At 55.2% G+C, this 46,428-nt stretch carries 42 protein-coding genes; 20 read left to right on the plus strand and 22 right to left on the minus strand.

Translation table 11 applies throughout. The features are described from left to right. From ABJK70_RS00850 to ABJK70_RS00895, 10 genes are all read left to right on the plus strand, one after another. On the plus strand, positions 1-593 hold a 593-nt coding region (locus ABJK70_RS00850; protein WP_347257263.1), incomplete at its 5' end, for a chemotaxis protein CheW. 24 nt (positions 594-617) lie between these two features. After that, positions 618-1,667 carry a chemotaxis response regulator protein-glutamate methylesterase gene (locus ABJK70_RS00855; protein ID WP_086134996.1) on the plus strand — a complete coding sequence of 350 codons (1,050 nt, stop codon included), beginning with the start codon at positions 618-620 and terminating at the stop codon, positions 1,665-1,667. A gap of 2 nt (positions 1,668-1,669) precedes the next feature. Further along, on the plus strand, positions 1,670-2,413 hold the full coding sequence (locus ABJK70_RS00860; protein WP_077730363.1) for a flagellar motor protein: 744 nt from the start codon (positions 1,670-1,672) through the stop codon (positions 2,411-2,413). A 7-nt stretch (positions 2,414-2,420) separates the two neighbouring features. Then, positions 2,421-3,314 carry a flagellar motor protein MotD gene (motD, locus tag ABJK70_RS00865; protein ID WP_077730364.1) on the plus strand — a complete coding sequence of 298 codons (894 nt, stop codon included), beginning with the start codon at positions 2,421-2,423 and terminating at the stop codon, positions 3,312-3,314. Next, a complete protein-coding gene (locus ABJK70_RS00870; protein ID WP_077730365.1) occupies positions 3,311-4,114 on the plus strand; it encodes a ParA family protein in 804 nt (267 codons plus the stop codon). Before motD ends, ABJK70_RS00870 begins: the two co-directional genes overlap by 4 nt. After that, positions 4,111-4,746 (plus strand): chemotaxis protein CheW, encoded by a 636-nt coding sequence (locus ABJK70_RS00875; RefSeq protein WP_086134994.1) that lies wholly within the window; start codon positions 4,111-4,113, stop codon positions 4,744-4,746. The genes ABJK70_RS00870 and ABJK70_RS00875 overlap by 4 nt, the downstream gene beginning before the upstream one ends. A 21-nt stretch (positions 4,747-4,767) precedes the next feature. Beyond that, the gene (locus ABJK70_RS00880) at positions 4,768-5,244 is read left to right on the plus strand and encodes a chemotaxis protein CheW (protein WP_347257264.1); all 477 of its coding nucleotides are present in this window, start codon (positions 4,768-4,770) and stop codon (positions 5,242-5,244) included. Positions 5,245-5,296: 52 nt separating this feature from the next. Next, positions 5,297-5,458, plus strand: a complete 162-nt coding sequence (locus tag ABJK70_RS00885; RefSeq protein WP_156879648.1) for a hypothetical protein — start codon at positions 5,297-5,299, stop codon at positions 5,456-5,458. Next, a complete protein-coding gene (locus tag ABJK70_RS00890) occupies positions 5,458-5,850 on the plus strand; it encodes a DUF2802 domain-containing protein (RefSeq protein WP_086134992.1) in 393 nt (130 codons plus the stop codon). Before ABJK70_RS00885 ends, ABJK70_RS00890 begins: the two co-directional genes overlap by 1 nt. Positions 5,851-6,030: 180 nt before the next feature. After that, positions 6,031-6,648 (plus strand): HpnM family protein, encoded by a 618-nt coding sequence (locus ABJK70_RS00895; RefSeq protein WP_077730369.1) that lies wholly within the window; start codon positions 6,031-6,033, stop codon positions 6,646-6,648. 166 nt (positions 6,649-6,814) lie between these two features. Here the strand turns inward: ABJK70_RS00895 and ABJK70_RS00900 are convergent, their stop codons facing one another. Genes ABJK70_RS00900 through ABJK70_RS00930 form a run of 7 tightly spaced genes read right to left on the minus strand, consistent with a single transcriptional unit; the run spans position 6,815 to position 16,759 of the window. Next, complete coding sequence (locus ABJK70_RS00900; protein WP_086134990.1) at positions 6,815-8,470, minus strand: CopD family protein; 1,656 nt, start codon at positions 8,468-8,470, stop codon at positions 6,815-6,817. A gap of 5 nt (positions 8,471-8,475) precedes the next feature. Continuing rightward, positions 8,476-8,865: a copper resistance CopC family protein gene (locus ABJK70_RS00905; protein WP_240502511.1), complete on the minus strand. Its 390-nt coding sequence runs from the start codon at positions 8,863-8,865 to the stop codon at positions 8,476-8,478. Between the two features lie 33 nt (positions 8,866-8,898). After that, a complete protein-coding gene (locus tag ABJK70_RS00910) occupies positions 8,899-10,287 on the minus strand; it encodes an aspartate aminotransferase family protein (protein WP_077730372.1) in 1,389 nt (462 codons plus the stop codon). Positions 10,288-10,339: 52 nt separating this feature from the next. Further along, positions 10,340-12,967, minus strand: a complete 2,628-nt coding sequence (locus tag ABJK70_RS00915) for an MMPL family transporter (protein WP_077730373.1) — start codon at positions 12,965-12,967, stop codon at positions 10,340-10,342. 20 nt (positions 12,968-12,987) lie between these two features. Next, positions 12,988-13,713, minus strand: a complete 726-nt coding sequence (locus tag ABJK70_RS00920; protein ID WP_086134989.1) for a hypothetical protein — start codon at positions 13,711-13,713, stop codon at positions 12,988-12,990. After that, positions 13,710-15,677, minus strand: coding sequence for a squalene--hopene cyclase (gene shc / locus ABJK70_RS00925; protein WP_156879645.1), 1,968 nt, complete (start codon positions 15,675-15,677; stop codon positions 13,710-13,712). The genes ABJK70_RS00920 and shc overlap by 4 nt, the downstream gene beginning before the upstream one ends. A gap of 32 nt (positions 15,678-15,709) precedes the next feature. Then, positions 15,710-16,759, minus strand: coding sequence for a phytoene/squalene synthase family protein (locus ABJK70_RS00930; RefSeq protein WP_077730413.1), 1,050 nt, complete (start codon positions 16,757-16,759; stop codon positions 15,710-15,712). Between the two features lie 427 nt (positions 16,760-17,186). Between ABJK70_RS00930 and hpnH the strand changes: the two genes are divergently transcribed. After that, positions 17,187-18,293 (plus strand): adenosyl-hopene transferase HpnH, encoded by a 1,107-nt coding sequence (gene hpnH / locus ABJK70_RS00935; protein ID WP_077730376.1) that lies wholly within the window; start codon positions 17,187-17,189, stop codon positions 18,291-18,293. Positions 18,294-18,441: 148 nt separating this feature from the next. Here hpnH and ABJK70_RS00940 read toward each other — a convergent pair whose 3' ends face one another. Beyond that, positions 18,442-18,888, minus strand: a complete 447-nt coding sequence (locus ABJK70_RS00940) for an isoprenylcysteine carboxylmethyltransferase family protein (protein WP_347257265.1) — start codon at positions 18,886-18,888, stop codon at positions 18,442-18,444. Between the two features lie 117 nt (positions 18,889-19,005). Further along, positions 19,006-19,740, minus strand: a complete 735-nt coding sequence (locus ABJK70_RS00945) for a 4'-phosphopantetheinyl transferase superfamily protein (protein ID WP_133716708.1) — start codon at positions 19,738-19,740, stop codon at positions 19,006-19,008. 313 nt (positions 19,741-20,053) lie between these two features. Here ABJK70_RS00945 and fabG point away from each other — a divergent pair, with 313 nt between their 5' ends. The 3 genes from fabG to ABJK70_RS00960 are packed head-to-tail and all read left to right on the plus strand — an operon-like array spanning position 20,054 to position 22,877. Beyond that, positions 20,054-20,773: a 3-oxoacyl-ACP reductase FabG gene (fabG, locus tag ABJK70_RS00950; protein WP_347257266.1), complete on the plus strand. Its 720-nt coding sequence runs from the start codon at positions 20,054-20,056 to the stop codon at positions 20,771-20,773. Then, entirely contained in the window at positions 20,770-21,552 is a 783-nt protein-coding gene (locus ABJK70_RS00955) for a glycosyltransferase family 2 protein (RefSeq protein ID WP_347257267.1), read from the plus strand. Before fabG ends, ABJK70_RS00955 begins: the two co-directional genes overlap by 4 nt. A 29-nt stretch (positions 21,553-21,581) precedes the next feature. Beyond that, on the plus strand, positions 21,582-22,877 hold the full coding sequence (locus ABJK70_RS00960; protein ID WP_347257268.1) for a cation:proton antiporter: 1,296 nt from the start codon (positions 21,582-21,584) through the stop codon (positions 22,875-22,877). A 16-nt stretch (positions 22,878-22,893) separates the two neighbouring features. Here ABJK70_RS00960 and ABJK70_RS00965 read toward each other — a convergent pair whose 3' ends face one another. The 13 genes from ABJK70_RS00965 to tviB all read right to left on the minus strand — a co-directional run bounded on the left by ABJK70_RS00965 (position 22,894) and on the right by tviB (position 35,823). Next, complete coding sequence (locus ABJK70_RS00965) at positions 22,894-23,535, minus strand: MOSC domain-containing protein (RefSeq protein WP_077730381.1); 642 nt, start codon at positions 23,533-23,535, stop codon at positions 22,894-22,896. A gap of 37 nt (positions 23,536-23,572) precedes the next feature. Further along, the gene (gene rnhB, locus ABJK70_RS00970; protein ID WP_077730382.1) at positions 23,573-24,139 is read right to left on the minus strand and encodes a ribonuclease HII; all 567 of its coding nucleotides are present in this window, start codon (positions 24,137-24,139) and stop codon (positions 23,573-23,575) included. A gap of 35 nt (positions 24,140-24,174) precedes the next feature. Continuing rightward, the gene (gene lpxA / locus ABJK70_RS00975) at positions 24,175-24,945 is read right to left on the minus strand and encodes an acyl-ACP--UDP-N-acetylglucosamine O-acyltransferase (RefSeq protein ID WP_077730383.1); all 771 of its coding nucleotides are present in this window, start codon (positions 24,943-24,945) and stop codon (positions 24,175-24,177) included. Then, a complete protein-coding gene (gene fabZ / locus ABJK70_RS00980; protein ID WP_077730384.1) occupies positions 24,942-25,382 on the minus strand; it encodes a 3-hydroxyacyl-ACP dehydratase FabZ in 441 nt (146 codons plus the stop codon). Before fabZ ends, lpxA begins: the two co-directional genes overlap by 4 nt. Positions 25,383-25,430: 48 nt before the next feature. Further along, positions 25,431-25,940 carry an OmpH family outer membrane protein gene (locus ABJK70_RS00985; RefSeq protein WP_077730385.1) on the minus strand — a complete coding sequence of 170 codons (510 nt, stop codon included), beginning with the start codon at positions 25,938-25,940 and terminating at the stop codon, positions 25,431-25,433. A gap of 170 nt (positions 25,941-26,110) precedes the next feature. After that, positions 26,111-28,411, minus strand: a complete 2,301-nt coding sequence (bamA, locus tag ABJK70_RS00990; protein WP_077730386.1) for an outer membrane protein assembly factor BamA — start codon at positions 28,409-28,411, stop codon at positions 26,111-26,113. Positions 28,412-28,577: 166 nt separating this feature from the next. Then, positions 28,578-29,306, minus strand: coding sequence for a phosphate signaling complex protein PhoU (gene phoU / locus ABJK70_RS00995; protein ID WP_077730387.1), 729 nt, complete (start codon positions 29,304-29,306; stop codon positions 28,578-28,580). Positions 29,307-29,436: 130 nt separating this feature from the next. Further along, a complete protein-coding gene (gene rlmM, locus ABJK70_RS01000) occupies positions 29,437-30,516 on the minus strand; it encodes a 23S rRNA (cytidine(2498)-2'-O)-methyltransferase RlmM (RefSeq protein WP_240507086.1) in 1,080 nt (359 codons plus the stop codon). A gap of 13 nt (positions 30,517-30,529) precedes the next feature. Beyond that, complete coding sequence (gene galE, locus ABJK70_RS01005) at positions 30,530-31,528, minus strand: UDP-glucose 4-epimerase GalE (protein WP_347257269.1); 999 nt, start codon at positions 31,526-31,528, stop codon at positions 30,530-30,532. Positions 31,529-31,586: 58 nt separating this feature from the next. Next, positions 31,587-32,846, minus strand: a complete 1,260-nt coding sequence (gene glp, locus ABJK70_RS01010; RefSeq protein WP_347257270.1) for a gephyrin-like molybdotransferase Glp — start codon at positions 32,844-32,846, stop codon at positions 31,587-31,589. Next, entirely contained in the window at positions 32,833-33,372 is a 540-nt protein-coding gene (mobB, locus tag ABJK70_RS01015; protein ID WP_086134981.1) for a molybdopterin-guanine dinucleotide biosynthesis protein B, read from the minus strand. Before mobB ends, glp begins: the two co-directional genes overlap by 14 nt. A 141-nt stretch (positions 33,373-33,513) precedes the next feature. Further along, positions 33,514-34,524 carry an NAD-dependent epimerase gene (locus ABJK70_RS01020; RefSeq protein ID WP_077730391.1) on the minus strand — a complete coding sequence of 337 codons (1,011 nt, stop codon included), beginning with the start codon at positions 34,522-34,524 and terminating at the stop codon, positions 33,514-33,516. Between the two features lie 18 nt (positions 34,525-34,542). Beyond that, on the minus strand, positions 34,543-35,823 hold the full coding sequence (gene tviB / locus ABJK70_RS01025; protein ID WP_276205393.1) for a Vi polysaccharide biosynthesis UDP-N-acetylglucosamine C-6 dehydrogenase TviB: 1,281 nt from the start codon (positions 35,821-35,823) through the stop codon (positions 34,543-34,545). Positions 35,824-36,644: 821 nt separating this feature from the next. Between tviB and ABJK70_RS01030 the strand changes: the two genes are divergently transcribed. From ABJK70_RS01030 to ABJK70_RS01055, 6 genes are all read left to right on the plus strand, one after another. After that, on the plus strand, positions 36,645-38,039 hold the full coding sequence (locus ABJK70_RS01030; protein ID WP_077730393.1) for a TIGR03013 family XrtA/PEP-CTERM system glycosyltransferase: 1,395 nt from the start codon (positions 36,645-36,647) through the stop codon (positions 38,037-38,039). A gap of 79 nt (positions 38,040-38,118) precedes the next feature. Next, positions 38,119-40,224 (plus strand): XrtA/PEP-CTERM system histidine kinase PrsK, encoded by a 2,106-nt coding sequence (gene prsK / locus ABJK70_RS01035; RefSeq protein ID WP_347257271.1) that lies wholly within the window; start codon positions 38,119-38,121, stop codon positions 40,222-40,224. Further along, on the plus strand, positions 40,221-41,573 hold the full coding sequence (gene prsR, locus ABJK70_RS01040; protein WP_205780766.1) for a PEP-CTERM-box response regulator transcription factor: 1,353 nt from the start codon (positions 40,221-40,223) through the stop codon (positions 41,571-41,573). The genes prsK and prsR overlap by 4 nt, the downstream gene beginning before the upstream one ends. Before the next feature lie 9 nt (positions 41,574-41,582). Next, on the plus strand, positions 41,583-44,339 hold the full coding sequence (prsT, locus tag ABJK70_RS01045; RefSeq protein WP_077730395.1) for an XrtA/PEP-CTERM system TPR-repeat protein PrsT: 2,757 nt from the start codon (positions 41,583-41,585) through the stop codon (positions 44,337-44,339). A gap of 190 nt (positions 44,340-44,529) precedes the next feature. Continuing rightward, positions 44,530-45,222: a TIGR04211 family SH3 domain-containing protein gene (locus ABJK70_RS01050; RefSeq protein WP_133716720.1), complete on the plus strand. Its 693-nt coding sequence runs from the start codon at positions 44,530-44,532 to the stop codon at positions 45,220-45,222. Between the two features lie 193 nt (positions 45,223-45,415). Then, positions 45,416-46,428 (plus strand): dihydroxy-acid dehydratase (locus tag ABJK70_RS01055; protein WP_347257272.1); only part of this gene is annotated, 1,013 nt, incomplete at its 3' end.

The raw sequence follows: 46,428 nt of genomic DNA on the forward strand, positions 1-46,428 counted from the left end.
TTTTCATGCCCGGCTTTTCCACCAAGTCCGAGATTTCCGATATCTCCGGACGAGGTGTCGGCATGGATGTGGTAAAGACCCGAATAGCCCAGATGAACGGCTCGGTAGCCATCGATTCGAGCAAGGGGAAGGGCAGCCGCATCACCATCAAATTGCCGCTGACTTTGGCCATCATGCCGACTTTGATGGTCAAGCTGAACAATCAACCCTTCGCTCTTCCGTTGGCGAACGTCGTCGAAATCCTGGACCTCGACCTCACGAAGTCCAATACGGTCGATGGGCAGTTGGTGGTGCTGGTCCGGCAGCGCGCATTGCCATTGTTTTATCTCAAGGAATGGCTGGTTCCGGGCTACCGGCATGATAGAAATCAGGGCGGGAAGTCCGGCCATGTGGTGGTGGTGAATGTCGGGGGACGACATGTCGGCTTCGTGGTCGATCATTTGGTCGGACAGGAAGAAGTCGTCATCAAGCCTTTGGGTGCGAAACTCCAGGGAGTATGCGGAATGGCCGGTGCGACGATTACCGGCGACGGAAAAATCGCCCTCATTCTGGATGTACCCGGTTTGATGAAACGGTACGCCTCCTTGCATTAAGCCTAGGACAACTAAGAGGTTTTCATGACGATCAGGGTTTTGGTGGTGGATGACTCGGGCTTCATACGCCGCAGACTGACCGAAATCCTCAACGCCGATGGCGACATGGAGGTCGTAGGAAGCGCCGCCGACGGCGCCGAGGCCGTGCAAAAGGCGGCATCCTTGAATCCGGACGTCATCACCATGGACGTGGATATGCCCGTAATGGATGGTATTACCGCGGTGCGCGAGATCATGAAAGATCGGCCCACGCCGATTCTGATGTTTTCCGCGTCCACCAAAGCGGGCGCCAAGGCTACCTTGGATGCTCTCGAGGCCGGCGCAATGGACTTCATGCCCAAACAATTGCAGGAAATCAGCGGAGACCAGGACTTGGCCAAGCGCATTTTGCGGCGGCGCGTTCGCGATTTGGCCGAGCATGCGGGGAGGCTGAGGCGGCTCCGTCGGCCATCGAGGCCTGTCGCCGCTCCGGTCGTTGCCCGGCCTCCGGCCGCCAAAGCGCAACTTCGGGATTTCCGTTTGCTGGTCATCGCCGCTTCTACCGGCGGCCCGGTGGCTATCCAGAAAGTTCTGACGCAAATTCCGGAGACCGCGTCGGTCCCCATTCTTTTGGTCCAGCACATGCCGGGAAATTTCACCGGCAGCTTTGCCGAACGCCTGGATCAGCTTTGCCGAATTCGGGTCAAGGAGGCCCAGAACGGCGACGAACTGCGACCCGGTGTCGCTCTTCTGGCGCCCGGCGGCTTTCAGTTGGAGCTGAGCGAGCACGGGGCGCGGAAAACCGTCGTCGTTCGGGAGAGCGGAAGCGGGGAACATTTTCGTCCCAGTGCCGATGTCACGTTTAGCTCCATAGCCAAGAACATGCCCGGCAAGGTTCTCGCCATCGTGCTGACCGGCATGGGATCGGACGGAAAGCTCGGAGCGGAAAAATTGAAAGCCAAGGGCGCGGCCATCTGGGCCCAGAACGAGCAGAGTTGCGTCGTTTACGGCATGCCGAAAGCGATCGTCGAAGCTAACCTGGCCGATTGCATCTACGATCTCGATGAAATGGCCGGCGAATTGAAGAATCTTTAGGCATGGACCCTTTAAGCATTATCGGAGTCACTCTCGGGCTCGCCGCCGTTCTAGGCGGCAATTGGCTCGAGGGTGGGCATATCCAGTCACTGCTGAACGGCCCGGCGATAGTGATCGTGTTCGGCGGTACGCTGGGTGCGACCATGCTGCAAACGCCGCCGGCAGCGTTTTTCTATGCCGTCAAAATGCTCAAATGGGTCTTCATGACGCCGCCGATAGATCATAAGGAACAAATCAAGAAAATCGTCAGCTGGAGTGCCTTGGCGCGGCGGGAAGGTCTGCTCGGCTTAGAGACCTTCATCAGCGCCGAGAAAGAACCGCTGGCGAAGAAAGGGCTTCAGTTGCTGGTCGACGGCAACGAGCCCGAGGCCATAAGGGACAGCTTGGAGGTGGAAATATACGCTCGCCAGCAGCGGGATTTGGGCGCGGCCAAGGTATACGAGGCGATGGGCGGCTACGCGCCGACCGTGGGAATCATCGGCGCGGTCATGGGGTTGATTCACGTGATGCAGAATTTGTCCGACCCCAGCAAGCTGGGGAGCGGCATCGCGACGGCATTCGTGGCGACGATTTACGGCGTCGGTCTCGCCAATTTGATCGTTCTTCCCATCGCCAACAAACTGAAATCCCGAGCACAGGCCAATAACCAGGCGCGGGAACTGATTCTGGAAGGAATCATTTCGATCGCGGAAGGCGAGAACCCGCGGAATATCGAAATGAAGCTGACCGGTTTCCTAGACGGATGACTAACGTATGTCGCGGCGGAAGCATTCGGAAGAAGAGCATGTGAACCTGGAGCGCTGGCTGGTTTCCTATGCCGATTTCATTACGCTTTTGTTTGCGTTTTTTGTCGTCATGTATGCAATTTCTTCGGTCAACGAAGGCAAGTATCGGGTGTTGTCGGAGTCGCTTTCCGCGGTGTTCAAGGAGCCGGGGAAGGAGCACAACCTCGGGCATACGCTGGAGCCGATTCAATTCGGCCAGTTGAAGAAAGGACAAGACCTTTTGGGCGAACCCGCGGCGTCGGACGGTTCGGCATCGTCCCAGGACAAGACTCGGCCGATGCCGGAGAATCTCGATGCGGAATACGCCCAGCTCGAGAGCCTGGCGGATCAGATCGAAGCGGCTTTATCGCCGTATATTCAGGACGATTTAGTTGCCGTCAAACGCCATGAGCTGTGGGTGGAGGTCGAAATGAAGAGCGGGATGTTTTTCTCCAGCGGCAAAGCCGAACTTTCTAAGGAATCGCTGCCCATACTTTACCGAATGTCCGAAATTTTCCGCGAAATCGACAACACCATTCACGTCGAGGGTCATACCGATAATCTGCCGATCAACACTCCCGAATTTCCTTCCAACTGGGCCTTGTCGTCCGCCCGCGCCGCCGTGGTGGTCAACCAATTGATGAGCAACGGCATCGATCCGCGCCGCATGGCGGCGATAGGCTACGGCGAGCATCATCCGATTGCCGACAACAGGACGGAGGAAGGACGCTACCAAAATCGGAGAGTGGTCATCGTTCTGATGTCCCACGGAGCGGCTCGTTACAAGCTTTCTTCCGGGGACCGAATTGAGGATTTCGGCGCTTCGCAAAAGCCGGTGTCTACGGAAGCGCCCATCACTCCGACGGAGGTTTCGAAGCCATGAGAATCTGGGCCGTATCCAACCAGAAAGGCGGCGTCGGCAAGACCACGACAGTCGTTACCTTGGGGGGGATTCTCGCGTCGCGGGGGTACCGAACTTTATTGATCGATCTCGATCCGCACGGTTCGCTGACCAGCTATTTCCGAATGAACCCGGATCAAATCGATGTCAGCGTCTACAACCTGTTTCAAGACGCAATTGCCAAGAAAAGCTTGCTTCCGGGTCCTTATATCGCCTCTACGGATTTCGAAGGGCTGTCGGTACTGCCGGCCTCGACCGCTATCGCGACCGTAGAGCGGCAGGGGGGCGCCGGCGGCATGGGGCTGGTAATTGCCAATAGTCTGGCAGCCGTTCGGAAGCAGTACGATTTCGTGCTGATCGACAGCCCACCCATGCTGGGTGTGCTGATGGTGAACGCACTAGCCGCCTGCGAACATTTGTTCATTCCGGTGCTGTCCGAGTTTCTCGCGCTCAAAGGGCTGGAGCGCATGCTGCACACCCTGGAAATGATCGGTAAGTCTCGGAAAACGCGATTGGATTACACGGTCGTTCCCACTTTGTTCGATCGGCGTACCCGCGCGTCGATACAAACCCTCAGGGTGATGCGCGAGCGTTATGGGGATCAGGTCTGGGATTCCGTGATTCCGGTCGATACCCAGGTGCGGGAAGCGAGCGACGCCGGAATTCCGCTGTCTTATTACATGCCCAAGGCCAAGGCTGTCATCGCCTACACCGAACTGCTCGAGCATATGTTGTCGCAAAATCGATCACGCTCGGTCGAGCCGGCTTTGGCAACCGCATGAAAGCCGATCGCCTAGCCCGAAGCACTACGGGATGGCAGGATCAAGTACTCCTTTTCTATCTGCGGAACCTGCTGAATCAAACCTACGGCCAGTCGGAAGCATTGCCGGCCGAGCGCACGGATTCCGACTCGGTAGCGGCATCCCAGCCCGTCCTGTCTGCTCCCGCGGCTTTGCCCGACTGGGCGCAATCGGAATTTCAAGTGGTTTATTTTCGAATCGGTCATACGGTTCTTGCCGCGCCGTTGACCGAGGTGAGGAGAATCGAACGCCTTGACGATTCGACGCGAGTGACGGTCTTGCCGGGAAAGCCAGATTGGTTTCAAGGGCTGACCCGATTTCAGGGCGAGATCATTCAACTGGCGGACACGGAGCTTCTCATAGGCGGCAAGCGTTCCATCTCCTTAGAAGATTCCCATCGTCATGCCTTATTACTTAATGAAGGGCGGTGGGGGTTGGTGTGCGGCGAGATCGTCGATATGGTCCGGCTGCGCGAAAGCGATGTCCGCTGGCGCGTAAACCGATCCCGGCGAGCATGGGCGGCCGGCACGATTATCGATCGCTTATGCGTGCTGGTGGATCCGCACAGCCTGATTCCGGCCGGCCGATCCAAAAATCTGAGAGTTTTACGATAATGCTAGAGGCGAGAGGGTAATATGAGCGAAGCGTTGGCAAGACGCAGCGACCCGGTGAATCAGTGGGTCACATTCCGTTTGGGCGAAGAAACTTACGGCATCAACGTAATGCAGGTACAGGAGGTGCTGCGTGTCACCGAAATTGCGCCGGTTCCGGGAGCGCCGGATTATGTGGTGGGTATCATCAATTTGCGCGGAAACGTGGTGACGGTAATCGATACCCGGCGGCGCTTCGCGCTGCCTCCCAAGCAGCCGGACGATGCGTCGAGGATCGTCATTATCGAGGCGGACGATCAAGTCATCGGTATTTTGGTCGATAGTGTCGCGGAGGTGGTCGAACTCAGAGCCTCCGAAATCGAATCGGCTCCCAGCGTCGGCAATGAAGAAAGCGCCCGATACATTCAGGGCGTGACGAGTCATAATGGCGACTTGCTGATTCTGGTCGACCTGAATCAGTTCTTGAACGACGAAGACAAGGCGCAGCTCGATCTGCTTTGATCCCGCCCACCCTGGGAGGGAGAGCTTTTTCGAAGAATGGCGAGATAGGGTTATGGTCGAGATTCATCCCGTCGAACACGTCGGACCTTTGCCGGCGGCGAACAAGGTCAAAGGCGACGAGAATCGCAAACAGCAAAAGCCCGATTCACAAGAAAAGAAAAAACCGGGACCGGCGAGTGATGATTCGCTGCCCCATATCGATGAATACGCCTGATGGATTGGCATCTCCCCTATTTTATTCTGGTCGGGCTGATCGTCGCGTTGGTGGCGGGAATGCTCATGCTGACCCGTGCTTGCCTGGCCCTCAGGCGCGATTATGCAACGCTGGGCGCACGGCTCGTACAGCAGCAAAACGACTTGATCGGGCTGTCGGCAGCCGCCGTGCAAGTGGATCGGCGTATGCTGGATCAAGAACGCCGGCTTCGAGAGTGCGACGAGAGACTGGCGTCGCTCTCGTCGCAGGATACCGGCTACCAATCCTATCGAGCTGCAATCGAAAGACTTAAGGACGGCGTCGCTCCCCAGGAGCTGGTGTCCCAGTTGGGCCTTTCCCTATCCGAGGCAAACTTGCTGGCGCATCTTTATGCGCAGCGACAGGGTCAATAAGTCGAGCCGGCTGTCGAGAACGATTCTCACGCTTCTGAATCGAATACCAGGAGCTCGATTCGAAGATTATGTGTTGCTCAGACGCAAAAACGTAGCGCGATCGCAACTAAGCGTAGCGTTCTGATTGGCGTTTTATGATATAGTCGCGACGATTTCGATTTCGGACTTATGGGAAAGACAATGTTTCTTCAATTTTTCCTGGGATTGTTTCTAATTGCTTTAGCTCCGTTGTCCGTTGCAGCGGAGGCCCCTACGGAAGCCAAGAAAACCGTAGACTTGCTCAACAACACGTTAATTGACGTTATGAAGGATGCGAAACAATTGGGATATCAAGGACGTTACAAAAAGCTAGAGCCGGTGGTCAAGCAAGTGTTCGAGTTCGAGGCTGTTTCCCAGATCGCGCTTGGAAATCACTGGAAGAAACTGGATAAAGAACAGAAAAAGGCTTTTATCGAGAAGTTGACCGATCTAAGTATTGCCACTTATGCCGCGCAGTTTAACGGCTACTCGGGGGAAGAATTCAAATACGATTCCGCCCAAGACATGAAGAGCGATCGCGTGCTGCTACGCTACTTTCTTACTTCGCCGGATGAAAAGCCCATCAAGTTCGAATACATCGTGAACCAGTTCGGCGGGCAGTGGCACATCATCAATATCATCGTGGACGGTATCAGCGATTTGGCGCTCAAGAAGGCCCAATATACCAGTGTCATCGACCGCGAGGGATTCGACAGTCTTCTGAACAAACTGTCCCAAAAGATCGCCGATTACTCGAGTAATAATGCGACGTCCGGATAATGAGGCGCCGCCGCAGGCCGTGCAAATGCGTTCGAGGCGGTTCTTTCTTATCTTGGATTACAGTTCGTAACAAAAAATGCCCGTCACGTGAGTGGCGGGCATTTTCGTTTGTCCCTAAGGCGTTTCAGCCACGCAACTAGAATAGAGTGCTTTTCCTGTTTCGGCTTCAGAACAACGGTTCTCGGTAGACCAGCAATATCGCGCCGATCAGGAACATCGCCACGATGGATATAAATCCCGCAATCTTTCCGTCCACATACCCGCCGTAACTCACGTTGGGTTCCGCCAAGCGCAGTTCCAGCCAGCGCCCGCTCGCCATGATGACGGCCAGGAGCCCCATCGCGGTGTGCGTGGACTGGATGAGGTATTCGCTCTTCAGCTCGAACTCCGCATGGGCATGGGTGAGCAGCAAAATGCCGCCGAACGCGCACAAGACCGGGAACGTATAGCGCAATCGGTCGGCGTTCCGATTGGTGCGCGCGCGCATCTCCATAACCCCCAATGCGAAAGCCAGAAGGGTGGCGATACGATGCTGGAACACCTCGCCGTTGCCGAAGGTGCTTTCCCAAAAGCCGATCGGGCCTAAGGGCCAAGTCTCGGCGTCGCTACGGAAGAAGAGAAAAATGCTCAATCCTACGAAGCCCAGCGGCCAATACCTCGCCCATTCGAACCGCCTGTAGTAGGAAAGCATAGCGACCAATCCCATCAAGGTCAGGAAGACTCCGGACACGTTGTGATTGTAATCCGACCATTCCGTGGCCGCGGGTGAGGGAACTTTGTCGACCACCGCCACACGCCCCGGCTCACCGGCCAGGAGTTGCTCGTGCGTGGGCGAGGTCAGGCGCGGCATGCGCGGGGTGAACATCTCGGCGACTTCGGAGACGGTCGCGGACAGTTCCTTGATATCTTCCGACGGCGGCTGCGAGGACAGGGTGGCGGCGATGAAAAGTATCCCTACCAGTATGAAGGTCTCGGCCTCGATGTAATGCGGAACCTTGTTATTCAGTCCTTCGGTTTGGCGGTGTCTCAACCACTGCCGACCGGCCCGGTGATTCAGATAGGCGAAGCCGAGCGCGACCATGAGAAGAACGACTTTGGTGACGACCAGGCTGCCGTAACCGGTGCCGAAAAGGCCATCCCAGCTGCCGACGTAAGTCCAGGCCAGGGGAAGCCCGGTCAACAGAAGAACGACGACGGAACTGACGCCGAGCAGCGCAAAACGGGTGATCGCGATGGGCCATAGTGCTTTTGCCTCTTGAGATTCCCGGCTCATGTGCCAGAGCGACAAAAGTTGCGCAACGCCGCCGAACCACACGGCCGCCGCAAACTGGTGGAGAACGGTCATGGTCATGAGCTGCTCCCGATATTCGAAGCGGCCCACGCCATGCACCAGCCAGGCGCCGGCAATCACCATGGGAATCATCGAAATCGCAGCGAGATTCCACAAAAACCGCTTATCCGGTATTTGGCGCAACTGGCCGGCGATGTAGATCAGACCCAAGGCAAGCAGGAAACGTATCAAACCGGCCTGGAACTGAACGGTGCCCATATAAGCGTCGGCCGGAAAATCGCCCAAGACCGATGCCAGAACCACGGCTTTGATGATCAATTTGAGCCCTTGGGTGATAGCTAGGGCGATGGCGCCGGCGCGCAGCAAGCTAACGGCTCGGCGGACCACGGATTCATGCGCGGCGAATCCGGGCGACCATACTCTGAGGATAAACGCACTCCAGAGCAGGCTCCCCACTACTAACGCGTAGCTGATCAAAATCAGCCCGCCGAGGAAATCATCGATGAAATTGGCCAAACCTTGCATGTACATAGGGGTTACCGCGGTTCAGAGACGTGGAAACGAATGACATTTTCCGTGAAGTGTCCATCCGCAGCGAATACCTTGTATTTCAAGGCATATTCGCCTGGCGTCAGTGCGGGCACCTGGATGCGCATCTCGCCCGGTTTCTTGCCTTTTTCGATTTGTACCGGATGGAAGACATCGCCTTTGCTGACCAGAAAAACTCGGGACAAAGGCAATTCCACATTGGAATTGAAAAAGAGTACTACCGTCGTCGCGTGATTCGGCTGAATCGGGTTTTGGGTCAGAGAGGATTCGGTGACGACGGCGTGCGCCCAAGGCCGTTGGCCATAGGCCAGCAGCAAAGACATGGAAAACAGCAAAACGGCAAATTTACGGCTGCGAGAAGAGAGTGGTTGGTGCATGGTGGTGCCGGTGTTGGTCGTGGATGATGGAAATCAGCCCGCTTTGGACTTAAGTGCATGGCTGGTAAGGTTTTTCCCAAGGTCCCAGATGGCTCCGGGAACCTTGTGGCAATCGGCGATGACATCGTCGAGAGCAGTGAGGACCCACTGCGTATCGTTTTCGTTAATCACCAACGGAGGGAGAAACTTCACCACGTTCATGCCATGCCCGGCGACTTGGCTCAAGATACGATGGTTCTTGAACAGCGGAATCGTGATCATTTGGCTGAACAGCCCTTTATTGGCGGTTTCCAGGAGGTTCCAGGCAGCCTTTAAGGAGAAGCTCTTGGGAGAGCCGAACTCCAGAGCGATCATCAGTCCCTTTCCGCGGACTTCCTGGAACAACTCGTACTTGTCGACCAGGTTCTGCATTCCGGCCAGAAGTTTTTCCCCGAGATGTTCGGCGTTCTCCAGCAGCTTTTCATCATCGATGACCTTGAGTGCAGCGAGCCCCGCCGCCATGGCCATATTGTTCTTGGAGAAGGTTGAACCATGAACTACGGCGCGATCCATACGGCTGAAGACGGCATCCATGATGCTCTTGGTCATCGCCACGGCGCCCACCGGGATGAAACCACCGGACAGTGCCTTCGCCATCAGAATCATGTCGGGTTTCACGCCCCAGTGCTCGATAGCCCAAAACTTGCCGGTGCGGCCGATGCCGGTTTGGATCTCGTCGGCGACAAAAAGCGTTCCGTATTTGGCGCACAAGCGAGCCGCTTCCGGCAGGTAGTCGTCGCTCGGCAGGTTGACGCCTTTTCCCTGAATCGGCTCGACGATAAAGGCCGCGACATCTTTGTTGCGCAAGGCCTCGTCCAAAGCCTTGATGTCATTGAACGGAACCGTGACGCATTCCGGCAACAAAGGACCGAAACCTTCGCGGAAAATCTTTTCGCCGTTCAGTGAAAGCGCGCCCATGGTGAGGCCGTGGAACCCGTGATCACAGTAGACGATTTTTTCCCGCCTGGTCGTATAGCGGCTGAATTTGATCGCCGCTTCGACGGCTTCCGCACCGGAATTGCAAAAGAACATCTTGCTGAGATTGTCCGGGCAGCGCTTCAGAATTTGCTCCGCGAGGAGACCGCTCAGCACGGATACGTCCATCTGTACCATGTCTGGCAATTCGCTTTGCAGTACGTCCTGAAGCGCCTGAATGATCTCGGGATGATTGCGGCCTAGGGCAAACACGCCGAAGCCGCTCAAGAGATCCAAATATTCGTTATTCTGATCGTCATAAAGATACGGGCCACGGGCTCTGGTGTAGATGCGGTCATAGCCGATGGCCTTGAGCACCCGCACCATTTGGGTATTCAAGTAATTTTCGTGGAGTTCGAAGTTCTTGCCGCGATGGGTGGCCAGCAAATCCGCAATGTAGGTGGACATCAAGACCTCGGGAATTATCTAGGGCTAAAAAGACGCTCGAATTTTACACGGATCAACGCCGGTGGGAGACTCTCAGCGTACTGAAGGCGGGCAGCACGACCAACGCGCAGATCAGGGTGAGCATGAGGCCGATGGTCAGGATCATTCCCATGCTGGCGGTGCCTTGATGAGCGGTAAAGGCTAGGCTGCCGAAGCTGAATACGGTCGTCAGCGAGCCGTAGAATATTCCTTGTGCTTCGCTGGTACTGAGCAGGTTTTCATCGTTCGAATGCAGATAGTGTAGACGGTGTGCCATGTGAATGCCGTTGTCGACTCCCAGACCGAAAAGCAAGGGCAGGGCGATGATATTGGCGAAGTTGAACGGGATATCGAACAGCACCGTCGAGGCGGCGGTAAATAGGGACGCCAGCAGCAGCGGCAGCAGGACCAACAGCGTGTCCTTCAGATTTCGTACGATCAGCAGCAACAGGATCGTGGTGGCGACGAAGGCAATGCCGAACGCTTGCTGAAAGGCGTTGATGGCCTCGTTCATGGATTCGAGATAAGCGACCGGCACGTCGGTTACATTCTTGTCGACTTTTTGCGCCTCAAGGATGAATTCGCGCAAGTTCTCGAGATCGTTCAAGTCTTTATTCGGGAAGATTTGTAGACGGTACAGTCCGTCGGCGCTGACCCAGCGATTTTTCAGGTCGGGAGGTAAGGTCCCCATGGAAATCGGATGGGCCTGAAGGCTTTCGCGAAGATTGGCGATGGTAGCCGGAAGCGGGCCTAAAATGCTGTCCTGAAGCCGGCCGAGCATCGCTTGACGCGTGCTTTCGTCGGCGGTTTCCAGGCGGGCGTGCAACTGCGTCAGAGCTTCGTCCAAGGCTTTGATTACGCCGTTTTCACCTGCCGCAGCACGGTCCCGCAACACCTGATGAAAATTCTCGATGACCTGGGGATCGACTTTCTCTCGCGTGGACGGGGGGAAGCTCTCGAGTTGAGGACCCATGATGAGCGACAAATCGCTGATAATCGCGAGCTTATCGTCCTGATTCTCCGGAATGAAGTCGAAAATGCTGACAACCTTGTCGACTGTTGGCAAGGACTCGAATGCGGCTTTCTTGGCTTTGACCTCGGCTTCGCTCCGTGCCAGGGAAGCCAATGTCATGGGGGAGGTGTCTTCGAATTGCAGCAGATATTTAAAGGTCTTGACCGATTCCGTATTGGGATCGCGCAGGTTGATCGGATTGAAGTCCACGGTGACGTCACAGAGGAGACCCACGGAGATCAAGCCAAGAACAACCGTGGCCGTGCGAATCGATGGGGCATAGCGGATCGGCCAGTTCGAGGACAGGAACGATGCGCCTTTCTTTTCCTTGCGCCGACGTGGCGGCCTCAAGGGCATGATCTTCAACAGCGCCGGCAGTATGGTGAAGGTCGTCGCCAGAGCGATGAACATGCTGGTGCCGGCGATAATACCGAGTTCCGCGACTCCGGAGTAGTTGGTGGGGATGAAGGCATAGAGGCCGGTTGCCGCGGTGATGGAGCAGAGAACGAGCGAGGAGCCGGTGGATGTCAAGGTTTCCCGCAACGCTTCCCGTTGGGAGACGCCGCGCAGGACCAATTCCCGGTAACGCAGACAGAAATGGGAGGAATACGCATCGCCCATGCCGATGAACAAGACTGCGAAGCCGATGGAGATCAGATTGAGCTGGCCGATGGCGACGGTAGCGAAACCGAGCGAAAAAATCAGCCCCATGGTCAACGCGACGAAAGTGGCGAACATCAGCTTGAAGGATCGGTAAGCGACCCACAAGGTGGCGGACACGAGAATAAGGGATGCGACGCTGGCGATCGAAACCCCGGTTCCGACGGTCTGCATTTCCTCGTGCTCCAGCACCACCTCGCCGGTTTTGCGGACGCTGACATCGGCAAGATCGCCCTGCAGTACTTCTGCCAAAACTTTATCGATAGCCCCGATTGCTTTTTCGGCGGGCAGCAATTCCTCGAAATTGAGGACCGGCGTGATATTAATAAACCGCTTGGTGACCCCGAGCCCCTCATCTCGGGTGAGCATCAATTGCTGCCACGACAGCCGGTAAGGCTTGCCTTCGCTCGTTGCAACGACCGCCTCGCGAATTTTCTCTAGCAAAGGATTCAGTTCGATTTCGAAGCCTTCTTCCGAAGCCTTCAAGGCCTCGCCCAAGATATCGAGGAGACCGCCGAGACTGTTGTTTTCGGAAATCCGGCCGATAAAAGGTTGGGCATTTGCGAGTTGGGCGGACAAATCCTCCAATTCTTCTAAATCCAAATATAACAAGCCGTTCCTAGCGAAAAATTCTCCCTCGTCCGGAATATGGACCGACTTGATTTCGGTCCTATTTTGTCTGAGTTTCTCGCCGATCAGTTTGACGGCGTCGGCGGTTTCCTCCGGCGTTTTTCCCTCGACCAGGAGAATGATGGTACTGACATCCTGAGGGAATGCTTTTTCCAGCTTGATGCGGTTTTTCTGGAATGGCAGCTCCGTCGAAATCATGTCCGCCGTGTTCGTGTCGAACTTCAGGTTCTCCATGGTGTACTGGAGCGTAAAGCCGGAGGCGATCAGGAACAGCAAAGTGACTAACCACGGCCGGTTGAGGAAGTTTTCTTCCCACCAGTGGACGACACGAATAAAAAGGTTCTCGGCGGTTCTGCTCATCGACGTTTTAGTTGCGAGAATTAACGGTCGGCGGACGGCGTAAGAGAGATGTCGGTTCTCAAAAGATGCGCCGTTCGGCGAAGTGTATTTGCGGCTGCGTAAAAAGCCTTCCCCAGTCGGGCCAAGGCAACGAATTCGGCAGGATGAGCCAAGGCATATCTCAGGAGCTTCGGAATGTTGACGTCGCCGCGTTCATCTACGGCGACGGCCACGGAGTTGGGAAGGTTCATGCATGCCGGATCGGCGATGGCTCTAACTGCTAGAAAAGGTACGCCCCGGGCGTTTGCGACCGAGGCTACGGAGGCGCTTTCCATATCGAGTGCAACTGCGCCTTTGCTGGCATGAAGTTCTCGTTTTTCCGCCGCGTTCGCGACGACCTTGGGGCTTCCCAGCAGAAGGCCCGTCGTGACCGGCAGCATCGGGGCTAAGGCTTGCCGAACCCGGTCGTGCCATTCGGGGCAGACCGCATGCTCGATGCCGTCCGGGCTTAAGATTCGATCGGGCAATACCAGATCGCCTGCATTCATGGAACCGTCGAGGGCCGCCGCACAGCCCCAGCTGATTAAGGCATCGACCTTGTGTTCGAGAAGTCGGAATGCGGCACTGCGCGCATGATTCGGACCGGAGCCGGAGACGGCCAACCGATGACCGTCCGGCAGTTCCAGCAGGTCGTCAAAGCAGACGCGCTGCCGGACGAGGGTACGAGCCTCGGCCGGCAGCGCAATCACAAACCCAAGGGACTTCACGCCGTGCCGTAGCGCTCGTTACGATAACGCGCCAACGCCCACAGCGGGAAAAATTTGTCGTAGCCGTGGTATTTGAGATAAAAGACCCGCGGGAAGCCCGGCGCGGTGAAGCATTCGTCCTTCCAGAAACCATCGGCGTTTTGCGTTCTGACGAGGTAATCTATGCCGGCCTCGACTTCGGGCGAATCGGTATCGCCTGCCGCCATCAGCGCGAGCAAGGCCAATCCGGTCTGAAAGGCCGTGCTGGTGTGAAAACGGCCCCGCCGTTCCGGGCTGGCGTCGTGATAGGTCAAGTTGTCCTCGCCCCAGCCGCCGTCCGGGCGTTGTACGCTCTTCAGCCAAGCGATGGCTTTCTGTATGCTCGGGTCGGTCTTGGGGATGCCTGCCGCCTCGAAGCCTACGAGTACCGACCAGGTGCCGTAGATGTAATTGGTGCCCCAGCGACCGAACCACGAGCCATCGGCTTCCTGTTCTTTTCTCAGATATTCGATCGTACGATCCAGCGCCGGTTTAAGATCCGGGCGTTGTTCCAGCATCTTGCCCAAGAACATCGCGCAGCGTCCGCTGACGTCGGCGGTGGGCGGATCGAGCAGGGCGCCGTGATCCGCGAACGGAATGTGATTCAGGTAATAATGCGTGTTGTTCGCATCGAACGCACCAAATCCGCCGTTGTCGGATTGCATGCCGGCAATCCAGTTGGTGGCGCGGCGAATGTTCTCGTCGAACTCGTGGTTTTCGGCCTGAGCCAAGGCTTGGGCGACTACGGCGCTGTCATCCACGTCGGGGTAATAAGTGTTTTCGAACTGGAAAGCCCATCCGCCGCCTTCCAAATTCGGCCGGTTGATACGCCAGTCACCCGGCTCGTCGGTCAACTGCTTGCTCGCCAGCCAGCGTAGCCCGCGAGTTAGTGCGTCGTCGATCTCGGGATCCTTCTCGAACCTGTTGACTTCCTGCAGTGCCAGGCTGGATAGCCCGGTGTCCCAAATCGGCGATACGCACGGCTGGCAATAAGCGCTGTTTTCGCCGACGACAAGCAGGCGTTCGATGGCCTCCTTGGCTATGCGGCGATGCTCGTTTTCCGGTGGAAAACCCAAGTAGTCCATGGCTTCATAAGCGTTGACCATGGCGGGGAAGATGGCGCCCAAACCGTCTACCCCGTTCAATCGTGCCATGAACCAATCGCGTGCTTTCTCGGTGGCTTTTCGCCGCATCGCTTTTGGGATGAGCGGCTCCATCAGGCGGCCGATGCGTTCCAGCGCCAGAATACTCTTGCCGAGCGGCGTCTTTACGTGGCTGAAATATCCTTTTTCCTTTTCCGGATCGACAGTAAAGAGTTCGCGAATGCCGATCTTTCTTGGGTTGCGCGCTTTAACCTTGTAGCTGCACAGGATGAACAAGGGAACCATCACTGTGCGCGACCAATAGGAGACCTTGTCCAAGTGGAACGGAAACCAGCGCGGCAGCAGCATGATTTCCACCGGAATGAACGGCACGGCGCGCCACGGCACTTGCTCGAACATGGCCAGCATGATGCGGGTGAAGACGTTGGAGCGTGCCGCGCCGCCTTGGGCCAGAATCCATGCTCTGGCTTTCTTCATATGCGGAGCGTCGATGTCGTCGCCGGCCAGTTTCAGTGCGTAATAGGCTTTGACAGTACAGCTGATATCGCCAGGACCTCCGAAGAACAACGGATAGCTGCCGTCTGCCTGCTGGTTGGCGCGCAGGTAGTTGGCGATCTTGGCCTGTAATGCTGCGTCGATTTCGTCCATGTAGTGCATCATCAAGATGTACTCGGATGGAATCGTGCAGTCCGCTTCGAGCTCGAACACCCAGTAGCCGGACTGGTGCTGCAATCCGAGCAACTCCTTTTTGGCGCGACGGATAGCGTTATCCAAGGGTGATTCGTTATAAGGCTGGAGGAAAGCCGTATCGAGAGCGGAAAGTGCAGTCGCTTCTTTCAACATGAGCAAGGAATCCCCTGTTTGTGGTTGGCTTCTCACGTGTCGGTATGGTGACCGAGGGCCGGGAGCTGACGGCTGCTACGTTGCAAGCCGGATCCTGCAAGGAAAAATGCGGTATTGAGCAGGATATCGCTCGAACGCAGCAGACGACTTGTCAGAACGGTCGCTTTCACTGCCCGGCGTGTAATCTTGACTTGCGATGAGTCGCTGAAATAAAGGTTTTTGTTGATTTTGCGCAGGGTCAGCACTGCCATCCCCAGCGCCCACAGACAGAACTCGCGAAGACCGGTCTCGCGCGAGGGTATATACAAGGTATAGGCAAGCGCATTCTTCAGATGTCCGTGTGCAATTCCAATCAGATGCTTGAATCCCTCGCAGAACTTGGGGTCGTTATGGCCCGGTTTAAGCTTGCGTAAATCGAATCCGCACTGGCCAAAAATATCGCGTGGCAGCCAACAAACGCCGCGGGCATGGTCATCCCAAAGGTCCTTGAGGATGTTGGTCATTTGCAGACCTTGCCCGAACGATACCGCGAGCTTCATCATCTCGTCGCGATGGGCGGCGATCTCGGGGGAGTAGTGACAGAAAAGCTTGGTCAGCATTTCCCCGACCACGCCGGCCACGTAATAACAGTAGTTGCTCATTTCCTCCATGTTTGCGAGACCGTATCGCAGGTCTCGGTCCTGGAATTCTGCCATGCCATTCGCCATGATTTCGACGCAGGAGGCCAGTGCTTCCCGTTGCGGCGGATCGAAGCTGTGAGTAATGGCGATGACCCGGGGAATCAAGTGGATAAGTTCGTGCTCGGCCGGACTGGTGACTGTCGAAAGGCGAGGGCCGAGTTCGTCTCGAAGCAATTCGGCGGCCTCGTTGCCTTGGACCACGCGCACGAATTGCTGACAGAACTTGCGCTTTTCCGTGGATGAAAGTGCCGTCTCATCTTCGATGGTGTCGACAATGCGACATAACAAGTAAGCATTCGAGACCGGCTTGGCTAAGACCGGCGGCAATTGCGGGATAGTAAGCGCAAAGGTGCGGGAGACACCTTCCAGTAGGTGAGACTGCAACGCGTCGTCGTCGCTCATCACGCTTGGATCCGAGGAAAAGCTTCCGCTCGTGCGGACGAGTGTTGCTCCGTTCAAGTTCTGAAATTCCAACCAGTTTCTAGATGCGATGTTCCGGCCAGTTCGTCTTGAGATAAGGCAGCAACGGTTCGCTGGGAAAGCAGCAAATTCTAGCCGGATTGCCCCGATCGTCAAGATGTGTTGTATTTTAACGAAATTTAGTTGAGGAAAATACAACTACAAGCTAGGATGTTGCATTAGAATTAATGCCTGGACCAACCCGAATTAACCTGCTTATCAACATGACAGGTGGTCTGATGAATTCCAAAGTGCATTGGTCAGGAATTTAGTTATGGTTTATAGTCTGCGGCGCTGTGCTCGTTGTGGTGGAAACACGAATACAGGCTAATTTTAAGTGAATCGAACTTGTTAAATCGGGGGAAGGTGAATGAGCGTTCCAATAAGGCAACAACTCAGCGTAGCTAAGTATCTTCTACAACAAAAATTAAATGGAAACAAACGTTATCCGTTAGTGTTGATGCTCGAACCTCTGTTCCGCTGCAATTTGGCGTGCGCCGGTTGCGGTAAGATCGATTATCCCGATGATATCCTGAATCGTCGGCTGAGCATCGATGAGTGTTTGGCAGCTGTTGACGAATGCGGCGCGCCCATCGTTTCCATCGCCGGCGGCGAGCCTCTGTTGCATAAGGAGTTGCCGCAGATCATCGAAGGCATCATTCAGCGTAAGAAATACGTCTATCTCTGTACGAACGCGCTGCTTCTCAAGAAACGAATCGACGATTACAAACCCTCCCCCTACCTTACTTTCTCGATACACTTGGACGGCAATCGCGAACGCCACGATGCTTCAGTCTGCCAGAACGGCGTGTTCGATCGGGCTACCGAAGCCGTGGAAATGGCCATTGCGCGCGGGTTCCGCGTCACCATCAACTGTACTTTGTTTCAAGGCGAGAACGCCGAAGAAATTGCCGGATTCCTCGACTACTGCAAGAAACTCGGAGTCGAAGGCACGACCATCGCGCCGGGCTTCAGCTACGAGCATGCGCCGTTGCAGGATATCTTCATCAAGATGCGCGACAGTAAGGAATTGTTCCGCAAGGTTTTCAAACTAGGCCGCGGCCGCAAGTGGAAGCTGAACCATTCGAGCCTGTATCTGGATTTTTTGGCGGGCAACCAAGCCTACAACTGTACTCCTTGGGGTAACCCCACCCGCAATGTATTCGGCTGGCAGAAGCCTTGTTATTTGTTGGTCGACGAGGGTTACGCTCCATCTTTCAAGGCATTGATGGAAGAGACGCCCTGGCATAAATACGGCAACTCCAAGAATCCGAAATGCGCCAATTGCATGGCCCATTGCGGATACGAGGCGAGCGCCGTGGAAGATGCCGTCAGAAATCCCTTGAAAGCGGCGTGGGTTGCTCTATTCGGGCCGCGTAGCGATGGACCGATGGCGCCCGAGCCGGTGCCGGAGTACGATGTGGAAACGGTTGGCGCCAAAGCGCGGCCGGCCATCCGCATCCAAGCCATCGACTGATTTCTCTTACATAGGCCGGCGGCACAGGTTTGAGCCAAAGTGCCGCCGGCCTTTTTCTATTTCTTCTTCTTTAGATTTGTTTATCTATCCTGACTCATTCCTGCGAGGCAGTTTTTGCCGCGGGCGCAGAACGCCGCCTTCCCTTTGCTTACAGCCAGCGCGGTACTCGGCGTTGGTATTCCAGATAGTTCTCCGCGAAGAGGCCGGCTAACTTGGTTTCTTCGTAAGGAATAAAGTGCCGGTCGATCACGAAATAGAAGCCTATCGGAGCGATAAACATCGATAGCGAGCCGACAAAAAAGGCGAGTCCGGTTAAGGCCGTTAGTATCCCTAGATACATGGGGTTACGGGTCCAGCAATAAGGGCCATCTTTGGCGAGCGCCGTAGGATCGTCGGTGGGGATGAATGTGGTTCGGATAAGGCGGAATTGAAACAGCGCCGAAGCGCTAGTGACGATGCCTACGGCGATAAGTATGATTCCCAGGCTGGGTATGCTGAAGGACGGGAATCCGGAGGTTACCGGGACTAAGCCGAAACCTAGACCGACAAGAGTCAAGGCGATGACGGGAGGCGGAAAACGAAGGATCTGCTGCATAATCGAAATGCCTCACAAGATTGACGGGTAGGCGGATGATACGTTAGGCCTCGACTTACTGAAAAGCCTATCCGTGATTCAAGGTTTTCTGTCATCAAAGAGCCGGGGCCGCGCGCCTCAGCGCGGGAATGGGTCGAGCTCGTTTAATCGCCAATGGATGTCCGTTGCCCGCGCGCAGAGCGCGGCGCTGATATTTTCGCCGAGATCTAAACTTCGAAGGGACCACTCATCGGGATTACCGCACGATTCCGGAATCGTTTCCCAGCGTGGAACTTCGCCGGAAGCGAGGACGCACCGGGTAAGTCCGAGTCCCAAGCCCCGGCCTACCGCTTTGATAAACGCTTCCTTACACGTCCAAACATCGAAAAATGCGGCCAACCGGTGAGAGGGGGGCAGCGAACACCAGCGGTTGCGTTCGGAAGGAGCAAAACAGCGCTCAACCAGACCTTCTATGTGGGTAAGCGGACGCCTGATTTCAAGATCCACCCCAAGTGGCATGTCCACGCCCACGGCAACGAGGGCCTGGTCTCCCGAGTGGGAAAGATTGAATACCAGCCCTCGGTCGGGTTCTGTCCCCGCGAGACGGGGTTTGCCGTGTTGGTTGCGTTCGAACTGAACGGTATGCGGTGCAATGCCTAAATAGCAAGACAGCAAGCATCGCAATGCCCCTTGCGTGGCAATGAAGCGCTGCTTATGAATATCGGAGCGGAACTGCGAACAGCGATCACGTTCGGCTGGAGCGAGCGCCTTCCAAAACGCATCACGATTAACGGGCATAACGCCGAGATTCAGGTGCCAAACGTGGATTTCTTTGCCTTTAGGATGCGCGATGGCATCGATTCGGGAATTCATTATGTGCAAGTTGGTCGGGTAAAGCCGCGTTACGGAGTAACCAGCGGCTGGAGTCCATCTATAACCGTTTCGAACTTGATTTTCGCGTATTGGAGTTCGCTTTCTTCGAACGGTCCGGGATTCGGGATGGCTTTCACGGCCGGCAAAACTTAAAATTCGCTCCTCATTGCGAACTCGTCGGCTCGTTTTTTAGATGTCAGCCGTACGATTGGAATTCCGAAATCTTAACGTAAAGCATAGATTAAGAAAAAATGAGCCTATACCGGACTGAATTTCGGTTGGGCCGTGCTTTTGGACTGAGGCGGCTTGATCGATGAGAAGAGCACTCATTACCGGCGGTAGCGGCGCCATCGGCGCGGCGGTTGCTCGACAATTGGCCGCTGACGGTCTGCATGTGGTGGTGCACGGTTTTGGAAATCGCGACGGAGCGTGCCGCGTGGTCGAAGACATCATGGCGCAAGGCGGATCGGCAGAAGCCGTTTTCTTTGACGTTGCCGATGACGAATCGGCTAAACGGGCTTTGGAGACGCTCTTGGAGGCCGGCCCTATCCAGGTCTTGGTGAATAATGCCGGCATCCATGACGACGCGCCGCTGGCGGGTATGCGCAGGGACCAGTGGAGGAACGTTCTCGAGGTTTCATTGACCGGTTTCTACAATGTCGCCCAGCCCTTGCTGCTGCCTATGATCCGAACTCGGTGGGGGCGCATTATCAGCGTCTCGTCGGTAGCTGCACTCATGGGGAACCGGGGGCAGGCCAATTACGCAGCCGCAAAAGCGGGATTGATAGGTGCCTCCAAGTCGTTGGCTCTGGAAGTTGCATCTCGCGGAATCTCGGTGAACGTGGTTGCGCCGGGAATTATCGAAAGTCCGATGATTTCAGAAGCCTTCAATCCCGAATTGATCCAGCAACTGGTGCCCATGAAGCGCGCCGGAACGCCAGAGGAGGTGGCGCATCTGGTCGGCTTTTTGGCCTCGGACAAGGCGTCCTATATTACGGGGCAGGTGTTCTCCGTCAATGGCGGCATGGCATGAATCCGGATCGGACCGGCGGCAGAAACGCGGCATATGCCCTGGTGATTCCGGCGTTCAATGAGGCGGCGACCATCCGGGAGGTCGTGGGCGCAGCGCTTCGGTACGTGCCGCGCATCATCGTCGTGGACGACGGCTCGACCGACGGGACTTCCTCGACACTGGACGGGCTCGATATCGAATTGCTCCGGAACGAAACGAATCAGGGCAAAGCGGCTAGTCTTTGGCGTGGCTTACAGCACGCATTGCGAGATGAAAGCATCCTTGCCGTAATGACGATGGACGGCGACGGTCAACATGATCCGGCTGAAATTCCCAGGCTGCTTTCGGCGGCGTATCGGTTCCCGCACCATATCGTGATCGGATCCAGGCTGTGGAATAGGGCAGCCATACCGTCGGCACGCTACCGCGCCAACCGTTTCGCCAATTTTTGGATCGCTTGGGCTTCCGGGCAACCGATAGAGGATAGCCAATCGGGGTTTCGGATTTATCCCGCCGATTTGATCCGCTCGGTGAAATTGTCCTGTACTCGAGAAAGGAGTTTTGTATTTGAGAGCGAAATTCTGATCGAGGGGGCTCGCATGGGGTTTTATGCCATGCCGGTGCGGGTCAGTACCGTTTATCGCGCTAATGCGCGTCCCAGCCATTTCCGCCCGGTGACGGATATCCTCAGAATTACGCGCATGGTGGCGTGGAAGCTGATCACGAAAGGACTTTATTTAAAGGGACTTTGGCGCAGCTTGACCATGCGCCCGATAAGCTGCGAGCAGTGTGGCTCGTAGCGGATTTTACGGAAGCGGAATATCGGATAATGGCGATCGATTCGGTTCAGGGTGGTGTTCAGACGACCGAGCAGGTGCTCTTTTTTACCCTGGTACAGGTCGCAATCATCATTATTGCGGCGCGCGTGGCGGGCTATTTGGCCAGGCGGGTCGGCCAGCCTCGGGCCGTGGGCGAGATCGTCGCCGGGCTCTTGCTCGGTCCTTCGCTATTCGGCGTGCTCGCGCCGGAAACGTTCCAGCTGATATTTCGGACTGCCGACACGACGCCTATCAGCATTATGAGTCAGATCGGACTGATTATGTTGATGTTTCAAGTCGGTCTGGAATTCGATTTCTCACAGCTCAAATCGCGACAAAACCAGCGGGCGGTCGGCCTAATCAGCGTGATGGGAATTGCGGCGCCATTCACGCTCGGACTGGTATTCGGCTATGGGTCCGCTCCCCATCTCGCCTCCGGACTTTCGGCGTCGGCGTACGCCTTATTCATGGCCACTGCGTTTTCGATTACGGCGGTGCCTATTTTGGGGCGCATCATGATGGAGTTCGATCTGACGCGCACGCGGATCGGGGTAATCACCATCTCGTCGGCTGCCGTCAATGACGCGGTCGGGTGGACTTTGCTGGCGTTCATATCCGCTGCGGTGACCGCGCATTTTTCCATTATCGGCATGTTGGCGCAGGTCGGCTCGCTTCTGCTTTACGTCATTGTGTGCTGGTCTGTGGTGCGGCAAGCTCTGCGGTTCATCGTACGTCGTTTCGAATTCAATCATCAGGCGTTGCCGCAAGACCTGATGGCGATTCTCCTGGTTATTGTGTTCACTTCGGCCATGTTGACCAGCAAGCTCGGAATTTTTGCCATCTTCGGCGGATTCATGATGGGCGTGCTGTTGCATGATCAGCATGAACTCGTGGAGGCATGGAAGCATAAGGTCGCGGATTTGGTGACGGTGTTTTTCCTGCCGATCTTCTTTACGTATACCGGCCTGCGTACCGACGTGGGAGGATTGGAAACCGCTGAGCTCTGGTTTTGGTGCGCAGCGCTGGTTTTTCTAGCGGTTTTGGGTAAATTCGGCGGCTGTTACGTCGCGGCTCGGATTTCCGGCTTGAAGAGACCGGAGGCGCGGAACATCGCCATCATGATGAATACGAGGGCGCTGATGGAGCTTGTCGTCGTAAATTTAGGATTCGAGCTCGGCGTGATTCCTCCTCAGGTCTTCACCATGCTGGTGCTCATGGCGATCGCCAGTACGATCATGACGGCGCCGGGGCTCCGTGCATGGCTGCCGTCCATCGGGCACGCGATCCCGGCGGGGCGGGATGCGTGAGCCGTGAGCCGGTTTTTTATGGCCGCGAGCGGCGCTTCTCCAAACTTTCCCGCCAGGACTGCGACAGCGCCTCGACCCGGAGGGCTTTCTCGATAATCTCTTGTTGGCGCGGTCCTTTTACGATAGCGAGCATCGCATCCTTGATATTCAATCGCTCCTCATCCTCCTGGAGGCGAACAATCGTGTCGCCGGAACGCACCTCGCCCTCCTCAAGTACTCGAAAATAAAATCCGGTTCGGCCCGAGCTGAGAAAAACATTTACAAACGAGGGATCGCCCATTTTGATCCCCAGTTTGAAACAAGGGACGCGCGGTTGGGTGACTTGAACCACAATCTTGCCGATTCGAAAGACGTCGCCGATGTGTACGGATTCATCGGGCATTCCGCTGACAGTGAAGTTTTCGCCGAACTGCCCGAAAGGCAGGGGCGGCTTCTCCAATTCCCGTTCCCAAAAGCGGTAGTTTTCTACGGTGTAAACATATATCGCTTTGTCCTTGCCGCCATGGTTCTTGAGATCGACTTGTACATCGCCCTCTAGCCCGAAGGCGCCGGCTTTGACCGGGCCCTTCGTGGGCTCTTTGTAAATGCCAGTGAAAATCCGGCGGCCGTCATGTTCGACCTGTTTCGGCTCGGCTAGGCTGATTGCCAAGAGTTCCATCGGCACCTCGTTGAAAGTTGGACTGATGCTAATCCGATCACGGGACGCTCGCTCGCCTTACCGGTCCGAAAGATCGTCTATGGCTCGGACTCGGTCCCAATTCGCGTAAGCGCGAGATATGGATCGCCGTGGGATAGCCTTTGTGGACGGCGAAGTCGTAGCCGGGATGCAGGTTGTCGAGAATTTGCATTTCCCGGTCCCGAAACACTTTGGCCAGTATCGATGCGGCAGAAATCGCCGGCACGGTGGCGTCTCCACCGATAATGGCTTCGCCCGGACAAGGGAATGCCGGATATTGGTTGCCGTCCACCATAGCCCAATCCGGTTTTATCGGTAGAGCGTCAAAGGCCCGGCGCATCGCCAAGAGCGACGCCTGGAGGATGTTGATTCGATCGATTTCGCTTGCTTCGGCTCGGCCTACTGCCCAAGCGAAAGCTTTGGTCCTGATGGCTGCGGCCAGATCTTGGCGGCGCTGCGGCGTCAGCTTTTTGGAATCGGCCAGCCCCGAGATGTGAAAACGATCTTCGATGATCACCACCGCCGCCACTACCGGTCCGGCGATACATCCGCGGCCCACTTCGTCGCAACCGGCAATCAGTGCCATGGCATTCGATTCCGAACGAGCCTATCCGCCGTCTATCAGCGGATGATGCTCCGGCCGGTTTGCTTGAGGAAGTCCACCATTTTTTGAATCTCGGGCGTTTCGGCTGTCATCTCGTCGAGTTGCTGGATCGCCTCGTCGAGTTTTAGCCGGGATTTGTACACGGTCTTATAGGCTTTGCGAATCTGCCGAATCGATTCGGGATTAAAACCTTGTCTCTCCAGTCCCACCGTATTGATCCCGTGGGGTTTCGTGGGGCAGCCACCAACCATGACATAAGGCAGAATGTCGCGCGTAATGACGCTGCCCATGGCGGAAAAGCTGTGTTGCCCGATCTTGCAAAATTGGTGTACCAGCGAAAAGCCACCCAATATGGCGTAATCGTCCACGCGGACATGGCCCGCGAGCGAAGCGGCATTGGCCATGATGACATGGCTGCCTATGACGCAGTCATGAGCGACATGGGTGTATGCCATCAGCAAATTGTCATCACCGATACGGGTAATTCCTTGATCTTGAACAGTGCCGCGATGAATCGTGACGTACTCGCGAATGACGTTGCGATCGCCGATATCGAGGTAGGTGACTTCACCATGATACTTTTTGTCTTGTGGGTCTTCCCCCACGGAAGCGAACTGAAAGATCCGGTTATGTTTTCCGATACGGGTCGGCCCTTTGATAACCGCATGAGGACCAATTTCGGTGCCGGAGTCGATTCGGACATCGGGTCCGATGATCGCGTAGGCTCCTACACGGACGTCGTTCGCTAGCTCACAGGAAGGATCGATAATAGCTGTGGGATGAATCAAGACTCCTGCTCCGCCGCCGCACACATGATTTCCGCACTGGCTACGAATTCCCCGTCGACCTCGGCACGGCAGGAAAACGCCCAGATATTCCGCTTGTGACGCAGATAAGTCGCTTCCAGCATCAGACGGTCGCCTGGAACGACCGGGCGCTTAAAACGAACCTTGTCCAGGCCGACAAGGTAGTAAACCATCCCTTTTCCCAAGACATCCGGTGCGGTTTCCGATGCAAGCAGGCCGGTCGTCTGAGCTAGCGCCTCGATAATCAAAACCCCGGGCATGATGGGCAGTTCCGGGAAATGTCCAGTAAAAAAAGGTTCGTTATAGGTCACATTCTTGAAAGCCAAGAGCCGCTTGCCGGGATCTACCTCAAGAACCCTGTCCACAAGAAGAAAAGGATATCGATGAGGTAGATACTCTTTTATTTTTTGAATATCCAAAGGCGCTTTTCCTTTTTCGGGTATGGATGAGATTACAGCTCAGCCGAATTAATTTTTATAGCTATCTCTGAGTTTTTTCTCGACCTTGCTGGTCACGTCAACCGTTTCGCTGGCAAATACCACCCCATCCGTCAAAAGGAGGTCAAAGCTCTCGTCCTTGGCCAGGGATTGAATGGCTTCGAAGATCTCTTTCTGCAATTGGGTCAATTCTTCGTTACGGCGGAGATTAAAATCTTCTCGAAACTCGTCTTGCAAGCGCTTGGCTTCGCGCTTACGGCTGATGATTTCTTTATCCATTTTTTGCCGTTCGGAATCGCTCATTATCGCGGCATCCTTGGCGAGTTTTTCTTCCATCGATTTGATCGCTTTCTGCTCGGTAACCAGTTTCTTGTCGCGCGGTGCAAATTCCCGTTCCAGCTCTTTCTTGGCTTTTTCCGCCTGCGGTGCCTTTTCCAATAACCGAGCGACATTGACAAATCCAATTTTGAGTTCGGCGGCCTCAAGGCTCATGCTTGCCAATAAGCCAAGCAGTGCAAAACCAATGCTTTTCTTTAACATGTTCTAAGTCTCACTTCGAAAATTCGGTTAATGGAAAGGTTATTGATGGAAGAAATATTGAAGTTTAATAGTCTTGGAATTGAAATTCGCCGAGTTGTCTCTCACGGATTATACAAGAACTGTTCAGCGCCCAGCGACTCTCGACATCGTCTTGTGCCGTGGCGGGATCGTCAGAATCCGGAGCCGAACGAGAACTGAAAGTTTTGAACATCGTCTCTGCCACTAGCGTTTATAGGTTGCGCGATACTGAAACCCAAAGCGCCGAAAGGTGACAGCCACTTGGCCGAAAGTCCCGCGGAGTAGCGGATTTCACCTAAATCATAGGTACCGTCAAAAACATTGCCGGCATCGATGAATGTCCCCAGACGGAGGTTCTTGCTGTCTTGCATGAAGGGCACCGGGAAGAAGAGTTCGGCGGTGCCGACCAATTTGCTCGATCCCCCGAAAGGGAGGTTGCCGCCGAGCCCCTGGTTGTTGGGCTTGGTGAGCGGACCCAGTGTATTGGGTCGAAAGCCCCGGACAGACTGAGGACCTCCCGCGAAATAATGTTCGAAAAACGGCAGGCTTCCGGTATCGCCGTAACCATCGCCATAAGCGATTTCACCCTCCAGCATGAAGGTCAGATCCTTCGCGATCGGGAAATAGTGCTGAAGCTTATAGCTGGCTTTATAGTAATTCAGGTCGCTGATAGGCACCGATGCCAGTATTGAAAGGCGCTGGGATCCACCCTTCGTCGGAAAGATGGCTCGGTTCAGGGTGTCGTGAACCCAGCCGGCCGCCATCGTCAAGGTGTTGTACTTGTCGCCGTTTTCTTCGATAAAGTCGAGAATCTCCTGCGACGATCTGGATGCGGCATCGAGCTTCGTGTGTTCAAGATCCAGGTTGAAGCGCAGACTGTCGAATTCGTTCAGCGGAATACCGAGGTTGGCCCCCGCGGAGGCGACGTCGGTGTTGTAACGAGCAAGGTACATTCGCGACGCATCGGTGTTTCTGTAGCTGAGATCGAAACCGCTGCTGATGCCGTCCAGGGTCATGTACGGATTGAAATAACCGAGTCGATAAATCGTATTGACGCTGCTGTTGTTGAATGTGAAATTGATCCTTTTGCCGGTGCCGAAGACATTGTCCTGAGTAATGTTGGCATTAAAAATGATGCCTTGCGCCTGGGAAAAGCCGACGCCCGCCATCAGGTTACCGGACGGTTTTTCCACGACATTGTAATTGACGTCTATCTGGTCGGTGGTTCCGGCGACGGCCGGCGTTTCGACGTTGACCTCCTGGAAATAGCCCAGCCGCTCCAGTCGGGTTTTGGATCGCTCGATCTTGCTGGTGGAAGCCCAAGCCGCCTCCATTTGGCGCATTTCGCGCCGCAGTACTTCGTCCCGTGTCTTGGTGTTGCCGTGAAAATTGACGCGGCGAACATAAACCTGTTTGCCGGGATCGACGAAGAAGGTAATCGAAACGGTTTTTTGCGCCTCATTGATGTCGGGCACCATGTTGACGTTCGCAAATATATACCCTTCATCGCCCAAGCGATCGGATATTGCCTTGGAGGTTTCCGTAGCCAGCTTGCGCGAGAAGGTATCGCTCGGGCCGATCTTGACCAGCGGTGTCAACTCTTCGGGCGGAACGATCAGTTTGCCTGTCAGTTTGACTTCGTTGACCGAGTAGACCTCGCCCTCTTTGACATTGATCGTAATATAGATTTCTTTCTTGTCGGGCGTAATGGAAACTTGGGTGGACTCGATTTCGAAGTTGATGTAGCCCCTGTCCAAATAATACGATCGCAAACGCTCCAGGTCGGCGGAGAGTTTTTGCTTCGAGTATTGGTCGTTCTTGGTGTAGAACGAAAGCAGGTTCGGCGTGCTGAGCTCGAATTGTTCCAGGAGCTCTTCATCGTCAAAGGTATTGTTGCCGACGATATTGATCTGTTTGATCTTGGCGACCTTACCTTCGGAAATCTTGATGTTGACCGAGACTCGGTTGCGCGGAAGGTCGGTCACAACCGAATCGATTTTCAGCCCGTATTTTCCGCGGCTGTAATACTGTCGGCGGAGTTCCTGTTCGACTTTATCGAGGATTTGGCGATCGAATACTTTTCCTTCGGAAAGTCCTACGCCTTTTAAGGCTTTTGTGAGGTCTTCCGTGCTGATGTCCTTGTTGCCTTCGATCTTCACATTCGCGATGGAAGGACGCTCGTCGACGACGACGACCAAGACGTTTCCGTCCTGTTCCAGTCGAACATCCCTGAAGAAGCCCGTCTTGAACAAGGCTTTGATGGATTCCGCCGACTGCCGCTGGTCGAAAAGGTCGCCGACTTTGACCGGGAGGTAATTGAACACAGTACCGGCTGAAACTCTCTGCAACCCCTCGACACGTATGTCTTCGATCACGAACGGTTCGAGCCCCCAGGCAGAGAAGGAACAGAAAATCCCTAACAACAGCAATTTCGCTAGTTTGTAGCGGTTCATGGATTAGGGGAGTTGGGATCGCAGGGGATGGTTGGTATAAGTAGCTCGGAAAATCTAATGGATATGGCCCATTACACGCTTGCGATCAAATCCATGACGATCCTGGCGAGTTCAATCTTCGCTGATGGAAGGGAATCCAAAATCCTTGAAGTCCAAGGCGATGACATCAGGCTTCCCGCAAGTCTTTCTCCACCTGCTCGATACTGATGTGCCGGATATTCTTGCCTTTGGCATAGTAAATAACGTATTCGCAAATGTTACAGGAGCGGTCACCAATGCGCTCCAGCGACCGGGCCGACCACATGATATCGAGCGACACCGGAATGGCTCGGGGATCTTCCATCATATACGTGATCTGCTGGCGCATGATGCTTTCGTATTCCCGATCCACCATCCTGTCTTCCTGAACGACGCGCAAGGCCTCATCGACGTCCATGCGCGCGAAAGAGTCCAACGCCTCTCGAAGCAATCCGCGCACATGTTTCGCCAGTTGCTCGACCTCGGTCAACTGGTTCTTCTTCGGATAATGGCTGGCAAGATCGATAGACAGCCGGGCGATGCGCTTGGCTTCGTCCCCGATCCGCTCGAGGTCGGTAATGGTTTTGATGACCGCTACCACTAACCGCAAGTCGCGGGCGGTGGGTTGGCGTAGGGCGATGATTTGAGTGCATTCCTCATCAATCGAAACTTCCAGGGAATTAACCTTGTAGTCGTCGGTGATGACACGTTCGGCCAGCTCTACATCGTTATTCACGAGTGCGGTTACGGCCGACTCGACTTGTTCCTCGACCAGCCCGCCCAGGGTGAGCACCCGATTGCGGATGTCCAGCAGCTCGTGGTCATACTGCTTGGAAATATGCTGATGCAAGTTGTCGGTATCGAAGAAATTGGTCATCGTGCTGGGTGATCGGGGTTATCGACGGCGGAGATGTCTCCGTCCCGCATTCTATCAACTCATTCCGGCGCATGAAAGCTCGTGCGCCACGGTCTGCCATCCCTAAGCGCCAAATGGGAAAATCCAGTTTTCATCGGATATGCCGCGAAATGTAGCCAGTAATTTCGGCCCGATCATGGTAGAGCTGCTTGAACGCGAGAGAATAATCGTTAAGTGTTCTTCCTAATCGTGCTTCGATGATTTCGCGACAGCGCTTGACCTCTTCGTAACGCTTATTCATCGGCAGCTTCAGGTTGAATATGGCTCTTCGGCATAAGCCCAGAGCAGTCCACTCGCCGATCAGGGCAGCGATTCTGGCAGGCTGTTCCACCACGTCGCAAACCAGCCAGTCTACCGGCTTGGGAGGACGATAACGAAATGCGTCCATCCGCAGGTGTTCCACCAGACCGGTGTCCAGCAAGGCGGGTTCGAGTTTTCCGTTATCGACCGCGGTGACTTTGATATGGTGCTTGACCAACTGAAAAGTCCAGCCGCCCGGTGCTGCACCGAGATCGACCGCCGTCATGCCGGGGCTAAGGCTCTCTTTCGGATCGTCGAGAAAAGTCAGAAAGGCTTCTTCCAGCTTGAGCGTGGATCGGCTTGGTGCACCGCGGGGAAATTTCAGGCGGGGAATGCCCATTAACCAGGGACAAGAGTTGCCGGGTATCGAAATACCGACATAGGCGGCGATAGAGCTAAGAAAAAAGAGGTGCAGGCGGGGATCTGATGGGCTGCCGAGCAATCCGCTGTCTTTAAATGCGCGATCGAAGGGTGCTGCGAATTTGCGCAAGAAGACCGCGAGCGATTTTGCTTCGTTGGTGTCCGCGGTTTCGAGGAATGCCTCTGAAAACCGGTCTCCCAAGTGCCGGGCCGCTTGCAGCAAGGGCTGCGTGCGATCGGCGACGGGAAGCTCGGTAAAAGGACCCAACGCAAAAACCAGTTGCCGTGCAAAGATTAGATCTTTGAGCCGAAGACCTCTGTCGTGTAGCGAAACGGCTTCGGTGGCATGCGGTATGAATGCCACGAAGCCGCTGTCGGGCTTCGCCTTTACATAGCCGGATACCCCGAGTTCGCCGGTTCGCTCCAAAATTTCGGCGGCGCATTCCTTTTCAAATCCGCCGCGGCAATAGAGTAGAACGGAGCGGGGAATATCGGTGTTTAGGGTATTCAAGCCCAAGTTGCTTCTAATTGCCCCAAGGATGTTCGATAAGTTTCTTTTCCCAGTCCAGGGACGTCTTTACGATGAACGGCAGGTCGTCGTAGCGCGGTGTCCAGTCGAGCAATTCCCGGATCTTTCCGACCGCCGCCACCAACTGAGGCGGATCCCCGGGACGCCTTGGCATTTCCTCCACCGTGATCGGCTTTCCGTTTACTCGATTCACCGCGTTGATGACCTCTCGGACACTATAGCCGTGTCCGTAGCCGCAATTCAGCGTGGCCGAGTCGCCGCCGTTGCGCAAATAGGTCAAGGCTTGAATATGAGCGTCGGCGAGATCGCTGACGTGAATGTAATCCCGCACACCGGTGCCGTCCTCGGTCGGGTAGTCGGTACCGAAAACGCATAATTTTTCCCGCTTGCCGACGGCTACTTCCGCCGCGACCTTGATCAGCAAGGTCGCTTTGCGGGTCGATTGGCCGATCCTGCCTTCCGGATCGGAACCGGCCACGTTGAAATACCGCAGGATGACATGTTTCAGGTCCGTTGCCGCCGAGAGGTCCCGAAGCATCCACTCGCTCATCAGCTTCGATGCGCCGTAGGGATTGATCGGTGCGGTCGGCGACGACTCGGATGCGTAGGGTTCGTTAGGAATGCCGTATACGGCGGCGGTCGAAGAGAAAATGAAATGTTTAACGCCGGCATCGCGGGCACATTCCAGTAGATTGCGCGTCTTGCAGGTATTGTTGCCGTAATATTTCAGCGGATCGGATACGGACTCCGGAACGATGGTGTGGGCGGCGAAGTGAAGTACCGAATCGACCTCGTAGTCGCGCAAAATTCGCGATACCAAGTTCGTGTCGCCCGTATCGCCCTCGACGAAATCTCCATACAGCACGGCTTCCTTGAAGCCGGTGGAGAGATTGTCGAGCACCACCAGGCGTTCCCCCATTTCACCCAATTGCTTGACCAAATGGCTGCCGATATAACCGGCACCGCCCGTGACTAAAACGCCTTTTCTTTCCATATCGTGCTCCTCGTTGGTGGATTGGTGGGGTTTGTGATCATGGTGAACGGCGCGCTTCTCAGGATCCGATCGCTTGATGGAAGCCGTGAAAAGGTTCTACGTCCACGGTTTGGCCGGCTTCGATTCCCGCGTTTTCGACGGGAAGAACGATGAAGCAGTTGGCCGAACTCATGGAGGTCATCTGTGAAGCGCTTTGACCGCCCAGGCCGGTCACGGTGAAGATGCCGTTCGGGTCGCGGCGATAAATGCCGCGCTGGAATTCCAGTCGCCCGGGCTGTTTATGAAGACGATTGGTGCAAACGGCCCGGAGCCGCAAGGGTTCGACGATCGATGCGCCCATCAGGCGCAGCAGTGCGGGGCGAGCCAGTTGTTGAAACGTCACCATCATAGATACCGGATTTCCCGGCAAACCGAAAAAAAAGCTCGAATTGATCCGGCCGAAAACGAAGGGCTTTCCGGGTTTGATGGCGACTTTCCAGAAATCGATGTGGCCGATTTCTTTTACGACTTCAGTGATGAAATCGGCATCGCCCACCGAGGCGCCACCGGAGGTGATGACGGCATCGGCTTGGTTCGATGCTTCCAGCAGAACGCGTTGGATTTCTTCCTTGTTATCTCCCGTCACGCCCATATCGATCGTTTCGACCCCCAACCCGGCTAACAATGCATCCAGCACATAACGGTTGCTGTCATGAATTTCGCCGAATGCCAGCGGTTCGGTGATAGGGCGGAGCTCGTCGCCGGTGGAAAAAAAAGCGACGCGCGGTTTGCGGCGGACGGAAACCGAGGGACTGCCGATCGACGCCAATAGTCCCAATTCGGCGGGGCCGAGACGTTGTCCCTCGTCAAGAAGCCGGTCGCCGGATTTTATTTCTTCCCCGCGAGACCGAATGCATTCGCCCGGCTTGGTTTTTTCGGTGACTCGAATTCGATCCCCGTCGCGGTGCGCGTGCTCCTGCATGATCACGGCATCGGCGCCTTCCGGGAGCGCGGCGCCGGTGAAAATCCGCACGCACTCCCCGGCCGAGATCGGAGCCGAATGAGGCTGGCCTGCCCAAGCGGTACCGACGACGCGAAGCACGGGTGTTTCCTGGATTTCATCGGCTCTTAACGCGTAGCCATCCATAGCCGAGCTGGAAAAAGGAGGAAGGTCGGTCGATGCGTAGACCGTTTCCGCCAAGATACGGCCGAGCGCCTGTTTCAAAGGGATCTGTTCGATTCCCGCCGCGGGCAATATGGCATTGAGCATCCGATTCAGCGCTTCGTCCAATGCCAAGGGTTGCGACTGTTTCTCGGAGCAGCAATCACACTCGCGCATGGGCAAGAAATTCCTGGTAAATGAAACGGGTAATTTGTTCCGGATCGTTGATATCGAGTCTCGGTATGTTGGGCTCAACCGCCGGTTCGGCGTCCGTTGCGATCGCGATGATGGTGTCGTCGGCGGGAAACAAAAGAGGTTTGCCGAGAGCAGGACGGTGCAACTCGATTTTCGGGAAGCGTTCTCGCTTGAATCCTTCCACCAAGATCAGGTCCAGGCCGGTCTGGTCGAAATAGGCCAGTTCCTCGGCTAGCGTCGGTTCTCGGATTACCCGGTGTTCCGTGATGATGGCGCGGCGGTGCGACGAACTCAGCATGACCGGGTTTGCTCCGGCCCTCCGCAACTCGTAGCTGTCTTTGCCGGGATAATCTATTTCGAAGCTGTGATGACTGTGCTTGATAAGCCCGACGCTAAGCTCGTTCAATCGGAGCAGCGGGATGATCTTCTTTAAAAGCGTGGTCTTGCCGGTGCCGCTGAAAGCTGCAAAGCCTAGTATCGGCACCTGCGCATTGCGGAAATTCAGCATTCAGATGGAGCGATAGACGGATCGCAAATGAGATGAGAGGCAAGTCGACGATTTTGCCGGGCGCCAGTGCACAGACTCTCACATTCCAATGGGTGTCCGCTTCGGAAATGCGATTCAGGGTCTGTTTTCCTCATCGCCCGGCTAGGACACACGATAGTAATCTTTGTACCACCCGACAAAATTGGAAATCCCGGTTTCTATGGGCGTTGCCGGCCGATAGTCTACATCACGGATAAGATCGTCCACATCCGCGTAGGTGTCGGGTACATCGCCGCTTTGCATGGGAAGAAGGTTTTTTTCGGCTTTCTTGCCGAGGCAATCCTCCAGAACTTCGATAAAACGCATGAGCTCGACCGGCTGGTGATTGCCGATATTATAAAGGCGGTACGGCGCCTTGCTGGTGCCGGGATCGGGGTGGTCGCCGTTCCAATTCGGGTTGGGCGCCGCGATGTTGTCAAGAACTCTGACTACGCCTTCCACAATATCGTCGATATAGGTGAAGTCGCGGCGGTGATGTCCGAAATTGAAGACGTCTATCGGCTTACCGGCCAGGATGTTCCGGGTGAACATGAACAAAGCCATGTCCGGGCGGCCCCAAGGGCCGTACACGGTGAAAAAGCGCAGGCCGGTGGTAGGCAAGCCATAGAGGTGGCTGTAAGTGTGCGCCATCAGTTCGTTGGCTTTCTTCGTGGCCGCGTACAGGCTCACCGGGTGGTCGACGTTGTGGTGGACCGAAAACGGCATGGCGGTATTGGCACCGTAAACGGAGCTGGACGAGGCATAGACTAGGTGCTCGATCTCGTGATGCCGGCACGCCTCCAACATATTGCAGAAACCCACCAGATTCGCATCGATGTATGCATGAGGATGCGTCAGCGAATATCTCACCCCGGCTTGAGCGGCAAGATTCACCACGCGCTGCGGCCGGTGATCCGCAAACGCCTGATTCAGACGCTCGCGGTCTTCCAGGGCGATGCGGATTTCCGTGAAGCCGGGGTGACTTTTGAGCCGGGCGAGCCGCGCTTCCTTGAGACCGACATCGTAGTAATCGTTGACGTTATCAATGCCGATAACCTCGTCCCCGCGTGCCAATAGCACCTGCGCCAGCGCCGCGCCGATAAATCCCGCCGTTCCTGTGACCAATACTTTCATTGGCGATGTCCCTGTGAATTATAAGTAATCATCTACGATGTCGTGGGGCAGTGCGTACTTGACATCGAACAAGACGCCGTCGGGTTTTGCCAACGCCCGAATGGCTTGGACGCCCATGGCTTTGAATTCCCGGTGGGCGACGGCAATCACGACGGCATCGTACTTTCCGGCCGGAAGCTCCCTGACGAGATCGATGCCGTATTCTTCCTTGACTTCCTCGGGATTCGCCCACGTATCGTAAACATCGACCCGAGCATTGTAGCTCTCAAGTTCTTTGATGATGTCCGTTACCCGTGTGTTCCGAATGTCGGGGCAATTTTCCTTGAAGGTCAATCCCATGATGAGAATGTTTGATTGACAGACTTGAAGGCGCCTCCGAGTCATTAGTTTGACCAATCGACTGGCGACATACTCGCCCATGCCGTCGTTGATGCGGCGACCGGCCAGGATGATTTCGGGGTGATGCCCGATTTCTTGGGCTTTATGGGTCAGGTAATACGGGTCGACACCGATACAGTGCCCGCCGACCAGACCTGGACGGAAGGGAAGAAAGTTCCACTTGCTTCCGGCGGCCTCGAGAACCTCTAACGTGTTCAAGCCCAACTTGTTGAACAAGATCGCCAACTCGTTGATGAGCGCGATGTTCACGTCTCTCTGCGTGTTCTCGATGACTTTCGCCGCCTCGGCGACTTTGATGCTGCTGGCTTTGTGAGTGCCGGCCGTGATGATTTTTCGGTAAAGCTCGTCGACGAAGTCGGCGACTTCCGAGGTCGAGCCCGACGTGACTTTCTTGATGGTGGTCACGCGGTGTTCCTTATCGCCGGGATTGATGCGTTCGGGGCTGTAACCGCAGTAGAAATCCCGGTTGAAGCTCAATCCCGATCGAGCCTCCAGGATCGGTACGCAGACTTCTTCGGTTGCTCCCGGATAAACCGTGGATTCGTAAATGACAATATCGCCTTTCGAGAGAAGCTTGCCGACCGTGTCGCTGGCTTTTTCCAGGGGAGTCAGATCCGGACGTTTGTGTTCGTCAATGGGGGTCGGGACGGTAACGATATAGACGTTGCAGCTCAAGAGATCGGCGGGATTGGCCGTATAGCTCAGTCGTTTTACGCTGGCGAGTTCTTCGGCGTCGACTTCGAGTGATCGGTCGAGTCCGTCTTTCAATTCCGCAATGCGCTGGGCGTTGATATCCAGGCCTACGGTATCGAAGTGCTTGCCGAATTCCACAGCGAGCGGAAGTCCTACATAGCCCAGTCCGATTATGCCGATCTTCGTTTCAGCGAGCGAGCGCATCATGCCTCCAAATGAGTGAGAAATCATGGAAATTCAGCGAAAGCTTAGATTATATTTTGGGAGTCTTGTGACGACTAAGCCTTGACAACGCGCATTCAGTCCCATGGTCGGCCGGTATCGGATTTAAAGCGAGACGATTTCATGAAAGACGGAACTGTTTGCGACGCCGATAACGCAATGTCGCCTTCAATTCTAAAGGACGGTCATCGAAGCGGGAAGTTTTTCGAGTCGTTCGATAAGCGCCTTGCATTGTGGGGATGCAGATGAAATTGGGAAATGATTGGCGACGTTGACGTATTGTTCTTGTTCGGCCGTTTGCGGTAAGCATCGTTTCCGAGCGGTAGCCTTAAAAGGCCGGCATGCATCGTAAGCTCGAATTCCTGAATGAAAAATCCAAAATCAGGTGCGCTTTTAGTACGAAGCGAATGTGTTAAAGTTGTGGCCCGATTACGACCGCAAGCCGAATATCTATCGGCTTGTCGACTTGGGGTTTGGAAGATCGCGGAGACAAATGCACTTTAAGGTCTCCGCCGAGCGTAGCCCGGACTAGTCTCGAGTGCATTCGTCTTTGGGGTGAGTGTTGAGGCATAAGAGAAATCCGTGCGCTAGGGGGCGAGCATAAATAAGAACAGTTCACTCGGTATTCATCGAGTAAGCCAGCACTGATTTGCCGCGCAATCGCAGTCTTGAACATTGCTTGAGTATGACCTCGATACAATTTTTCTTCGAAATTGATCGGCCGATTCTCATCCCGTAGCTCTGTCGGAATAAGGCAGCTTCGTACGCTCTGGCAGCAACTATCTGATTAGGAATCGGCAAGATTTATGATCCGCGTTTTTCGCCATTATATTTCAAGCATTTATGTCGTTATTTTCCTGCTGGACTGCGGTATTTTCTTTTCGGCCTTTTATATGGGGTCGGTTCTACGATTTTTTCCGGATTTCCAAAGCAGCCTTTCGGCGATCGAACTGACCAATCCGTCCGCGCTGTTCTGCACGTTCATGCTGGCAAGCACTACCGGCATGGGGCTTTATCAACGAGCACAGCACGGAGGCGATGCGGGTTTGCTGCTTCGCGTATTGGCCAGTTTTGTGCTCGGTACGGTTCTGATGGGTTTGGTCTTTTATGCCATTCCGACGATTTTCGTGGGGCGAGGCGTATTCGGCTATGCATTGCTATCGGCCCTGGTTTTAACGCTGTTCTCGCGTTTCCTGTTTCTAAAGTTCGTGGACCGGCAGGAGCTTAGGCGCCGGGTGTTGGTTTTAGGGGCCGGTTACAACGCGAACATGATTCAAGAGTTCGAAAACAAAGCGTCCAATCCGAGCTTTCGTGTTATCGGCTTTGTGCAAATGGGTGGAGATGTCAGTCGGATAGAACCTCACCGCCTATGTGCGTTGGAAATGCCTCTCAACGAATTCGCCATCGCGCACGATATCGATGAGATCGTTGTCGCGCCGGATGATCGCCGGGGAGGGCTTGCCGTAGACGAGATTTTGGACTGCAAGATGAATGGTCTGGAAGTGGTGGATCTTTTGCACTTCTTCGAGCGTGAGGCGGGGCTGATTCGAGTCGACTGTCTGCATCCCAGTTGGCTGGTTTTTTCCGACGGGTTCCGGTACAGCGGCTTTCAGCAGCTTTCCAAGCGCGCATTCGATGTATTGGCAAGCCTTGCTTTACTCGCGGTAAGCTGGCCCATCATGTTGCTGACCGCTTTGGCGATTGTGCTCGAGAGCGGTTGGCGTGCGCCGGTGTTTTACCACCAGGTGCGCGTTGGGAAAAATTGGCGGTTGTTCAAGGTGATAAAGTTCAGGAGCATGCGCACCGATGCCGAAAAAGACGGCAAAGCGCGCTGGGCAACACGGAACGACGATCGTGTCACCCGGGTGGGGCGATTTATCCGAAAGACTCGCATTGATGAATTGCCGCAACTGTTCAACGTCCTGAAAGGTGAAATGAGTTTCGTCGGACCTCGTCCGGAGCGGCCTGAATTCGTAGAAAAGTTCGCAGAAACCATTCCTTATTATTCGGAACGCCATCGGGTGAAGCCGGGCATTACCGGCTGGGCGCAACTGTGTTATCCGTATGGGTCGAATTATCAGGATGCCATCGAGAAGCTGCAGTACGACTTGTATTACGTCAAGAATTACAGTCTCTTTCTCGACTTTCTTATTATGTTGCAGACGATCGAAGTGGTTGTTTGGGGTAAGGGCGCTCGCTGAATGCCCGCTTAGAAAAGTTGGTTCCGGATATTCTGACTACGCTTATTCGCGGAACATTCTTATTTAACGCAGAGGACGCATGACTGTCGGCGCCGCCAGCTATCTGGCAGGTTTCTTCGCTTATCTTTTTTTAAGCGCGTTATTGCTCGTCAGCTGGCGCGGCAATGTTACCGGACGTTGGCTGGTCCTGGCATCATTCGTGACCACGGCCTGGTCCGGCGTTCTGGCGATACAGGAAATCTTTCACTTTTTCCCCGCGGCAGTCGTTTGGTCGGTCGAAATCGTCCGCACCTATGTCTGGCTGCTCTTCCTCAGCAAGCTGTTCAACCCGCTTAAAGATACCGGCGCCGACTCGAATTCGACAACGTCGAGAATCATCAATCGGGGCGTTCATCTGGCGGTAGGGTTCCAGGTGGTTTATGTCTGGATTTCTCCGGGGTTGGAACGATACTATCCGGACGTTTTTCAGCCTGCGTTTCAGCTCTGCGGCCACGTCGGCTTGGCCTTGATCGGTCTGGTATTGGTCGAACAATATTTTCGCAATATCCGGACCGATCTTCGGTGGCGGATCAAATTCCTGTGTTTCGCGTTGGGAGGAATGTTCGCCTACGACTTTTATCTTTACTCGGACGCCTTGTTGTTCCAGCGCATCAATCCAGATCTATGGCTGGCGCGCGGCGCTGTCTCAGCCCTGTTGCCTCCCCTCTTCATCGTTTCTGCCGCCCGTAACCCGCAGTGGTCGGTGGATGTGTTCGTTTCCCGTCAGGTCGTCTTTCATTCCGCGACTCTGCTCGGGGCCGGCATTTATTTGTTGCTCATGGCGACTGCCGGATATTACATCAAGATTTACGGCGGGGAATGGGGAACCGTCGCGCAAATCGTTTTTCTGGTCGGGGCGTTCTTGTTGCTCGCATTGCTGCTTTTTTCGGGGCAGATGCGGGCCCGCACGAGAGTTTTTCTAAGCAAGAATTTCTTTAACTATGCCTACGATTACCGGGAGGAGTGGCTTCGAATCATTACGATGCTCTCGGATACCGGCTCCGGGTTAGCGCTCGAAGAACGCATAATCGTGGCTTTGGGGCAAGCCGTGGAGAGTCCTAGCGGTGTGCTTTGGGTCCGGGAATCGAACGGGCATTTAGTCTGGCGGGCGAGCTTCGGAGAACCGGAGCTCGATGTCCCTCTGGTCGATGGGGGCGATGCGGTAATTCGCTACATGGAAGATAAGGAGTGGATCGTCAATTTGCCCGAGATGGTGACGATGCCGGAGGCTTATGACGGACTCAACCGGCCTATGTGGCTCGAACCCGCTTCCGACGCATGGTTGCTGGTGCCGTTATTTCAGCAGAAACGGTGTATGTCGGGACTGTTGCTGCTGACTCGTCCTCGTACTCCGATACACTGGAATTGGGAAGTCATAGACCTATTGAAGACCTCCAGTCGGTTGGCTGCAAGCTATCTGGCGCTCGAGGATGCCGGCCGGGCTCTGGCCGAAGCTCGACAGTTCGAAGGTTTCAACCGGCTTTCCGCTTTTATCATCCATGATTTGAAAAACCTTATCGCGCAACTAAGCTTGGTGGTGCGCAATGCGGAGCGACATCACAACAATCCCGAATTTATGCGAGATGCCATCAAAACGGTGGATCATGCGGTCGGGAAAATGAGCCGGCTGATGTCCCAATTGAAAAACTCCGGCTCAGCGCAGTCGGAAAAGGTGATTGACCTCGGGGCGCTTGTTCGTGAGGTGCTGGAGTCGCGGAAGGCTCAGGCGCCAATTCCCACGTGTGATATGTTTAGGCAGTCGATCCTGGTTAGAGCCAATCGCGACCGCCTGGCGTCTTCTTTCGAGCATATTATCCAGAACGCTCAGGATGCCGCCGGCAAGAACGGTCGGGTGCATATTCGAATGAAGATGAGTAAGAGCGGCCATGCTGCCGTTGAAATCGAGGACAATGGACGAGGCATGGACGAAGAGTTTATCCGTACTCGCCTGTTCAAGCCTTTCGAAACCACGAAGGGAGTGACCGGAATGGGCATCGGTGCGTACGAGAGCCGCGAATATATACGTTCTTTGGGTGGGGAACTCAGCGTGACAAGCGAACCGGGCAAGCGCACGCTGTTCAGCTTCTCGATTCCCGTCGTTTCCAATTCCGACGAGCTTGCCTTAAACGAGGTGAATTCCGCTTGAGCGAGCAAACTCTGTTGATCGTCGAAGACGATCCTGGGCTACAAAGTCAACTTCGCTGGAACTTCGAGCAATACAAAGTTCTGATGGCGGACGACCGAGAATCCGCAATCGCGGCGGTCAAGCGTAATCAACCGGCGGTTGTTACGCTGGATCTCGGATTACCCCCGGATCCGGGCGGCGTGAGCGAGGGTTTCGCGGTGCTCAGCGAGATTCTGTCCATCGCGCCGACAACCAAGGTCATCGTCATTACCGGTAACGATGATCAAGTCAATCCGGTCAAGTCCATCGGGCTCGGCGCTTACGACTTCTATCAAAAGCCGATCGATCCGGAAACCTTGTCTTTCGTGGTGGAGCGGGCATTTCGCCTTTACAGCCTCGAGGAAGAAAACCGGCAGTTTCGGCGGATGCACATCACTAACCCGTTGGAAGGCGTCATCGCGGCCAGTCCCGAGATGCACGAAGTTTGTCGCATGATCGAGCGTCTGGCGCCGACCGATATTACTGTGCTGCTGTTGGGTGAGAGCGGTACCGGCAAGGAGGTACTCGCACGCGCGCTTCATGCGTTGAGCCCGCGTTCGAAAAAGCCTTTTGTTGCCGTCAATGCGGCTGCGATCCCGGATAGCTTATTGGAAAGCGAACTGTTCGGTTTCGAGAAGGGGGCGTATACCGGCGCGACTCAACAAACCAAGGGCAAGTTCGAATTGGCCGATGGCGGAACCTTTTTTCTCGATGAAATCGGCGATATCCCTCTATCGCTACAACCGAAGCTCTTGCGCGTGCTGCAGGAACGGGTCGTCGAGCGGGTCGGAGGACGGCAGCCGATCAAAGTCGATGTGCGCTTGATTTGCGCCACCCACCAAAATCTCTCGAAGCTGATCAGTGAAGGGAAGTTTCGAGAAGACCTTTATTTCCGCATCAACGAAATGATCATCAACATTCCGCCGCTCAGGGAAAGAACCGGAGATGTGGCGGTTTTGGCGCGCGCTTTCCTGGACAAGTTTGCGCAGCAAATGCGTCGTGCAAACATCCTCGGTTTCAGCGATGGAGCGCTGGCCGCCATGGAAACCTATCATTGGCCCGGAAATGTTCGGGAGTTGGAGCATAAGGTCAAGAGAGCGGTGGTGATGGCCTCGGGTCCTCTCATTGATGCCAAGGATATGGAGCTTGCACCGGGCGAATTCAAACGGCGCTTATGGAGTTTGCGGGAGGCTCGCGACATGGCCGAACGGCAAGCGATTTGCGCTGCCCTGAGCGAAGCCGGCGAAAACGTCACCAAAGCGGCTGAAATCCTCGAGATTACACGCCCAACGCTTTATGCACTCTTGAGCAAATTCAATCTTAAGATTTAGGAGGTTGATATGGCCCGCACGCTTCAGGCGCTTATCCTGCTAACGTCGGTCATCGGTCACGACTGGGCGAGAGCCGAAGTGGACCTGCTCAAGCAGGCTCAGGATTACATCCAAAAGGGTGAGATTAAGGCGGCGGTCATTCAGCTGAAAAACTTGCTGCAGAGCGACCCGGAAAATGCCGACGCGCGCATATTGATCGGGGAGTCGTATCTCAAGTTGGCTGATGGCCCGTCGGCGGTTAAAGAGTTGGAAAAAGCCCGAGACTTGGGGGCGTCAAAAGAAAAGTGGATCATTCCCCTGGCGCGGGCCTATCTGTTGCAGGACAAGCCGAAAGCCGTTCTGGACCAAATCAAGCCGGAAGACGATTTGACCGGTACGATTCGCGCTCAAGTGTACGGCATTCGTGGTTTGGCTCAAATCGCCCTGCGGGAGCCGGAGCAGGCAAAGGAAAGCTTCGATGCAGCCCTGAAGTTCGACTCGACGGCGAGCGACGCCTTGTTGGGACTTGCCATGCTTGAGGTGCAGCAAAAACAGTACAAGAAGGCGATCGAATACGCCAATCAGTCCATTGTCAAGGATCCCAAGAATGTAAGCGGATGGATTATTTTGGGAGAAACCAAGCGGCTGGATGGCGACCTGACCGGGGCGGCCGATGCCTTCACCAGGGCGCTTGAGGTCCAGCCTTTCGACATACGGGCACGGCTCGGGCGGGCTACGGTTTATCTCGCCTCGGGTAAGGCGGACGATGCGCAAAAAGATGTCGATGCGGTTCGAAAAGCGGCGGGAGATGTGCCGTTGGCGCTGTATCTTCATGCGGTCATAGCCTTTCAGAAGAAGGAATTTCAAGAGGCCGAAGACGCCCTCGTCAAAGTAACCAACGCGCTTCCGAATCATCCGCCCAGCAGGCTGCTTTTGGGCACGATCGCTTACCAACAGGGGAAATACGAGTCCGCGGAGAACAATCTTTCTCAATTTCTCGGAGCCGTTCCAAAGCATCTGCCTGCGGCAAAGCTGCTGGCCGCGACACGGATGAAATTGGGACGCGCCCATGACGCCATCGAACTATTGAAGGGAGTCGAGGATCAGGCATCCAACGATCCACAGTTTCTCGCTCTTCTCGGCAGCGCTTACCTCCAGGGCAAACAATACGACTCAGCTACGGAGTATCTGGATCGAGCCTCCGAACTCGCTCCCGACGTAGCGGCGGTCAAAGCGCAGTTGGCCCTAGGGCGTATCGCGTCCGGGCAAATGGAACAGGCCGTGGTCGATCTCAAATCCGCCGTCGACCTGGATCAAAACCTGTTGCAAGCGGACGTCATGTTGGTCCTAGCCTTGATCCAGCAGAAGAAGCCGGATGAAGCGATCGAGGCGGCACGAAAACTGATGAGCAAGATGCCGGGCGACCCAATGCCGGATAATTTGCTTGGCACCGCCTATATGTCCAAGGGCGATACGGATAAGGCGCGCGAGCACTGGACGGCGGCATTGAAGCTCAATCCCGATTATGCTACCGCCGCGCTTAATTTGGCGAAGCTTGAACTCAGGGGCAACAACCATGATGCCGCGTCCCAACGTTATCAACAGATTCTCCAACGCGACCCGAAAAACTTGGCGGCGCTCATCGGTCTGGCTCAGATCGCCGAAATGCGTAAGGACTATCAAAATATGGAGAAACATCTCAAGGAGGCCCGCGAAAGAAATCCAAAGGTGTTGCAGCCGTCGGTGTTGCTGTCCCGATACTTCCTGGCACAGGGTAAGCCTTTGCAGGCGTTGGAGGTTGCTCGCGATGCCGAAGCCAATAATCCCGATCACCCATTGGCGCTTCAAAGTCTGGGCTTGGCTCAATCGGCCAACGACCAGGGAGCAAGTGCCATCGCCACGTTTAAGAAATTGGTGAGCAAGGTTCCGGGGAATCCGGAATATCGCCATCAATTGGCCCAAGTCCTGTATAAAAAGGGCGAAAAGCAAGCGGCTAGGGTCGAATGGGAAAGTGTTTTGAAGCAAGCTCCCGATTATATGCCGGCCCTCTTAGCTAAAGCGGAGTTCAACCTTCAGGACAAGAATTACCGAGAAGCATTAAAAATAGCGGAAGATATCAAGGCCAAGCACCCGAAGTTAGCTGTGGGCTTCCAAATGGATGGCGACATTCGGTTCGCTCAGAAGCTGTTCAAGGAAGCGCTCGCGTCTTATGAAAAGGCTTTCCAATTGGCTCCGAACTCGGCCTTGGCGCGGCGGTTGTTTCAGACGCGCCATGCTTTGGGGCAGGATACCGAGGCGTTTGACGGGCTGACTCATTGGCTGCAATCGTCCCAAGACGACGTCGAGTCCTGGATGATGCTAGCTATGGCTTATCAGGAGGCCGGGAGACGGAAAGAAGCCGTGGAGGCTTACGAAAAAGCTCAAAGCCTGAAGCCGGAAAACTCGCTCGTCCAAAATAACCTGGCCTGGTTGTATCAAGAATTGGGCAGCGACAAGGCTTTGCCTTTAGCCGAAAAATTGCTCCCGGCATCCGAGAATCGTCCGGAAGTCATGGATACGGTCGGGTGGATTTTCGTCCAGAACGGAAAACAGAAAGAAGGCCTGAATTTACTGCAGGACGCTGCCGTGCATGCACCCCATGTGGCGCAGATTCGTATTCATTTGGCTGAGGCTTTGGCTAAGTCTGGGCGGAAAGACGAGGCACGCAAGGAACTGGAGCGCCTGTTGAAGGAGAAGAAAAATTTTGCTGAACGGGAAAAAGCCGAGATCCTGCTCAAGGGAATGTAGTGTCGCAACCGAGCGGGTAAAAAAAAGCGCGACACTTTCTCGGTGCCGGAATGTGCGTTGCCCGGGCGAGAGCGATACGGGCCGGCCCGAATGTTGCCCGAGAGAATTCTTCTGCGCTGTGGCTTTTCATGCTAGGGTCGGTCGTGGCGAGAAATCAAATCTCACCCTTTAACTATTGCTAGAACGTTAAGTGGCTCTGCTGATGCAAAAAAATACGTTAACAACGATTCTCTTCGTACTTATTCTTTCTGCCCCTGTCACGATTTACGCCGCCGAGAAGGCCTATGTCACCGACAGATTGGAAGTTCAGTTGCGCCGGGGTCAGAGCTTACAACACAAGATTGTAAGAATGGTGCCTTCGGGCACGGCGGTTAACGTGCTCGAGAAAAATCCCCAGACGGGTTATTCCTTCGTGCGGTTGGACAGCGGTGAGGAGGGATGGATACTCAGTCGGTATCTTTCTGATCAGCCAATCGCTATCAACCAGCTGGACGAAATGACCAAAAAACTCGAGACAGCATTGGAAGAAAACAAACGGCTGAAAAGTGAACTGTCTACCGTAACATCAGGGAAACAAAGTACCGATAAGACAGCCCAACAACTTCAAGCAGAGACTACCCGCCTGAACACCGAACTGATGGCGATACGTCAGGCCTCTGCCAATGTTCTCCAAATCCAGGCCGAGCGCGATATGCTGCGGGAAAGCGTTATCAAGCTTGAACGGGAATTGGATACGATTCGCCGGGAGAAGCAGGCTTTGGATGAGGATCATCGTCAAGATTGGTTTATGATCGGCGCCGGAGTGCTTTTCGGGGGCATCGTGCTCGGAGTGGTCCTGCCGCGCATGAGCTGGCGCAAGAAAAGTGCTTGGGGTTCGTTCTAGCGCCTGTAATGATTTCGGCTTAACGGATTGAATTACAGAAGCAGGCAAACCTGTCGAGACTACCCACGTTTGCGCCGAATGCTCGATTCTTCGGATCATCCTTGAAAGTTCATAATGGCCTCTAAGCCGCCAGTCGATTTGTTACTGTGTTACAAGCCGTAAATCGGCTAAGTCCTGTTGTTGGAGATTACTGATGAGCGATAAAGAAACCCGTTCCTTTTCATCCCAGGTCGTCGACGGCATGGAACGGGCGCCGAGCCGGGCCATGCTGCACGCGGTCGGTTTTTCGGATGACGATTTCAAAAAGCCCCAGATCGGCATCGCGTCCACCTGGAGCATGGTGACGCCGTGCAATATGCACATCAACCGTCTGGCGGACGACGCAGCCCGCGGTGTGGATCAAAGCGGCGGCAAGGCCGTGATCTTCAATACCATCACCATTTCGGACGGCATCTCGATGGGCACGGAGGGCATGAAGTACTCGCTGGTGTCCCGAGAAGTCATCGCCGATTCCATCGAGACGGTCGTAGGCTGTCAGGGCTTCGACGGTGTCGTGGCCATAGGCGGCTGCGACAAGAATATGCCGGGTTGCCTGATCGCGCTGGCGCGCCTCAACCGTCCCGCGGTATTCGTCTACGGCGGCACCATTCTGCCCGGCTGTCTTGGCGATAAGAAGCTCGACGTTGTGTCCGTATTCGAGGCGGTCGGTGCCCGCGCCAATGACAAGATCGACGACGCGCAATTGAAGGAGATCGAAGCCAAGGCGATTCCCGGCGCGGGCTCGTGCGGCGGCATGTACACCGCCAACACCATGGCTTCGGCCATCGAGGCGCTGGGCATGAGTCTTCCCGGCAGCTCCGCCCAGGCGGCTGTTTCGCCGGATAAACAATCGGATTGCGCAAGGGCCGGCCAGCAGGTGCTCAAGCTCCTGGAACTCGGCATCCGCCCCCGCGACATCATGAGCAAACCGGCTTTCGAGAACGCCATTACGGTCGTCATCGCGTTGGGCGGGTCCACCAACGCGGTGTTGCACCTCTTGGCCATGGCCAACGCCTGCGGCGTCGATCTGACGCTGGACGATTTCACCCGCATCGGCGAGAAAGTACCCATGCTGGCCGATCTCAAGCCGAGCGGACGCTACGCCATGGCGGAACTGATCGAAATCGGCGGCATCTTACCTTTGATGAAGATGTTGCTGGACGCGGG

Origin of the sequence: Methylocaldum sp., from assembly GCF_039794385.1 — a bacterium.
Taxonomy (GTDB): domain Bacteria; phylum Pseudomonadota; class Gammaproteobacteria; order Methylococcales; family Methylococcaceae; genus Methylocaldum.

What these genes read in the sequence shown, in the direction of transcription:
- ABJK70_RS00855 (WP_086134996.1), top strand. Translation starts at nt 618, where the DNA reads ATGACGATCAGGGTTTTGGTGGTGGATGACTCGGGCTTCATACGCCGC.
- ABJK70_RS00860 (WP_077730363.1), top strand. Translation starts at nt 1,670, where the DNA reads ATGGACCCTTTAAGCATTATCGGAGTCACTCTCGGGCTCGCCGCCGTT.
- motD (WP_077730364.1), top strand. Translation starts at nt 2,421, where the DNA reads ATGTCGCGGCGGAAGCATTCGGAAGAAGAGCATGTGAACCTGGAGCGC.
- ABJK70_RS00870 (WP_077730365.1), top strand. Translation starts at nt 3,311, where the DNA reads ATGAGAATCTGGGCCGTATCCAACCAGAAAGGCGGCGTCGGCAAGACC.
- ABJK70_RS00875 (WP_086134994.1), top strand. Translation starts at nt 4,111, where the DNA reads ATGAAAGCCGATCGCCTAGCCCGAAGCACTACGGGATGGCAGGATCAA.
- ABJK70_RS00880 (WP_347257264.1), top strand. Translation starts at nt 4,768, where the DNA reads ATGAGCGAAGCGTTGGCAAGACGCAGCGACCCGGTGAATCAGTGGGTC.
- ABJK70_RS00885 (WP_156879648.1), top strand. Translation starts at nt 5,297, where the DNA reads ATGGTCGAGATTCATCCCGTCGAACACGTCGGACCTTTGCCGGCGGCG.
- ABJK70_RS00890 (WP_086134992.1), top strand. Translation starts at nt 5,458, where the DNA reads ATGGATTGGCATCTCCCCTATTTTATTCTGGTCGGGCTGATCGTCGCG.
- ABJK70_RS00895 (WP_077730369.1), top strand. Translation starts at nt 6,031, where the DNA reads ATGTTTCTTCAATTTTTCCTGGGATTGTTTCTAATTGCTTTAGCTCCG.
- ABJK70_RS00900 (WP_086134990.1), bottom strand. Translation starts at nt 8,470, where the DNA reads ATGTACATGCAAGGTTTGGCCAATTTCATCGATGATTTCCTCGGCGGG.
- ABJK70_RS00905 (WP_240502511.1), bottom strand. Translation starts at nt 8,865, where the DNA reads ATGCACCAACCACTCTCTTCTCGCAGCCGTAAATTTGCCGTTTTGCTG.
- ABJK70_RS00910 (WP_077730372.1), bottom strand. Translation starts at nt 10,287, where the DNA reads ATGTCCACCTACATTGCGGATTTGCTGGCCACCCATCGCGGCAAGAAC.
- ABJK70_RS00915 (WP_077730373.1), bottom strand. Translation starts at nt 12,967, where the DNA reads ATGAGCAGAACCGCCGAGAACCTTTTTATTCGTGTCGTCCACTGGTGG.
- shc (WP_156879645.1), bottom strand. Translation starts at nt 15,677, where the DNA reads ATGTTGAAAGAAGCGACTGCACTTTCCGCTCTCGATACGGCTTTCCTC.
- ABJK70_RS00930 (WP_077730413.1), bottom strand. Translation starts at nt 16,759, where the DNA reads ATGAGCGACGACGACGCGTTGCAGTCTCACCTACTGGAAGGTGTCTCC.
- hpnH (WP_077730376.1), top strand. Translation starts at nt 17,187, where the DNA reads ATGAGCGTTCCAATAAGGCAACAACTCAGCGTAGCTAAGTATCTTCTA.
- ABJK70_RS00940 (WP_347257265.1), bottom strand. Translation starts at nt 18,888, where the DNA reads ATGCAGCAGATCCTTCGTTTTCCGCCTCCCGTCATCGCCTTGACTCTT.
- ABJK70_RS00945 (WP_133716708.1), bottom strand. Translation starts at nt 19,740, where the DNA reads ATGAATTCCCGAATCGATGCCATCGCGCATCCTAAAGGCAAAGAAATC.
- fabG (WP_347257266.1), top strand. Translation starts at nt 20,054, where the DNA reads ATGAGAAGAGCACTCATTACCGGCGGTAGCGGCGCCATCGGCGCGGCG.
- ABJK70_RS00955 (WP_347257267.1), top strand. Translation starts at nt 20,770, where the DNA reads ATGAATCCGGATCGGACCGGCGGCAGAAACGCGGCATATGCCCTGGTG.
- ABJK70_RS00960 (WP_347257268.1), top strand. Translation starts at nt 21,582, where the DNA reads ATGGCGATCGATTCGGTTCAGGGTGGTGTTCAGACGACCGAGCAGGTG.
- ABJK70_RS00965 (WP_077730381.1), bottom strand. Translation starts at nt 23,535, where the DNA reads ATGGAACTCTTGGCAATCAGCCTAGCCGAGCCGAAACAGGTCGAACAT.
- rnhB (WP_077730382.1), bottom strand. Translation starts at nt 24,139, where the DNA reads ATGGCACTGATTGCCGGTTGCGACGAAGTGGGCCGCGGATGTATCGCC.
- ABJK70_RS00985 (WP_077730385.1), bottom strand. Translation starts at nt 25,940, where the DNA reads ATGTTAAAGAAAAGCATTGGTTTTGCACTGCTTGGCTTATTGGCAAGC.
- bamA (WP_077730386.1), bottom strand. Translation starts at nt 28,411, where the DNA reads ATGAACCGCTACAAACTAGCGAAATTGCTGTTGTTAGGGATTTTCTGT.
- phoU (WP_077730387.1), bottom strand. Translation starts at nt 29,306, where the DNA reads ATGACCAATTTCTTCGATACCGACAACTTGCATCAGCATATTTCCAAG.
- galE (WP_347257269.1), bottom strand. Translation starts at nt 31,528, where the DNA reads ATGGAAAGAAAAGGCGTTTTAGTCACGGGCGGTGCCGGTTATATCGGC.
- glp (WP_347257270.1), bottom strand. Translation starts at nt 32,846, where the DNA reads ATGCGCGAGTGTGATTGCTGCTCCGAGAAACAGTCGCAACCCTTGGCA.
- mobB (WP_086134981.1), bottom strand. Translation starts at nt 33,372, where the DNA reads ATGCTGAATTTCCGCAATGCGCAGGTGCCGATACTAGGCTTTGCAGCT.
- ABJK70_RS01020 (WP_077730391.1), bottom strand. Translation starts at nt 34,524, where the DNA reads ATGAAAGTATTGGTCACAGGAACGGCGGGATTTATCGGCGCGGCGCTG.
- tviB (WP_276205393.1), bottom strand. Translation starts at nt 35,823, where the DNA reads ATGATGCGCTCGCTCGCTGAAACGAAGATCGGCATAATCGGACTGGGC.
- ABJK70_RS01030 (WP_077730393.1), top strand. Translation starts at nt 36,645, where the DNA reads ATGATCCGCGTTTTTCGCCATTATATTTCAAGCATTTATGTCGTTATT.
- prsK (WP_347257271.1), top strand. Translation starts at nt 38,119, where the DNA reads ATGACTGTCGGCGCCGCCAGCTATCTGGCAGGTTTCTTCGCTTATCTT.
- prsT (WP_077730395.1), top strand. Translation starts at nt 41,583, where the DNA reads ATGGCCCGCACGCTTCAGGCGCTTATCCTGCTAACGTCGGTCATCGGT.